The sequence below is a fragment of the Hyphomicrobium sp. genome (genome assembly GCF_020852195.1).
Lineage (GTDB): Bacteria > Pseudomonadota > Alphaproteobacteria > Rhizobiales > Hyphomicrobiaceae > Hyphomicrobium_C.
Genome location: NZ_JADZBI010000166.1, coordinates 1 through 42,442, shown reverse-complemented (window position 1 = coordinate 42,442; position 42,442 = coordinate 1). Strand labels below are relative to the sequence as shown.

At 67.0% G+C, this 42,442-nt stretch carries 38 protein-coding genes; 18 read left to right on the top strand and 20 right to left on the bottom strand.

The window, feature by feature from the left end; translation table 11 throughout:
- The 5 genes from IT540_RS14115 to IT540_RS14095 form a co-directional block, all read right to left on the bottom strand.
- Positions 1-1,817 (bottom strand): sodium-translocating pyrophosphatase (locus IT540_RS14115; protein WP_291179088.1); only part of this gene is annotated, 1,817 nt, incomplete at its 3' end.
- A gap of 228 nt (positions 1,818-2,045) precedes the next feature.
- A complete protein-coding gene (locus tag IT540_RS14110; RefSeq protein WP_291179085.1) occupies positions 2,046-2,384 on the bottom strand; it encodes a hypothetical protein in 339 nt (112 codons plus the stop codon).
- A gap of 285 nt (positions 2,385-2,669) precedes the next feature.
- Positions 2,670-3,017, bottom strand: a complete 348-nt coding sequence (locus tag IT540_RS14105; protein ID WP_291179083.1) for a RidA family protein — start codon at positions 3,015-3,017, stop codon at positions 2,670-2,672.
- Between the two features lie 135 nt (positions 3,018-3,152).
- A complete protein-coding gene (locus IT540_RS14100) occupies positions 3,153-3,719 on the bottom strand; it encodes a GDYXXLXY domain-containing protein (RefSeq protein ID WP_291179081.1) in 567 nt (188 codons plus the stop codon).
- Positions 3,720-3,746: 27 nt separating this feature from the next.
- Positions 3,747-4,838 (bottom strand): DUF2157 domain-containing protein, encoded by a 1,092-nt coding sequence (locus IT540_RS14095; protein WP_291179078.1) that lies wholly within the window; start codon positions 4,836-4,838, stop codon positions 3,747-3,749.
- A gap of 242 nt (positions 4,839-5,080) precedes the next feature.
- Here IT540_RS14095 and IT540_RS14090 point away from each other — a divergent pair, with 242 nt between their 5' ends.
- From IT540_RS14090 to IT540_RS14065, 6 genes are all read left to right on the top strand, one after another.
- On the top strand, positions 5,081-5,260 hold the full coding sequence (locus IT540_RS14090; protein WP_291179076.1) for a hypothetical protein: 180 nt from the start codon (positions 5,081-5,083) through the stop codon (positions 5,258-5,260).
- Positions 5,261-5,507: 247 nt separating this feature from the next.
- Positions 5,508-6,905, top strand: a complete 1,398-nt coding sequence (locus tag IT540_RS14085) for a cytochrome ubiquinol oxidase subunit I (RefSeq protein WP_291179074.1) — start codon at positions 5,508-5,510, stop codon at positions 6,903-6,905.
- Between the two features lie 3 nt (positions 6,906-6,908).
- Positions 6,909-7,922, top strand: a complete 1,014-nt coding sequence (gene cydB / locus IT540_RS14080) for a cytochrome d ubiquinol oxidase subunit II (protein ID WP_291179072.1) — start codon at positions 6,909-6,911, stop codon at positions 7,920-7,922.
- A 57-nt stretch (positions 7,923-7,979) separates the two neighbouring features.
- Positions 7,980-9,428 (top strand): methylenetetrahydrofolate--tRNA-(uracil(54)-C(5))-methyltransferase (FADH(2)-oxidizing) TrmFO, encoded by a 1,449-nt coding sequence (gene trmFO, locus IT540_RS14075; RefSeq protein WP_291179069.1) that lies wholly within the window; start codon positions 7,980-7,982, stop codon positions 9,426-9,428.
- A gap of 49 nt (positions 9,429-9,477) precedes the next feature.
- Positions 9,478-10,671, top strand: coding sequence for a GNAT family N-acetyltransferase (locus tag IT540_RS14070; protein ID WP_291179091.1), 1,194 nt, complete (start codon positions 9,478-9,480; stop codon positions 10,669-10,671).
- 247 nt (positions 10,672-10,918) lie between these two features.
- The gene (locus IT540_RS14065; RefSeq protein WP_291179067.1) at positions 10,919-11,341 is read left to right on the top strand and encodes an HIT family protein; all 423 of its coding nucleotides are present in this window, start codon (positions 10,919-10,921) and stop codon (positions 11,339-11,341) included.
- A 22-nt stretch (positions 11,342-11,363) separates the two neighbouring features.
- Here IT540_RS14065 and IT540_RS14060 read toward each other — a convergent pair whose 3' ends face one another.
- Entirely contained in the window at positions 11,364-11,879 is a 516-nt protein-coding gene (locus IT540_RS14060) for a hypothetical protein (RefSeq protein WP_291179066.1), read from the bottom strand.
- Positions 11,880-11,959: 80 nt separating this feature from the next.
- Entirely contained in the window at positions 11,960-12,976 is a 1,017-nt protein-coding gene (locus IT540_RS14055) for an alpha/beta hydrolase (protein WP_291179063.1), read from the bottom strand.
- A gap of 148 nt (positions 12,977-13,124) precedes the next feature.
- Here IT540_RS14055 and IT540_RS14050 point away from each other — a divergent pair, with 148 nt between their 5' ends.
- From IT540_RS14050 to IT540_RS14040, 3 genes are all read left to right on the top strand, one after another.
- Positions 13,125-13,481: a hypothetical protein gene (locus IT540_RS14050; protein ID WP_291179060.1), complete on the top strand. Its 357-nt coding sequence runs from the start codon at positions 13,125-13,127 to the stop codon at positions 13,479-13,481.
- Between the two features lie 121 nt (positions 13,482-13,602).
- Positions 13,603-14,292: a pyroglutamyl-peptidase I gene (locus tag IT540_RS14045; RefSeq protein ID WP_291179057.1), complete on the top strand. Its 690-nt coding sequence runs from the start codon at positions 13,603-13,605 to the stop codon at positions 14,290-14,292.
- Positions 14,293-14,328: 36 nt separating this feature from the next.
- The gene (locus IT540_RS14040) at positions 14,329-15,678 is read left to right on the top strand and encodes a TIGR03808 family TAT-translocated repetitive protein (RefSeq protein WP_291179054.1); all 1,350 of its coding nucleotides are present in this window, start codon (positions 14,329-14,331) and stop codon (positions 15,676-15,678) included.
- 225 nt (positions 15,679-15,903) lie between these two features.
- On the opposite strand, the gene IT540_RS14035 is transcribed toward IT540_RS14040, so the two are convergent.
- Entirely contained in the window at positions 15,904-16,572 is a 669-nt protein-coding gene (locus IT540_RS14035) for a hypothetical protein (RefSeq protein WP_291179051.1), read from the bottom strand.
- Between the two features lie 343 nt (positions 16,573-16,915).
- On the opposite strand from IT540_RS14035, the gene IT540_RS14030 reads away from it, so the two are divergent.
- The 4 genes from IT540_RS14030 to IT540_RS14015 all read left to right on the top strand — a co-directional run bounded on the left by IT540_RS14030 (position 16,916) and on the right by IT540_RS14015 (position 25,883).
- Positions 16,916-19,012 carry an AsmA family protein gene (locus tag IT540_RS14030; RefSeq protein WP_291179047.1) on the top strand — a complete coding sequence of 699 codons (2,097 nt, stop codon included), beginning with the start codon at positions 16,916-16,918 and terminating at the stop codon, positions 19,010-19,012.
- A gap of 112 nt (positions 19,013-19,124) precedes the next feature.
- Positions 19,125-20,690 carry a M23 family metallopeptidase gene (locus tag IT540_RS14025; RefSeq protein ID WP_291179045.1) on the top strand — a complete coding sequence of 522 codons (1,566 nt, stop codon included), beginning with the start codon at positions 19,125-19,127 and terminating at the stop codon, positions 20,688-20,690.
- A gap of 58 nt (positions 20,691-20,748) precedes the next feature.
- Entirely contained in the window at positions 20,749-24,849 is a 4,101-nt protein-coding gene (locus tag IT540_RS14020; RefSeq protein ID WP_291179042.1) for a M4 family metallopeptidase, read from the top strand.
- A 44-nt stretch (positions 24,850-24,893) separates the two neighbouring features.
- Positions 24,894-25,883, top strand: coding sequence for a hypothetical protein (locus IT540_RS14015; RefSeq protein WP_291179039.1), 990 nt, complete (start codon positions 24,894-24,896; stop codon positions 25,881-25,883).
- Positions 25,884-26,182: 299 nt separating this feature from the next.
- Here IT540_RS14015 and IT540_RS14010 read toward each other — a convergent pair whose 3' ends face one another.
- On the bottom strand, positions 26,183-26,833 hold the full coding sequence (locus tag IT540_RS14010; RefSeq protein WP_291179036.1) for a hydrolase: 651 nt from the start codon (positions 26,831-26,833) through the stop codon (positions 26,183-26,185).
- Positions 26,834-26,984: 151 nt separating this feature from the next.
- Between IT540_RS14010 and IT540_RS14005 the strand changes: the two genes are divergently transcribed.
- The gene (locus IT540_RS14005) at positions 26,985-27,866 is read left to right on the top strand and encodes a LysR family transcriptional regulator (RefSeq protein ID WP_291179034.1); all 882 of its coding nucleotides are present in this window, start codon (positions 26,985-26,987) and stop codon (positions 27,864-27,866) included.
- 220 nt (positions 27,867-28,086) lie between these two features.
- Here the strand turns inward: IT540_RS14005 and otnI are convergent, their stop codons facing one another.
- The 11 genes from otnI to IT540_RS13950 form a co-directional block, all read right to left on the bottom strand.
- Positions 28,087-28,863, bottom strand: a complete 777-nt coding sequence (otnI, locus tag IT540_RS14000; RefSeq protein ID WP_291179031.1) for a 2-oxo-tetronate isomerase — start codon at positions 28,861-28,863, stop codon at positions 28,087-28,089.
- 33 nt (positions 28,864-28,896) lie between these two features.
- Entirely contained in the window at positions 28,897-29,319 is a 423-nt protein-coding gene (gene arfB / locus IT540_RS13995) for an alternative ribosome rescue aminoacyl-tRNA hydrolase ArfB (protein ID WP_291179028.1), read from the bottom strand.
- 34 nt (positions 29,320-29,353) lie between these two features.
- Complete coding sequence (locus IT540_RS13990; RefSeq protein WP_291179025.1) at positions 29,354-29,689, bottom strand: hypothetical protein; 336 nt, start codon at positions 29,687-29,689, stop codon at positions 29,354-29,356.
- A gap of 67 nt (positions 29,690-29,756) precedes the next feature.
- Positions 29,757-30,644: a dTDP-4-dehydrorhamnose reductase gene (gene rfbD, locus IT540_RS13985; RefSeq protein ID WP_291179022.1), complete on the bottom strand. Its 888-nt coding sequence runs from the start codon at positions 30,642-30,644 to the stop codon at positions 29,757-29,759.
- A gap of 155 nt (positions 30,645-30,799) precedes the next feature.
- Positions 30,800-31,273, bottom strand: a complete 474-nt coding sequence (locus tag IT540_RS13980; RefSeq protein WP_291179018.1) for a hypothetical protein — start codon at positions 31,271-31,273, stop codon at positions 30,800-30,802.
- Positions 31,243-32,163 carry a class I SAM-dependent methyltransferase gene (locus tag IT540_RS13975; RefSeq protein WP_291179015.1) on the bottom strand — a complete coding sequence of 307 codons (921 nt, stop codon included), beginning with the start codon at positions 32,161-32,163 and terminating at the stop codon, positions 31,243-31,245. The genes IT540_RS13980 and IT540_RS13975 overlap by 31 nt, the downstream gene beginning before the upstream one ends.
- Positions 32,160-33,767, bottom strand: a complete 1,608-nt coding sequence (locus tag IT540_RS13970; protein ID WP_291179012.1) for an NAD(P)/FAD-dependent oxidoreductase — start codon at positions 33,765-33,767, stop codon at positions 32,160-32,162. Before IT540_RS13970 ends, IT540_RS13975 begins: the two co-directional genes overlap by 4 nt.
- Before the next feature lie 51 nt (positions 33,768-33,818).
- Positions 33,819-34,103 carry a hypothetical protein gene (locus IT540_RS13965; protein WP_291179009.1) on the bottom strand — a complete coding sequence of 95 codons (285 nt, stop codon included), beginning with the start codon at positions 34,101-34,103 and terminating at the stop codon, positions 33,819-33,821.
- 96 nt (positions 34,104-34,199) lie between these two features.
- On the bottom strand, positions 34,200-36,326 hold the full coding sequence (locus IT540_RS13960) for a glycosyltransferase (RefSeq protein ID WP_291179006.1): 2,127 nt from the start codon (positions 36,324-36,326) through the stop codon (positions 34,200-34,202).
- A gap of 1 nt (position 36,327) precedes the next feature.
- Positions 36,328-37,614: an HlyD family efflux transporter periplasmic adaptor subunit gene (locus tag IT540_RS13955; RefSeq protein WP_291179003.1), complete on the bottom strand. Its 1,287-nt coding sequence runs from the start codon at positions 37,612-37,614 to the stop codon at positions 36,328-36,330.
- Positions 37,615-37,734: 120 nt separating this feature from the next.
- Positions 37,735-38,631: a branched-chain amino acid aminotransferase gene (locus IT540_RS13950; protein WP_291179000.1), complete on the bottom strand. Its 897-nt coding sequence runs from the start codon at positions 38,629-38,631 to the stop codon at positions 37,735-37,737.
- A gap of 80 nt (positions 38,632-38,711) precedes the next feature.
- On the opposite strand from IT540_RS13950, the gene IT540_RS13945 reads away from it, so the two are divergent.
- The 4 genes from IT540_RS13945 to IT540_RS13930 all read left to right on the top strand — a co-directional run.
- On the top strand, positions 38,712-39,311 hold the full coding sequence (locus IT540_RS13945; RefSeq protein ID WP_291178997.1) for a MarR family transcriptional regulator: 600 nt from the start codon (positions 38,712-38,714) through the stop codon (positions 39,309-39,311).
- Positions 39,308-40,033: a response regulator transcription factor gene (locus IT540_RS13940; RefSeq protein ID WP_291178994.1), complete on the top strand. Its 726-nt coding sequence runs from the start codon at positions 39,308-39,310 to the stop codon at positions 40,031-40,033. The genes IT540_RS13945 and IT540_RS13940 overlap by 4 nt, the downstream gene beginning before the upstream one ends.
- Positions 40,034-40,037: 4 nt before the next feature.
- The gene (locus IT540_RS13935) at positions 40,038-41,477 is read left to right on the top strand and encodes an ATP-binding protein (protein ID WP_291178992.1); all 1,440 of its coding nucleotides are present in this window, start codon (positions 40,038-40,040) and stop codon (positions 41,475-41,477) included.
- 203 nt (positions 41,478-41,680) lie between these two features.
- On the top strand, positions 41,681-42,442 hold a 762-nt coding region (locus IT540_RS13930), incomplete at its 3' end, for a DUF4010 domain-containing protein (protein ID WP_291178990.1).

The window sequence follows — 42,442 nt, the reverse complement described above, 5'->3', positions numbered from 1 at the left end:
GGCGACAGAACCGGCAACAGCGACGGCAGCACCATCTCCTTGATCGCAGCGCGCGTCAGCATGTCGACCGCGCGGGCATAATCCGGGCGCTCGGTGCCCTTCATGATGCCCGGCTTCTCCTTGAACTGGCGGCGCACCTCCTCGACGATGGCGGAGCCGGCGCGGCCGACGGCCGTCATGGCGATGCCACCGAACAGATAGGGGATGAGGCCGCCGAGCAGGAGGCCGACCACGACATACGGATTGTCGAGGCCGAAGTTCGTCTCCACGCCCTTGAAGAACTGATACGAGGTCGAGCCTGCCTCGTTCGCCTTCTGGATGAAGTACTGAAGATCGTAGTTGTAAGCCGCAAACAGCACGAGCGCGCCGAGGCCCGCCGAGCCAATGGCATAGCCCTTGGTGACGGCCTTGGTGGTGTTGCCGACGGCGTCGAGCGCGTCCGTCGAGCGGCGCACCTCCTTCGGCAGGCCCGACATCTCGGCGATGCCGCCGGCGTTGTCGGTGACCGGGCCGAAGGCATCGAGCGCCACGACGACGCCCGCGAGGCCGAGCATGGTCGTGGTGGCGATGGCGGTGCCGAAGAGGCCGGCGAGGTTGTAGGTGATCAGGATGCCGGCGACGATGACGAGCGTCGGCAGCGCCGTCGCCTCGAGCGAGACCGCGAGGCCCTGGATCACGTTGGTTCCGTGGCCGGTGACGGAGGCCTGGCTGATCGAGCGCACGGGGCGGTAGCCGATACCCGTGTAGTACTCGGTGATCCAGACGATGAGGCCCGTCACCGCAAGGCCCACGAGGCCGCAGAAGAACAGGCTCGCGCCGGAGATCACGAGACCCGACGAGGTGGTGAAGACCGAGCCGAGGCCGCCGAGCACGACGTACGTCGCTGCCCACAGACCGGCCACGGAGAGCACGGCGGAGGCAATGAAGCCCTTGTAGAGCGCGCCCATGATCGAGTTGTTGGCGCCGAGCTTGACGAAGAACGTGCCGATGATCGAGGTCACGATGCAGGCCGCGCAGATGGCGAGCGGATAGACCATCAGCGACGCGAGGCTCGTCTGGTCGTGGAAGAAGATCGCCGCGAGCACCATGGTGGCGACGACGGTCACGGCGTAGGTCTCGAACAGGTCGGCCGCCATGCCGGCGCAATCGCCGACGTTGTCGCCGACGTTGTCGGCAATGGTGGCCGGGTTGCGCGGGTCGTCCTCCGGGATGCCGGCCTCGACCTTGCCGACGAGATCACCGCCGACGTCCGCACCCTTGGTGAAGATGCCACCGCCGAGACGGGCGAAGATCGAGATCAGCGAGGCGCCGAAGCCCAGCGCGACCAGCGCGTCGATCACGGTGCGGTCAGCGGTGGCGTAACCCAGGAGCTCGGTCAGAATGTAATAATAGATGGCAACGCCGAGGAGGGCGAGGCCAGCCACCAGCATTCCGGTGACCGCTCCCGCCTTGAAGGCGATGTCGAGGCCCTTGCCGAGCGACACGGTGGCGGCCTGCGCGGTGCGCACGTTGGCGCGCACGGAGACGTTCATGCCGATATAGCCGGCGAGGCCCGAGAGCACGGCGCCGATCAGGAAGCCGAAGGCAACTGCCGCTCCGAGCAGGATCCAGGCGAGCAGGAAGATGACGGCGCCGACGATGGCGATGGTCTGGTACTGGCGGTTGAGATAGGCCTGGGCGCCCTCGCGGATGGCACCAGCGATCTCCTGCATGCGCGCGTTGCCGGCGTCGGCCTTCATCACCGACTGAACCGTGAAAACGGCATAGAGGATCGAGAGCGCCCCGCAGGCGACGATCCCCCAAAGAATCTCTGTCATTGAAACTTTCCCCTATCTGGCCAGCTCGTTGGCTGCGACCTCGCACGGTTGTGCGCCGGCATCAACCGAAACTCGCAGTTCGCCCCCGTTCGAGACGCGCGCGGGACCATGCCAAAAGAGCGCATGCGTTGCAATACAGGCACAGGTGCAAAAAAGTAGGGGCCGCGGTTCCAGAACCGCGGCCTCCCAGCCCACATTTATTTCTTTATTTCAAAAGGATAGAATACCTTATTTACAGGGTCGGGCCTCGATCTGGCAGGAGACGCTGCCCGCCGATCCCGAGCACGAAATGCTCTTGCTGGCCGCGCGCGAGAATCGGGCCCAGTCGCTGCCGTACTCGAAATCCGTGAAGCTCGCCCACGAGCCGATGGCGTCCTTCTGCGCGGCAGCCTTCGTCGCTCCCGAGCCGTTGCCATAGTGATAGTGATCGGTGAAGCAGGTCTTGCCGCCTTCGCGGCGCAGGTCGTGCATGTAGGCGAAGCCCGTATCATCCGCCACTGCAGGAGCGGCAAGCGCGGCCATCAAGGCCGCCGCAGCCGACGTTTTCAGAATTCCGATTGCCGACATGGTCGCCTCTTTCGATTTCAACCGTGCGAGGCCGAGTGTGCCCGATTCACCCGGGAGGCTCGATAGGCGTCGCGAAGCCTGCCGGCGAATCGGGATTCGCCGAGGCAAACACGTCACAGGAAAGCCTAAGTGGAGCGGAGAAGTCGGAAAAATGCAGGGTGCAGCTTCGCTGTGTCCTTACGTGGCCACGGCTTCGTGGCTCCCATTCTTTTGCGGTTGCTTTCTGACTTGCGTCAGTTGCGCTTGGCAGTCCTTGCTCGCGCTCCTTCGCAATTTTTGTTTGCGCTACTTCGTAGCGACGACACTGATCTCCACCAGCATGCGCGGATCGACCAGCTTGGCCTCGACGCAGGCCCGCACCGGCGTGTCCTTGCCGCCGGTCCACGCCTTGTAGGCCTCGTTCATCTGCTCGCGATGGCGGATGTCGGCAAGCCAGATGGTGGCCTGCACCACGTTCGATTTCGACGTGCCGGCGAGCGCCAGAAGGCGGTCGATCTCGCCCAGCACCTCCTCGGTCTGGCCTTTGACGTCGCGCGTGAGATCGGATGGCACGATGCCGGCCGTGAAGACGAAGCCGTTTGCTTCGGCGGCCTTGGAATAGATCTCCGTCGTCTCGTAACGCGTGATGCTCATGGCGGGGTGGGCTCCGTTCAGATGAATTCTCGCCCGTCCGCTTAGCAAAGGACCGTGCGCCGCGCCAGCCGTGCGCTGCGCGTGGTCGGCTGCTGCCCCTTTCCCCGCAAGGACGGCGGAGGGAAAGAGGAAGAGCTAGAACCACGGCTCCTGGTGTACGCGCTGGCCGTCGACGATGAGCGCCTTGATGGCCACGTCGCCGTCCGAGCCGACCGCGAGCGCGGCCGAGATTTTTTTGTCCTGCACCTGCTTCTCGAGCTCGCGTCCCGTTCCCTCCGGCACGAAGTAGCTCTCGATGCCGTAGCGCACGGATGCCTTCGGCGCCTCGTTCTGGGCACGGTAGACGTAGTCGACGATGCCTTTGAGGACGACGTGCGACGGATCGGAGGGCTGCTGCCACGTGGATGACGTGCCGACCACCTCCCACTGCGTGGGCGCGGCCTCGCGCAGCGTGACGTAGATCCTGTCGCCCTGATTGATGTCCTCGGGCACCGTCACTTGCGCGCGGCCGAATGTATAGCCGAGGATGACGTAGTCGCCGCGGAAGAGGTCGCGCGGGTCGACCGGGATCACCTCGGCGACGATCTCGCGGCCGTCGCGCAGCAGCGCGACGCGGCCGTAGACCATGCTAGCGAGCGCGACCGTCTGCACGAGGGCGACGATGGCGACGGCGAGCCAGGACGCGGGCGACAGCTTGATCATGGCGCGGCTCCGGTCATCGATTGCGGGTCACGGCGTTGCGGGCTGAGGCTCGCCTCGCGCGTGGAGGCGGTAAGCGACGGCGGCGAGGCCCGACACGATCAGGCCTGCCACCAGGAAGAATAGAGAGGTGTTGAGCAGCGTGCCGATGGTCTTGCCGTAGATGGCCAGGATCTCCACCGAGAAGCCGACATAGCCGAGCCACAGCGCGCCGCGGTTGCCGGACCTCAGGCCCCAGAAAATCGCGGCGATCAGCAAGGCCAGCGCCAGCACGGCGAGGAGGATGAAGACATCGAGTGCGGGCTCCTCGAAGAACTGCAGGGCCCACAGCCCCGCGAGCGCGATGACGAGGCCGTAGTTCAAGGCGCCCGACCAGAGCGCGGGCCGGTCCGGCTGCAGGCGCTCGCCCGCGATCGCGGCCGCCATGACGGCAAGGCCCGCCGCGACCACGAGGCCATGGGCGTGACCGTCGTTCAGCCGGTAGCCGAGACTGATGACGAAGCCGGCGAGCGCGAGGCCGGAGAGGTGCAGGCCCGGCCGCCAGCGCTGCCAATAGTAGGCCGCGGAGATGAGCGCCCATGGGATGAGGAACGGCCAGAACACCTTTTCGAGCCGCAGCGCCTCGGAGACGCCCCAGTAGATGACCAGCACCATGGCAAAGGCGAGCGAAGGGTTCGAGCGCAGCATGACACCGGCAAGCAGCGCGCCGCCGGCCCACAGCAGCACGGCGTCGGCCGGATTGCCGTGCATGTGGTACATCTGCGAGATCAGCATGATCGAACCGCCGAAGATGCCGACGCCGAGCAGGATGGCGGCGTTGGCGAAGCCCGTCATGCCGCGGCGCGCGAGCAGGCCGGCCAGTCCATAGGAGCCCCACAGCGCGGCGAGCATCAGAGACAACCGCAGAATGCGAGGCATCGTCTGCCAGTTGGCGGCGACGAAGCTCATGACCGCAAAGCCGATCAGCACCGCGGAAAGAATGGCGAGCGCATTGGCGAGGCCCAGGGTGCGCACGCCCTTCTCGAGGTCCTGGCGGATGGCCGTTTCGCCCTCGGGCGTGACCCAGCCCGCCTCGCGCCAGCGCACGAGGTCCTGGTCGATGCGTTTGCGGTAGCTCCACATGTTATTTTTTGGGGGGTCCAAGTTTCTGTTTGCGATCTCCGGGTGGGTGCCCGGAGATCGCATCGCGAGACTTGTTTATGTCATGAGCATGACCGGATGCCGCGCCGACGCGTGAAAAGACGTTAACAGAGCATTCCGCGTTTTCGGCCAGGGTGCAGACGCAATATCCCGCCTCCGGAATCTGTTCCCAGAGCCAACCTCAAGATATCTCAGGCCATTCCCTCGGATACGCTTAGGGAGTGGTGGACGGCGTCTCGGTCGACGGTGCTTCCGGCGTCGGAGACGGAGCAGCAGACGGCTCGCTCGCAGGCGGCGGGGTCGGCGCGGGCGTGGTCTCCGCCGAGGGCGCCGGGCTCGGCGCTGCGGTCGGAGACGCAGCTTCGGGCGTCGTGGTCTCCGTGGACGGCGACAATGCCGTGTAAGCGATGACCGCCAGGGCGATGGCGGCCGCAATAGCAACTACGACTTTTGTATCCATGGGTTTTTCCTCCGTGCTCCTGAACAAACACGAGCCGGTGTCATACCACGCTTTGAACCCTCAAGCCAGAAAACGGGGCCGCGTTCCGCCCCTAGGGGCTCGACGCGCCGAGCGATGCGCGCCAGAATGCGGCGGTGATCGGCGTGTTTGCGTGCTGCGCTGCATCAACCTTCATAGCGAAACGGTGCTCCATGGATTTCGACGCGACATTCCTGGCGCGCATTCAGTTCGCCTTCACCGTCTCCTTCCACATCATCTTCCCGAGCTTCACGATCGGGCTCGCCGCCTTCATCGCCACGCTGCTCGTGCGCTGGCGTATGACCGGCCAGGAGCACCTGCACCGGCTGGCGCGCTTCTGGACGAAAATCTTCGCGGTCAGCTTCGCCATGGGCGTGGTGTCCGGCATCGTCCTCTCCTACGAGTTCGGCACCAACTGGAGCGGCTTCTCGCGCGTGGTCGGCAACGTGCTGGGCCCGCTGCTCGGCTACGAGGTGCTGACGGCGTTCTTCCTCGAGGCCTCCTTCCTCGGCATCATGCTGTTCGGCTGGAACCGCGTGCCGCCCGGCCTGCACGTCACGTCGGCGGTGCTGGTGGCGATCGGAACCTCGCTCTCCGCGTTCTGGATCCTGGCTGCCAATAGCTGGATGCACACGCCGGCCGGGCACGAGATCCGCGACGGCATCGCCTATCCCGTGAGCTGGCTCGAGATCATCTTCAACCCGAGCTTCCCCTACCGTTTCGCGCACATGTTCACGGCCGCCTTTCTCACCACCTCGCTTGTGGTGGCCGCCGTGGGGGCGCGTTACCTGCTCAAGGGCCGCTTCCTCGAGGAGGCGAAGACGATGCTGCGTATGGGCATCGGCATGGTGGCGCTGCTGGCGCCGCTGCAGCTCTTCATCGGCGACCAGCACGGTCTCAACACGCTCGAGCACCAGCCGGCCAAGGTGGCTGCGATGGAGGCCCACTGGGACGGCAGCAAGCCCGCCGACCTCGTGCTCTTCGCCTGGCCCTCGGAGACCGAGGAGCGGAACCTTTTTGAAATCTCCATTCCCAACATCGCGAGCCTGATCCTCACGCATCAGCTGGACGGCCGCATCCAGGGCCTCAAGGACTTCGCGCCCGAGGACCGGCCGCCGGTGAAGCCCGTATTCTTCGCCTTCCGCGTCATGGTGGGGCTCGGCCTCCTGATGATCGCGGCCGGGCTCGTGGGCGCGTTCCTGTGGTGGCGCGGCCGGCTGTTCGAGACGCGCTGGTTCCTCTATCCGTTGTCGCTCTCGTGGCCCGCCGGCTTCATCGCCATCCTGGCCGGATGGTGGGTGACGGAGACCGGGCGGCAGCCCTGGCTCGCGCACGGCATCCTGCGCACGGCGGACGCCGCCTCGCCGGTGTCTGCGGGTGCCGTGCTGACGACGCTGATCCTGTTCGTGATCGTCTACTCTGTCGTGTTCTCGATGGGCGTCTACTACATCAACCGCCTGATCGAGAAAGGGCCGATCGGCGCCGCGGTGAAGACATCCGAGGGCGTGCCGTCGCGGCCGCTGTCGGCTGCGGAGGAAGCGGCCCACGAAGCCATCGAAGGAACGAGGTGAGCGATGGAGGGCCTTGCCTACTGGTTGCCGCTGATCTGGGTCGTCGTGCTCGGCGTGGCGGTGGCGCTGTACGTCGTGCTCGACGGCTTTGACCTCGGCATCGGCATCCTGTTCCCGGCGAGCCCGGAGGAAGCGCACCGCGACCAGATGATGAACTCGGTGGCGCCGTTCTGGGACGGCAACGAGACGTGGCTCGTGCTCGGCGGCGGCGGGCTCCTGGTCGCTTTTCCGCTCGCCTATTCGATCATCATGCCGGCCGTGTATCTGCCGGTGCTGATCATGCTGCTCGCGCTCGTGTTCCGCGGCGTCGCCTTCGAGTTCCGCTGGGTGGCGAAGCCGCATCACCAGATGTGGGACCTCGCGTTCGCCGGCGGCTCGATCACCGCCGCGTTCACGCAGGGCATCATTCTCGGCCACCTCCTCGAAGGCATTACGGTCGGCGACAACGCGTTCGCGGGCGGCACGTTCGACTGGCTGTCGCCGTTCTCACTTTTGACCGGAATCGCCGTCGTGGCCGGCTATGCGCTCTTGGGCGCGACCTGGCTCGTGATGAAGACCGACGGCGCGGTGCAGGAGAAAGCACGCAGGCAGGCCAAGCTGCTGCTGCCCGTGGTGCTGGCGGCGCTCGCCATCGTCAGCCTGTGGACTCCGCTCGCCATCCCGCGCATCTTCGAGCGCTGGTTCACGATGCCGAACTTCCTGTTGCTGGCGCCGGTGCCGCTGCTCACGGCCTACGCCGCATGGCGCTGCTGGTCGGGCCTGCAGAAGGAGCATGAGACGGCGCCGTTCGTCGCCACCATTGCGCTCTTTCTGCTCGGCTTCCTCGGGCTTGCGGTCTCGAACCTGCCTTATATCGTGCCGCCCACGCTGGACGTCTGGCAGGCGGCAGCGCATCCGTCGTCGCAGCTCTTCATGCTGGTCGGCGTGCTCATCCTGCTGCCGATCATCCTCGCCTATACGGTGTTCGTTTACTACACGTTCCGCGGCAAGGTGCGGCATGGCGAGGGGTACCACTGACCGGTCCCGCTGTCGCAGGTTGACGAGCCCCGGCGCGAGCTGTGATAGGCTCGGCACATGACAACCTTCAGTCCCATTCACGTGATCGGTGGGGGCCTTGCCGGCTCCGAGGCCGCCTGGCAGATCGCCGAGGCCGGCGTGCCGGTCGTGCTGCACGAGATGCGCCCGATCCGCATGACCGACGCGCACAAGACCGACGGGCTCGCAGAGCTCGTGTGCTCGAACTCGTTCCGGTCCGACGAGTGGGAGACCAACGCCGTTGGCCTGCTCCACGCCGAGATGCGGCGCATGGGCTCGCTCATTCTCGCCGCGGGCGACCTGCACAAGTTGCCCGCCGGCGGCGCGCTCGCCGTCGACCGCGACGGCTTCTCCGCCGAGGTCACGGAGCGGCTTGCCGCGCATCCGCTGGTGACGATCGCGCGCGAAGAGGTGGCGGGACTGCCGCCCGCGGACTGGGACAGCGTCATCGTGGCGACGGGACCGCTGACGTCGCCGGCGCTCAGCGAGGCCGTGCGCGCGCTTACCGGCGAAGGCGAGCTCGCGTTCTTCGACGCCATCGCGCCGGTCATGCATCTCGACAGCATCGACCAGACGATCGTCTGGCGGCAATCGCGCTACGACAAGGCGGGACCCGGTGGCACCGGTGCCGACTACCTCAACTGCCCGATGTCGAAGGAGGAGTACGAGGCGTTCATCGATGCGCTGCTCGCGGGCGAGAAGACCTCGTTCAAGGAGTGGGAGGCGTCCACGCCTTACTTCGACGGCTGTCTGCCCGTGGAGGTGATGGCTGAGCGCGGGCGCGACACGCTGCGTTTCGGGCCTATGAAGCCGGTGGGGCTCACCGATCCGCGAACGGGGCGGCGGCCCTATGCCGTCGTGCAGCTTCGACAGGACAACGCGCACGGCACACTGTGGAACATGGTCGGCTTCCAGACCAAGCTCAAGCACGGCGAGCAGGCGCGCGTGTTCCGCATGATCCCGGGGCTCGCGGAAGCCGAGTTCGCGCGGCTCGGCGGGCTGCATCGCAACACGTTCCTCAACTCGCCGAAGCTGCTCGACGGAGCGCTACGCCTCAAGGCCGCGCCTTGGCTGCGCTTCGCCGGGCAGATCACCGGCGTCGAGGGCTATGTGGAGAGCGCAGCGATCGGGCTGCTGGCGGGGCGCTTCGCCGCGGCCGAGCGCAAGGGCGAATCCCTGCGGCCGCCGCCGCCGACCACTGCACTCGGCGCGCTCCTTTCCCATATTACCGGCGGGCACCTTCTGGATGCGGGCTCGGCCTCCTTCCAGCCCATGAACATCAACTACGGCCTCTTGCCGCCGCTCGAGACGGCGCCTGTCGCGGGCGCGGAAGGACGCAAGCTCAAGGGCAAGGAGCGCGGGACGGAAAAGAAACGTCTCATGTCGCGGCGTGCGCTCAGCGACCTCGACGCGTGGCTGGCGCAGGCTGCGCACGCCTCCCCCGTCATGGCCGGGCTTGACCCGGCCATCCGGGGGCAAACACGCTAACGTTCGAGCATTGGCTCCTGGATGGCTGCCTCAGGGGGCGGCCATGACGATGAAAGGGATGCACAAGGAGTTTGCGTTGGGCGATGCCGAGCAGATGATCGTGAAGGCCGTGCCGCGCATCGATGTCATCGACGCCGAGGCGTGGGATGCGTGTGCGAACCCCGATGCCGCGACCTACAATCCCTTTCTCGCGCACGCCTTCCTCGATGCGCTGGAAAAAGCCGGGACGGTCGGGCAGGGAACGGGATGGGTGCCGCACCACCTCGTGCTCGAGGGACCGGGCGGCACGGTCGCGGGCGTGATGCCGCTCTATGCCAAATCGCACAGCCAGGGCGAGTACGTGTTCGATCACGCTTGGGCCGAGGCGCTGCATCGGGTGGGCGGCCGCTACTATCCGAAGCTGCAGGGGGCGGTTCCGTTCACTCCCGTGCCGGGGCGGCGGTTCCTCGCGCGCCCCGGCCCGATGCAGGCCGAGACCGAGAAGCTGCTCGCGCACGCGGCGGTCGCGGTGGCGGATCGGATCGGCGCCTCGTCGGTGCATGTCACGTTCCTCACCGAAGGCGAATGGAGCCGGCTCGGCGGCGAGGGGTTCCTCAAGCGCACCGGCCAGCAATTCCACTGGTGCAACGCAGGCTACCGGTCGTTCGAAGATTTCCTCGGCACGCTCTCGTCGCGCAAGCGCAAGCAGATCCGCAAGGAGCGCGCGGAGGCGCAGGCGGCGGTCAAGATTTTCTCCGTCAGCGGGCCGGAGATCACGGAAGCGCACTGGGATGCGTTCTTCGCCTTCTACATGGATACGGGCTCGCGCAAGTGGGGGCGGCCGTATCTCAACCGGCGCTTCTTCTCGCTGCTCGGCGCGGCGATGGCGGACCGGTGCCTCCTCATCCTTGCGCGGCGCGCGGGAAAGCTCGTGGCGGGCGCCTTGAACCTCATCGGTGGCGATTGCCTCTATGGGCGCTACTGGGGCGCGAACGAGCACCATCCGTTCCTGCATTTCGAGCTCTGCTATTACCAAGCCATCGACTACGCGATCGCGCACGGGCTCGCGCGTGCGGAAGCCGGCGCGCAAGGCGAGCACAAGCTGGCGCGCGGATATCTGCCGGAGACGACCTATTCGCTGCACTGGCTTGCCGACCCGCGCCTCGAGGCAGCGGTGGCGCGCTATCTCGCGGAGGAGCGCGGCGAGGTGGCGGAGATCAACGCGCTTCTGCGCGAGCATGGGCCGTTCAAGAAGGACGGTTGATCCAGCCTTTTGTGTTGCGGCGTCGCGCAACGTCCGCCGTCGAGGCGTGGAGACTTGCGTGGGTGCCGGCCTACGCCGGCATGACGTCTCTTGTATGCTGGCCGAGTGCCCAATCTGGCCGTCATCCCGACGCAGGTCGGGATCTACGCCAGCTTCAGCGAACGCTACGGTCGGACGAGGGGCTTGCGCAGCCCAAACGACGGTGCTTAGAGAGCCAGCATTCGACCGCAGCCTGGGGGCACGCACGATGGCCTATGATGAGAGCAACGTCTTCGCCAAGATCCTGCGCGGGGAGATCCCGGCGCACAAGGTGCTCGAAGACGACGACGTGATCGTGTTCATGGACGTCATGCCTCAGGGGCCGGGGCATACGCTGGTCGTGCCCAAGGCCGCCTCGCGCAACCTGCTCGACGCCGACGGCGCCGTGCTCGCGAAGCTCCTGCCCGTCGTGCAGAAGGTGGCGCGCGCCGTGAAGGAGGCGTTCGCGGCCGACGGCGTCAGCATCTTCCAGTACAACGAGCCGGCCGGCGGGCAGAGCGTGTCCCACCTGCACATCCACGTGGTGCCGCGCTTCGAGGGCGTGGCGCTCAAGCCGCACTCCGGCAAGATGGAAGATCCCGCCGTTCTTGCCGCAAACGCGGAGAAAGTGCGCAAGGCGCTGGCCGCGTAAGGCTCCGCCGGCACAAGATGGGTTAGCGAACGGGGGAGAGCACGTCGCGCGGAGGGGCGGCCATGCGCTCGACGGGGATCGGACGGCGTCCGGCCGAGACCGAGTGCTTCACGGTCGTGCCGCCATAGCAGCCGGCGACGCAGGCGATGCCGGCCGAAGCGGACGCTGCGAACGTGCGATCTTCGCCTGAGGTCGGCACCATCATGCCTTCGCGGGACTCGGTCGCGACTACGTGCCGGCGCGCGAAGACCACGTGCGCGCCTCTCCGATCCGGGCAGCCGGCCTCGCAGACGACGATGTCCATTCCGGGATAGGAGGCCGCAAGGGGATGCGGCTTGGCAGCCGCGGCCTTCTCAGCATCGAGAATGCTTCTGGCGCGGCGCGTGTAGTAATCGTCGCGGGCGGGCGCCGCCGTGGGGCTCGTTTCGGCAGGAGATGCCGCTGCCAGCTCGGCGGCGACGGGGCCTTGCACAGAAAAGAGAATCGCCACCGTACTCACGCCAGCGAGCAGCGATCCTCGAACTCCGACGCCACGCATCCTGCTACGCTCCCACTTGGCGACTGCTCCGGGATCAGCAACAGTCGCAAAGCGGGGTTAAGGAATCCCTGTCGATGCGGTTACGGCCGGGCGACGGGATAGCGCCAGTAGGCGCCGCGGTCGGTGATGACCTCCTCGAGCGTCGGCGTGCGCAGACGCGGCGGGCGCACGCCGCTCGCGATCAAGGCCGCGATGTCCTGCAGCAGGGCGTTGTTCTCCGCGTAGCCCGAATGGTTGAGCCCCAGGCTGTCCATGCTCGAGGCCGAGACGTCGATGGTGTCGATGCCCGGCAGCACGAGAGGGCCGGTTGCCGGAACGTCGCCGGCACGCGGGATGCCGCCGTAGAAGTTCCGCGACACGGTGAGTGCGCGGTCGTTGCCGGCGGCGTAGAGCGTCACGCCGGAGGCCAGCCCCTGGATCTCGCGCGCGATGTTCTCGAAGTTGTCACGATCGACGTCGGGGGCGGCGAGGATGATCTGGCTGATCTGGACGCCATCGGGCTTGGCGCGGCGCAGGTCGCGCAATACCTGCAGCGTCGGCTGGTTGCCCATGCTGTGGGCGATGACGCTCACCGACTTGGCTCCGGTCTTGTTGATGACCAGCTCCATGAATTGCTTGAGGTAAGGCTCGGCCTGGCCGGAGCTTTCTCGGTCGTAGGTGTAGCTCGCGAGGCCGCCGCCCGACGGCCAGCTATAGGCGAAGGGCGCGCCGTCAAACTTCAGATCGTAGGCGATCTGCGCCGTGCGATAGACGGCGTAGTCGAAGCTCGTGTTGTAGCCGTGCACGAAGATGAAGGCGTGATCCTTGTAACGGGCCGAGGTCGCGAGGCGCTCACGCACGAGCGCCAGGAACTCTTCCTCCGAAAGGGCCTTGATCTCATCCATGGTGAAATGGCGGTTCGGGTCCTCGGCCTCCTCGTAGAGCGTGATGTTGAAGACGCGGATGGCCCAGGGCCGCTCGATGGAGGGCACCTTGTGGACCTTCGGAACGGTGACGAGCGCGCGCCCGAGCTCGAGACGGCGGCCGCGCTCGCTACCGTAGTCGACGCGTTTCTCGTTCTGCTTCTGCGCGCGGTCGGTGCCATAGAAGACCGGCACGACATCCCAATCGCCCTGGGTTGCTGCGGCAGGGGGCGGAGCCGAGCCCGCGGGTGGCGGTGCGCCGCTTCCAACCGGATCGGGCGGCGGCGCACCTCGTCCGGCAGCGTCGGGCAAGGAAGCGGCTGGAGGAGGTGGCGGCGCTGGCATGGGCTCAGGCGGCGGTGCAGCGGAGCGCGGGGCGCCGAAGCTCGGGCGTCTCGTCGTGTCGTCGCTCGGCGCTTCCGCAGCCGGAAGCTCATACTCGAACCTGTCGGAGTCCGGTGTCGCGCTTTCCGTCGCACCGCCCCCATTCGCGGATGGGGGCGCGCCGCCGGGCGCGGGAGCCCCCGGCTTCATATCCTCTATATCGGAAGGCGCCTCGGCAGTGGGCGGCGGGGCGCTGCTCTTCTTCTTCGGCGCCTCTCCACACGAAGCCAAAGCCACTGCCGAAAGACAGAGAGCCAGAACACCGAACCTGCGCAAAGCCGCCTCCCCCAATCCGCACGTTACGTGGCGCCATTGAAGGACCGCAATCGCATTCCCACCTGTCGCATGCGGCCACAAAAGCGCAGCAAAGCGTAATTCCGATCTCGCCACGGATCAACGAGATCGCGCAAGCTTCATTCTTTCAACCCGCTTTTCAAGTGGCTATCACCGAAGCGATGCGGCGGCATGACACCATACTTCTGACGGGCTTCGGGCCATTTCCTGGCGTTGTCGACAACGCCAGCCAGAGGTTCGTGCCCAAGCTCGCCCACCTTGCGGCGCGGCGCTTCAGCGCCCATCGCGTGGTGGCGCGCATCCTGCCGACGGAGTGGGAGCGGGCGCCCCAAAGGCTCGAGGATCTTTACGAGCGCGAGCGGCCGAAGCTCGTTCTGCAGTTCGGCGTTTCGCCCAATGCGGACTCCTACGTGATCGAGACCCTGGCCCGCAACGCGCGCCGGCCCGCCGAGGATGCGTCCGGCGCGCTGCCCCGCGACAGCGCCGTCCTGCGCGGCGGACCCGAGACGCTCGCCGCCCGCCTTCCGGCCGTGGACATCCAGAACCGGCTGCACGCGCTCTCCGTTCCGGCCGTTACGTCGGACAATGCCGGCAGCTACCTGTGCAACGCCATCCTCTACCGGTCGCTCATCTGCGCCGAGCAGATTTCCGAGCCCGAGGCGGTCGGCTTCTTCCATATCCCGCAGGTTATCCCGCCGGCCCTGCTCAAGGCGCATGTCGATCCGAACACGATGCGGTTCGACTGGGGCACGGCGCTGATCGGCGGGCTCGAGATCATCCGCACCTGCCTCGGCAGGCCGCCCCCTTCGCGCCGGCGCGTCAAGGACCGTTAACCCGGCGGCGGCATAGTGGCGGCCCGGAGCTACCCCATGCCACTCGATCGCCGCACGCTTCTGTCCGCCGGACTCGCCTCGACCGGCTTCGCCGCCGCAGCGGCTGCCGGCCCGCGCGCCGCGGAGAGCACGGCGGAGCCGGCGTCCCTCACCATCGCGCCCGGCGACGGAGCCGATCAGACGGCGGCGCTGCAGGCAGCGATCGATCATGCCGCCGAGCGCGGCGTTGCGCTGACGCTCGCGCCAGGCACGTTCCGCGTCGGACCGCTCAAACTAAGGGCAAACACGCACCTGGTCGGTGCCGGGCGCCAGACCGTGATCGAATTCGCGGGCGGCGCGACCTTCCTCACGGCCCATAAGGCGCCGGGCGTGCGGCTCGAGCGTCTCACGATCGACGGCAACGGGCTCGGCATGGATGCCCATCTCGCCACGGGGCTCATTACCCTCGAGGACTGCGACGGCCTCTCGCTCTCCGGTCTCGAGGTGCGGCGCGGTCTCATCAACGGCATCTCGCTTCTGCGGTCGTCCGGCAGCGTGACGGACTGTATGCTCAAGGAGATGTCGCAAGCGGGCCTCATGAGCCTCGACGCCGAGGGACTTATGATCGCGCACAACGCGGTTGCCGAGTGCGCCAACAACGGCATCCAGATCTGGCGCAGCACGCCGGGCGACGACGGCAGCGTGGTGACGGCCAACCGCATCGAGCGGATCGCGGCAAAGGGTGGCGGCAGCGGCCAGAACGGCAACGGTATCAATGTGTTCCGCGCGGGCGGCGTGCTCGTCTCCGGCAACCGCATCGCCGAATGCCTCTACTCCGCCATCCGCGCCAACAGTGCCGGCAACATCCAGATGATCGGCAACGCCTGCCGGACCGTCGGCGAGGTGGCGCTCTATGCCGAGTTCGCCTTCGAGGGGGCGCTGATCGCCGGCAACCTCGTCGACGGGGCGGCGAGCGGCATCGCGGTCACCAACTTCAACGAGGGCGGACGGCTCGCGGTGGTGCAGGGCAACCTCGTGCGCAACCTGTTCCGGCGCGAGGCCGAGCCTGTCGACACGCGCGGCGTAGGCATCAGCGTGGAGGCGGACGCGGCGGTCACCGGCAACGTCATCGAAGGCGCGCCGACGGCCGGCATCGTGGCCGGCTGGGGGGCCTACTTACGCGACGTGGCGATCACGGGCAACCTTATCCGCACGGCGGGTGTCGGCATCCTGGTCTCGGCCGATCCGGCGGCGGGAGCATGCCTCATCAGTCAGAACATGATCTCGGGTGCGCGTGACGGCGCCATCCGCGCCATGGACCATGGCATTCCGCAGGGACCGGACCTCGCGGCGGGCGGCGGGCAGACCGTCGGCCGCCTGTCTGTCAGCGGCAACTTCGCGGTGTGACACCGTCGAGTTCGAGACCGCTCGACCAGCGGCGGCCGAACCGTATCCAGCATACGTGTCTGGATCCCGGCCCCCCGGCCTTCGCCGGGGCAGGCTTTGCCGGGATGACGTTATAAAAGATCGAGCGGCTTTGCCGACATTTCCACCGTCACCCCGACGTAGGTCGGGGTCCAGACACGCATCAGAAAAGATGACGCGCCAAGCCGCTGAGGATGCGGCTGCCCCCTATGGCGCGGGCGGGGTGGCGCGGATCAGCTTCAAAAGATCGCTGTCCTTGGAGATCTGCGTCGTGTCGCGGCACTCGTCCTTGGCCTGCTCGGTGCACTCGACCGTCACCGTGTACGGTACGCCGTACTTGGTGATTGTGTACTCGGCCAGGTAGCCTTCCTCGCCGCCCTGGTCGCGGTCGTCGAACACGGACACGGTGGGTCCCGACTGGGGCGCCGCGCCGCGGGCCGTGTTCTCGTAGACTGGGAACTTGTCCGGCGCGAACGTGTGCTGGACGCGCAAATCGCCCGAAACCGAGACCGTCACGTCGCCATAGTTCTCGACGATCTGATACCAGACAGGATTTTCCTCATCCATTACGACATCGCGCTCCGTCGCGGGGCGCGGGCCCAGGCGGAACGTGTTCTCCACGACGCCCGGCGTTGCGTCGAAGGCCAGCACGGGAAGCTTGAGCTTGCTGAGCTTGTCGTCCGCCGTGGGACCGAGCGAGCGCGGCGTCGCGTTGGCGGCGACGAAGCTCTTGATCTCGGGGTCCGACCACTGGACCTCGATCAACTTGTCGGCGGCCTGGGCCAGCGTTGCGGCACAGGCAAACGCCGAGACCGCGACACCTGCCAATAGAGTGCGTATCGGAGCCGCTCGAACGGACAGGCCACTACGCGACATGGGACACATCCTTGTTTTCCAAGCCAACTTTCGCTTGCGCGGCTGCAGGACGGTGACCGAGACGCAGCCGACGCTGCGCCCCGACGATTGCGGCCGGACTCTACCCGCCGCTGCCGTTCACGATCAAGTCCAACTCGGCGCGAGAGAGCCGCTCGTGTGCCACGCACCTCCGCACAAGCACGTCGGCGGTGCCGTGCCGGTTGAATGGCCTCGCCGCAGATAGTATTCCGCTTGCACGGCTGCTCCCGTGGGGGGAGTGGCCACGATGCATCGGCGCAGCCGTCATAATAGCGGTCGGGTGCTCCGGTAGATTCGTGGTCAGACGTGTTGCGTGGAGACCCGCATGGCTACAGATCCGGGGGCGGCGGCCGAGGAGCCTCGCACGAAACGTAGCACGGTGTGGCGCATCGTCCGTCTGGTGCTGATCGGCGCGCTGGTGTCGGTAGCGCTTTTGATCGCGTTCCCGCCGCTCGGCCTCATCAAGGATCATCTTGCGAAAAGCATCGGCCAGTCGATCGGCCGCACGGTGACGATCGGCGCCATGCGCCTCACCTACTGGCCGCAGTTCGGTGTCGCATTCGACGAGGTGGCGGTCTCCAATCCCGAAGGGATGCCCGAGCGCGACGTGTTCCGCGCCGAGACCGTGCAATCCACCATGGAGTTCTTCCCGCTGCTCAAGGGACGAGTGCGCCTCAAGGACCTCGACCTGATCAAGCCCACGTTCGCGCTCGAGGAGGGCGCCGACGGCACGCGGAACTGGGTGTTCGACACCGAGGGCGCGGCCACGTCCGGCGCGGCGCCCGCGGCCTTCAGCCTGCCGCCGGTGTCGACGATCAAGGACGGCACGCTCACCTTCCAGAGCGCCGCGACCGGCGCCCAGCGCTCCGCAAGCGACATCAACGCGGTGCAGAACCTCGATCCGGCGTCGGGCGCGCTCGTCTCCAAGGGAAGCCTCGTCGCGGGCGGGGAGACGGTGACCTTCGACGCGGCGGTCGGAGACTTCAATGCGGTGGTCACCGGTGCCTCCACCACGCTCAAGGCCAGCATGGACGCGCGCCCGTTGCGGGCGTCCGTGGACGGCGACGCGCTGTTCGCGGCGGCGGCGGAGTTCAATGGCGCAGTGACGGCCTCCTCGCCGTCGCTGATCGCGCTCGCGCAATGGCTCGGCTCCGACATCACGGCGTCGGGCACGCCGCTCAGGGGCTCGCTCGAAGGCAAGATCAAAGGCACGACGCGCGACATCACGTTCTCGGAAACCGACGTGATGGTCGATACCACGAGCGCGCGCTTCGACGGGACGCTCGACCTCGGCGGCGTCAGGCCGAAGCTCGCCGGCAACGTGTCGAGCGAGCACATCGACCTCGGGCGGATGACGGGCGCGGCGCGCCAACCGCTCGCGCCCACAGCACAGGCCGACTTTGAGCCGCTGATCGCGCCGGGCTGGGAGCAGCTCCTCTCCGACCTCGATGCGCTCGAGAAGGGGCAGCAGGCGGCGCCCGAGCCCGCGCGTTCCGCGGCCGCCACCGCCGCGCCCGGCTGGAGCGAACAGCCGTTCAACCTCAAGGCGCTGCAGGCCTTCGACCTCGACGTGCTGATCGACGCGGCGGCCATCACCTACGGCGCGCTCGATCTCAAGCGCGGCCGCGTCAAGGCCGGCATCACCGAGGGTGTGCTCGATGCGAAGCTCGAGGAGCTGGCGGTCGGCGAGGGCAAGGCGATCGGCACGTTCAACATCGACAGCCGTGCCGCGCCGCCGCGCGCCGCCGCGCAACTGACGCTGACGGACGTCGCCGCGGAGCCGATTGTCACCGAGCTCACCGGCAAGCCGCTGCTCGCCGGCGCCTCGAACGTCGAGATCACGGCCAACGCCGCGGGCCAGAACCAGGCCCAGCTCACCTCCACCCTCGACGGCAAGGCTCATTTCCGCATGGGCAAGGGCGCGCTGCGCGGCTTCGACGTGCGGCGCATGATCTTCGAATGGTGGAAGAGCTGGAAGTTCGACCTCGCCATGCGAACGGCCTTCGAACGCCTCGAGGCGACGTACGACATCAAGAAGGGGATCATGCAGAGCCGGCCGGGCCTCGCCATGGGCGGCTCGGAAGTGGAGATCAACTCGGAGGGAACCGTCAACGTCCCCAAGAAGAGCCTCAATCAGGAGATCCGGGTCAAGGCGATCCCGCCGCCGACGGCGTTCCCGATCCCCGTGCGCATCTCCGGCGACTGGACCAAGCCGTCGATCGGCGTCGACTGGTGGGGCCTCTTCTCGGCGGGGCCTGGGCTCGGCGGACCACAGGCGCTTGCCGCTTCTCCCGAGCCGACGCCAGCCAACGTGCAGGCGGCAATCCGGCGCGTGCTGGCGGCGGATCTGCCCGCCGACCGCCTGACGCCCGAAGCGCGACGCATGCTCGAGCAACTGCTGCCGGCGGAGCAGGTGCCATGATTATGCTCGGAACCGATGTAGTGGGCTTCGTTGCCAGGGATGAGCGAGTTCGGCATTATCCCTGCGGGATCCAAAAGCACTCCGAAGCTGCAATGGATACGGGGGATGTGGCGTGAGGAAAGCTCTCCAACTTGTGCTGTGCGTCGCTCTCGCTGCCGGTGGCGTCCTCCTCGCACTTCCCTCCCGTCTTCCCGCGCAGGATCACACGCGCACGGCCGCGGCCTCGCATCTGTTCGGCCGCGATCTCGCGACCTACGCGCTCGTGCAGAGCATCGCGGGTCCGAGCGCGGGCATCGGCGCCGCGCGCCGCGGCGGGGCGTCGGACACCCCGTGTTTCAGCCACGACGCGAGCGGAAGTCTGGTCCAGCTCGCGCGCTGCAGCCTGCTTCCGCCTGAAGGCACGCCGACGCCTCCCACACCTGAGCAGCCGACGACCGGCGAAGGACCGGCGCCCGAGCCGACGCCGACGCCGACACCCACGCCGACCGGCGATCCCGCCTACACCGACCCGGCGAAGGCCGGCTTTGCCTATTACCCCCCGGGCAACCTCTTCGAGCGCGATCAGGGCCGCGGACGCGCGGACCGCTACGTGTACATGCCGAACATGATCTTCCCGCTGAAGCTCAGCGACGGCCTCTTTCCGCACATGAACTCGCAGATCTGGGGCTACGGCGGCGGCGGCTACGGCGGCAAGGGTGCGGCCGGCGGCAGCGAGAACGATCCGCGCAACTTCGATCCGATGAAGCAGCGCGACAACTATTGCGAGATCCGTAGCTGGGACATGCCGCTCTGCCCGGGCGGCGCTGGACATCAGGGCCAGGACATCCGGCCGCCGTCCTGGAAGGACAACTACTGGGAGGCAGTGGCCGCAGAGGACGGGCAGATCGTCAACGTCACGTCGAACACGACGGTGCAGCTCAAGTCCAACAACGGCACCGACTACTACTACCTCCACATGCACCCCAAATCGATCACCGTGAAGACGGGCGCCAAGGTCAAGCAAGGCCAGGTGCTCGGCAAGGTCTCGCGGTACATGGGTGGCAAGGTGGCAACGAGCCTGCACCTGCACCTGCAGGTGCGCCAGCGCATCCAGGTTGGCGGCAAGACGCTGCAGGTCTATGTGCCGACCTTCCCGTCGCTGATCGCCGCGTTGCGCCGCGCCAAGGGCCTCGACCCCGGCATCGGCCCCGACGGCAACCTGCTCGTCGATGCCGGACTCGAGATCGGTGCGCCGAAGCCGCCGCCGGCACCGGAGCCGACACCCACTCCAGCTCCGGAACCCACGCCAACACCGACTCCGACCCCGGCGCCCGAGCCGACTCCAGCGCCGCAACCCGAGCCTGCGCCTGCTCCCGAGCCTGCCCCCACGCCGACACCGGAGCCTACGCCTGCACCGGAGCCCACGCCGCAGCCCGAACCCGCGCCAACGCCGGCCCCCGCACCGGAGCCTGCTCCCGTGCCTGAGCCCGAACCCACACCGGCGCCCCAGCCGGAGCCGGCACCGGCCCCCGAGCCCGCTCCGGCGCCGCAACCCGAACCCGCGCCGCCACCGGAGCCTACACCCGCGCCTGCGCCAGAACCCACACCTGCACCGACGCCGGCACCCGAGCCCGCGCCGGCCGAGCAGCAGGGATGGTGGGACTGGATCAAGGGCAAATGGAACAATTGGTGGCAGTAGGCTGCGCGCTGCGCGGCCTTCGTGCCCTGTCATGTTGTATGAGTTAGGAGCAGCAACGATGCCGAGACATACGCCAGCCTATGCCGCGGCGGTGCTCGTGGCGCTTAGCGCGTCTTCCGTCTCCACCGCGTACGCCCAGTTGCCACCGTCGCAGTACGACCGGCTGCAACGCACGCTCGAGGACAAGTTCGCGCCCAAGAAGCAGGCACCCGCCCCTGCGCCTCCTCGGACGCGGAGCCTCGGCGAGAAGCAGGACGACTTCATCTATGTCGATCCGAACAAAAGCAAGGCGCCTCCAAGCCCGAACCAGAAGCGCTCCGATGCGTCGTGGGGCGAGTCCCTCTACGCGCTGATCACGTCGACGTTCGGCAGCAAGGAGACGCCGGAGCCCAAAGTCAAAGGCGCGTTCAGCGGCAACGTGGCCCAGGCCGATACGGCCTATTCCCGCTACAGGGAGCGGCGACGCCGTGCCCGCGCGAGCGGAGGGACCTCCGAACGGGCCGGGCGCCGCGTGCCCGTCGCCAAGCCGAACAGCTTTGTGATCCAGCTCAGTCCCGACGCGACCGACAAGGACATCGAGGCGCTGCTTAAGAAATACAACCTCACGATCACGAAGATGATCGCGCCCCTCGGCGTGATCACCGTGGAGGTCGCCGACGGACCGGCGACGCGCTCGCTGCAGCCGGCACCTGCCGCAGGCGCCGCCGCCCAGGACAGCAAGGAGCAGCTTCGCAACGCGCTCGAGCCGCCGCTGATCAAGGAGCTCCGCGCCGAAAAGGTTGTCGAAGGCGCGTTCGTCAACTCGACCATGGAGGCCAAGCAGCTTCGCAAGGGCACCGGCGCCAGCATCGCGGTGGGCGACGAGGTGTTCGCCTGGCGCTGGCACGCGGGAGACAGCCAGGACGGGAACTGGGGCCTCAAGGCGATCCGCATGCCGCCGGTGTGGTCCATCCTCGATCGGCACCGCAAGGCGAACCCCAGTGCGCAGCGGCCGAAGATCGCCGTCATCGACAGCGGATTCGGCACCGACCCCATGGTGCCGTTCGCCTCGATGCAGAACGTCACCCCTGCGATCTACCACACGCCCAGTTGCGGCACGCATCACGGCATGCACGTGGCCGGTATCATCGGCGCGCGGCCCGGCGACCAGCCCGGCATCGACGGCATCATCCCGGAGGCGCGGATGGACGCCATCGCCGTCGATGACGCGATCGTCGGCGACTCCGGGGTCGTGGGCGTCGACGAGGGCTGGCAGGTGCACGCGCTACTCTTCGACGACGTGCTCGCGAAGACGCTCGACTACGTCTATGCCAACCTGCTCACGCCCGACGGGCTGCGCGTGATCAACATCAGCCTCGGATACAATTTCGTGGCCTCGAACCTGCTCGGCGACGACGACCCGGAGGACGTGCCGGGGCTGGCGCTGCACGTCATGCATCAAGCGAACCTCATCCGGCTGATGGCGAGCCGTGTGCAGGATCACGTGCTGTTCGTGGTGGCGGCCGGCAACGATTCCGAGGATCGCGCAACGCCGATCGCGGCCAAGTGGGCCTCGCCGTTCGCCTGGGCCGGCACACAGACTTCGGCGGCCGGCGACAGCCCGCCCAACATCGTCGTCGTCGAGGCCATCGACCGCGACGGGCTCAGGGCCGAGTTCTCCAACACCGGCGGACACCTCGCGGCGCCGGGCGTCGACATCATGAGCACGCTCGCCGCCGACAAGCTGCCGATCGGCGTGTGCAGCGGTACCTCGCAGGCGGCGCCGCACGTGGCGGCGCTGGCCGGCATTCTGTTCGAGCTCGCGCCCGACAAGAAGCCCGCGGAGATCGCCGAGGTGCTGCGCAAGAGCGCGACGGCGGCGCCCGGGGGTGCGGCGCAAGCCCCGACCATCGACGCGCTCGAAGCGGTGGCGGCCGTGGCACCCGAGGTCATGCCGCTGCTCGGCGATCTCGACGGCGACGGCGTCGTCTCGGCGAGCGATCTCGCCATTTTCTCGCGCCAACTCGCGGCGCTCAAAAATGCGGCGACGGCCAACGCAGCGTTCACCGAGGATCTTAATGGCGACGGCGTGATCGACGACAACGAGTGCTTCTGGCCGCGCATCGATCTCAACGGCAGCGGGTTCGGAACGCTCTCGGCAAGCGACGCACGCAACCTCGCAGGCAACGCCAAGACGGACCTCGCCGCGATGGAGCACCTGTGGTCCGACACCGCGACGCCGTTCTCGATCGCGGCAGCCTACGGGGGCCTGACGACGCCGGCCGAGGTTCAACCTGCCTCGAGCACCCCTGCCGGACCAATCACGCAATGCCGCGGATTGGCCGCCCCCGCCATCACGGTGGCGACCGGCGATACCGCCGTGGCCCCGTCGGCTCAGACACGGTCCAGCTCGTCCCTCGTTACGGCTGCCCACGCGGGCGGCACGTCGTCGCCATCCAATGCCGAAGCGGCCGAGACGCGGGCCGAGGTCGAGCGCGCGGTCGAGGAGCTGCGCAAGACGCATCCGAACCTGCGCGTGACGATCAACCCGGCCACGGGCTTGCCGAGCACTGTGATGGGCCTCTCTCCGCAGGCGGGAGCTGGATCGCGCTCTCTCGGCGCGGGCGACGGCGACCGGGAGCAGACGGAAGAGGAGACGAAGCGCGCCGTCGAGAACTATTTCGGCACGGGTGGGCTCAGATCGCTCTATCCGGCGAAGAACAAGAGCGCGAAGCCCGAGTACGTGCGCCGGCGCAAGGATCCCGACCTGCCGAACCGCTACATCGCGGAGGTCGAGCAGCGCGTGGAGGGCGTGCCGGTGTTCGGCTCGACCGCCAAGCTCAGCGTGGACCGGTCGCTCGGCGTGACCAAGTTCAGCGGCACCATCTCCACCGTGGCGCTCGACGACACCAAGCCCAAGATCGCGGAGGGCGAGGCCGTCGCCGCCGCGCGCGCGAAGCTCGCCGACGTGCTGCGCAGTGCGCCGGATGCCTCGCGCGCGTTCCCGCTGGCGCCGAGCCCGGACAAGGCCGAGGTCGGCAAGCCCGATCTCGTCGTGTTCGACCCGGCGCTGGTCGGCAAGGCGAAGGCAGGCACAGGATCGACGACGCGCCTGGCATGGCTGGTGACGATCGACGCGTTCCGCATCTTCGTCGACGCGACCACGGGCGAAGCGTTCTACTACTATCGCGACCAGCCCTCGGGCGGCATGCTCAGGCGCATCTACGATCTGGCGCAAACGACGAGCTTTCCCGGCAGCGTCGGCATCGACGAGGAAAAGCGCGCGCGGGCGGAGACGCTGGCGCCCGAGGCGCTGATAGCCTTCCGCAACGCGGGCATTGTGCGCGATTACTTCTTCCTGACCTTCGGCCGCGACGGGTTCGACGACAACGAAGGCCAGGGCGGCTCGCCGATGGAAGCCTATGTGCGCCACGGGCGGACTCAGAACGCCTACTGGTGCACCACGAAGTCGTACGACTGCCCAAAGGGCAACGTGATGGTGTACGGGCCGGGCTATGCAGGCGCGCTCGACATCGTGGCGCACGAGATGACACACGGCATCATCGCGCATGAGAAGAACCTGCTCTATCTCAACGAGCCCGGCGCCGTGAACGAGTCGCTCTCAGACATCTTCGGGGCGCTGATCGAGCTCGACGCGCGCGGCGACGGCGGCAATTGGCTGATCGGGGAAGCCTCGCCGGGCTTCTCCATCACCGCGCCGCTTAGGAGCCTCGCGGACCCCAACCTTCGCGACGCGAACGGCAGGGCGATGTTCGACCGGAAGGCCAAGTTCTCGCTCTCGAACCGCGGGCAGCCGGACCATTACTCCGAGGTGCTGACGCCGGATGACCTGATATGCGGGTCGACCGCCTATAACGACAACGGCTGCGTGCACTTCAACAGCGGCATCCTAAACAAGTTCGCCTTTCTCATCTCCGAGGGCGGAACGCATCGCGGCGCCACGGTGACGGGCGTCGGCCGCTACAAGCTTGCGCGCATCACCTATCGGTCGATGACGGTCGGGCTCAACCAGAGCTCCACGCTCTCTCACGCCGCGAACGTGTTCGTCGAAAGCTGCTTCGAGCTGGCGAGCGCGGAGCTCGGCGGGATCACCCCGGTCGACTGCGAGCAGGTGATCGCCGCGCAGCGGGCGGTCGGGCTCGAGGTGCCTTCGAGCTGACAACAGTCGCGGAAACACGGTGCAACGATGACGAGGAAGCGAGCATGAAACGGGTCAAGCTGGACCGCCGCCAGGTCGGCGCAGGGTTTGCGGCCACGCTGGCGATGCCATTCGTCGTCCGGCTCGGCGCCGTCCCGGCAGTAGCGCAAGACGGAAGCGGCACGTGGCGTCAGCTCGGCACGCTCTCGGAGGAGGCGCAGCGGCTCGGACTCTCGGTGCCGCGCATGGGGCTTGCGCCGGCGTCGGCCACGGAGGACTTCACCGAGATCCAGCCCGCGATCGTGGACTTCATGGACGGGATCACGGCGTCGGCCCCCGACGCACCTGGTGCGACCTCATCCGATATCGACAGTCTGCTCGAGCGCGCCTCGGAGCTCCTGCGCACGGCGCGCAACGCCGAGCGCGTGCCGCGTGACATTCCGGAGGGGCCGCAGGCGGCCGCCGTCACGCCGCCCAAGTTCGAGGACGTGGCCGACGAGTACCGCCGGCTGTTCGAGACGTGCCAGATCCGGTCGGAGAACCGTTCCACGGTGCAGTGGTACGTATCGAAGATCACGGATTCCGCGCGGCGGAAGTCCTACGAGGACGCTTTCATCGAGACGTGCGTGCCGTGGTACGCGGTCGCCATCATCCACGGCATGGAGTGCAGCTTCGACTTCAACTCCCACCTCCACAACGGCGACTCGCTCAAGGCCAAGACCAAGCAGGTGCCGGCCGGACGACCGAACCCGTGGCTGCCGCCGTCGGACTGGGTGTCGAGCGCCGTCGACGCGCTGCGCTACGACAAGCTGCACGAGCAGGCCGACTGGAGCCTGCCGCGGATGCTCTACCGCTGGGAGGGCTACAACGGCTGGCGCAGCCGGCTGCTCTACAAGATCAACACGCCGTATCTCTGGAGCTTCTCGAACCACTACACCAAGGGCAAGTTCGTGGCAGACAACAAGTGGGACCCGAACGCCGTCTCCAAGCAGTGCGGCGCGGCCGTGATGCTCAAGGCGCTGGTCGAAGGCGGCTTCATTACGGCGCCGGCGTAGGCGCGGAGGTGGAGGAGACCATCGCCTGTAAGCGTTTGCTAAGGGCCAGGAAACACGTCTCTTGGAGCGATCTCAAAGCGTCGCGATTGGCTCGACCTCCGCTCGCGCAGCTTGGGGCCGAGTGTGCCAGCCCTCGGAAACTTATCTCGCCTCACCTGTCAGGCCACGGCAGTGATAGATAGCTCGCCTGCATCCAGCCAGGCATGGATGGCCTTCCTGTAGAGAGGGGATGACGAGACTTGTTAAGTGGTCGGCTTCTTCGCACCGCATCATTCGACCGTTTCGTCATCCCCTTAAGATCATGCGTTTCTGGGAACCGGTGTGTTGAGCAACTGCTGCTCCCACAGGTACGCAATGCCGCTGCCGCCGAAGTGCTGGATGAGAATCTCGGTCAGCTCTTCGACATGCTCGGTGCGCGCCCAGTCGCGCTGCCATTCGCCAGCGAGCGCCATCACGGTCATCATGTTTGCGCCAGCCGCGATCATCCGCTGGATGGCGATCTGGTGGGACTCGGTCGAAACTCCGCCCGACGCATCGGTGATCACGGACACGTCCCAGCCTTCGCCGAGGGCTTGGATGACAGGCATCGCGACGCAGACTTCGGTCCAAAGGCCTGCGATAATCAGTTGTTTGCGGCCGGTCGCCTTGACCACGTCCACCACCTTCTCGTCCTGCCAGGTGTTCACCCAAGTCCGGTCGATCACTTCCTGCTCCGGGAAGACGTCAGTGATCTGCTTGAAGAGAAGTCCACCGCGCGCCGCGATCACGCTGGTGAGAATGGTCGGAACATTGAAGGCTTTTGCTAGCTTCGCCAGCGCGGTCGTGTTGTTGACCACAGCTTGCGGATCGTGGCTGTTCAGGTTCGCGAGCTGATAGGGCTGGTGGTCGATCAGAACGAGGACCGAGTCTTCGGGGCGAAGAAGCGATGCAAGGCCGTTACGAAACGTCATTGGTTCATCCTCTGCTTTCGTTGTGGGGAAGGCTCTCTTGCCGGCGACATGCGCCAACTGCGCGTTGCCTGGAGGGCCATTTGCCATTGCGATTTGTGATACGGTAGTGCGTCTTTGTGCTACGCCGTGTCCCGAAATGGGGAACGCCGAGTTGGACATCGAAGACCTGATGACATTCGTCGAGGTTGCTGATGCCGGGGGAGTTTCGGCCGCTGCGCGCCGGCTCGGTGTCTCCAAGTCAATCGTCAGCCGGCGGCTATTCCGGCTTGAAGCGGAACTCGGTGTCCAGCTGCTCGCACGCACCACCCGTGGCGCCGCTCTTACGGAAGCCGGGGTCACGTTCCGAGACCATGCAGCCAGAGTCAGCGCCGAGATCGACGTGGCCAGGGAAACAATCCTGCCCGCCGGTGACCTTCGCGGCCGCTTGCGAGTTGCTGTGCCACTGACTTTCGGTCCGACCCACTTCGCTCACGTGCTCGCGGACATGGCGCGGCGCCACCCGAAGCTACACATCCATACCTCCTACAGTGATCGCTTCGTCGATCTCATCGCAGAGGGTTTCGATTGTGCGATCCGGGTTGGCTATCTTCCGGACTCCAACCTGATCGCAAGCCGCATCGGGCCGATCTATGGGAAGCTTGTCGCGAGCCCGGACTATATCAAAGCGCACGGTTCACCGGAGACGCCGGACGAGCTCGTTGCCCATCAGGCTCTCATGCAGGGCACCGAAACCTGGCAGTTTATGGATGGCGACAAGATCCTCACGGTTCGTCCCCAGGGGCGCTTCAAGGCCGACAACGGCACAGCGCTCGTTGCCGCCGCGGCAGCAGGCCTCGGCATCGCTTGGGTCCCCGATGGCATTACCCGTGAATATCTGGCCTCCGGCGCGCTTGTTCCGGTCATGCCGCGGTATCCACCGCCTCCGGCGGGTGTGTACGTCATCCGCCCGCCAGGTCAGCACCCTTCACGGAAGGTGCGGATCCTCACCGAGCTTCTGCTCGAGTGTTTTGAAGAGGATCCGCGCCGTGCGTGAGCTGTCCTATCCGCGTGCTCCGTCGACTATGATGGTTGGATCGTGGAAGGGACGACGCATGCCGAGCAGCGAGTTCGCGCGTTGAGATGAACGAATCACGGCTCTCGGGAGAGTTCTTCGGTCGGCAGAACGACGACAACTGCGTGCTGAGCTGCCGCTCACCTCGCGCACCGCGAGGTCCGCTTAGAGTCAGAAGCAGTCGTCGAGCCTCCCGTCGAAGTCAGCCCAGCGTGACGTCGCAAGCCGAGGGCCACGAGAGGCCGGCGAGCGTCGCGCCGCGCGGCTTGTACTCGCAGCCGATCCAGCCCGCGTAGCCCGAAGCGTCGATGATCCGGAAAATGCGGGCGTAGTCCAGGACCGCGGTGCCGGGCTCGCCACGGTCGGGCGGATCGGCGCACTGGTAGTGGCGCGCGAGGGGGCCGAACTCAGCGATCGCGCCCTCCACGTCACCCTCCATGACATGACGGTGATAGAGGTCGAACTGCAGGCCAAGATTGGGAGCGCCGACATCCATGATCACATCGCGCGCGTCGGCCGTGCGGGAAAGGAAATAGTCCGGCATGTCGCGCGTGTTGATGGGCTCGATCAGGATGTCGATGCCGAGGGGGGCTGCCCAGTCGGCCGCGAGGCGGAGATTTGCGACGTACGTCTCGCGCGTCGCGCCGTGGCCGGCGAGCCCGGCCATGACGTGCAGGCGCGGACAGCCGAGCGCCTCGGCGTAATTGAGCGCCAAGTCGACGGCGGAGGCGAACTCGTCCTCGCGGCCGGGCAGCGCCGCGAAACCGCGCTCGCCCTTGTCCCAGTGGCCGGGCGGCAGATTGAAGAGCGCAAGCGCGAGGCCGGTCGCGTCGAGGCGCGTGCGTATCTCGTCGGCGGGCACGGCGTAGGGAAACATGAACTCGACGCCCTTGAAGCCCGCGCGCGCCGCCGCCTCGAAGCGGTCGAGAAAAGGCAGCTCGGTGAAGAGAAAACTCAGGTTCGCGGCGAAGCGCGGCATGGCGGCACTCGATCCAAGAACGGTTGAACGGGATTAATCGAACGACGGACGGGACTGGCGCAGCTTCTTCACGCTGCCGCGCTTGACCTTGCTGTCGACGCGGCGGGCCTTGGCGGCGCGGCTCGGCTTGGTGGCGACGCGTTTTTTCGGAACATAGAGCGCCTCGCGCACGAGATCGGCCAGACGGGCGCGGGCATCTTCCCGGTTGCGCTCCTGCGTGCGATGGCGCTCGGCACGGATGACGAGCACGCCGTCGTCGGTCATACGGCGGCCGGCGAGGCGCGCGAGTCGGTCGCGGACGGCCGCGGGCAGGCTCGGCGAGTGGCGCACGTCGAAACGCAGCTCGACCGCGGTCGAGACCTTGTTGACATTCTGCCCGCCGGGGCCTGAGGCGCGGATGAAGCGCTCCTCGAGCTCGCGCTCGTCGATCGAGAGGGTGTCCGTGATCTCCAGCATGGCGGGGGTGTAGCAGAGATTTCGCCGCCGCGCGTCAAAGAAGCGAGACGAAAGCCAGCGCGACGGCGAGCACGATGGCGGCATCGAGCCAGCCCTCGCCGCCCATGACCAGCGCCGCGAGCCCGGCGAGCAGGACCAGGACGGGCAGCACGAGGTCGGCGACGACAAACGCCGTGACCTTTACCGACAGCGGCTCTCCCAGCGCACGCCGGCGCTCGGGCCAGGCATCCGCGAGGACCACGACGGCCAGCACGGCCCCGATCAGGACCATCCACCACCATGCTGGAGACGAGCTCTCGCCATAGGCGAAGATGCAGAGCGCCAGCACCGCGAAGGCCAATATCATCTGGACGGTCAGGGTCTGCGGCACTCGGATTCCTTTCTCAGGCGCACAAGCACCCGGAGTTATAGGGCGAGATGATCCGGGAGGCGACCAGTCAGGCCGACACGAGCCGCTCGACGCAGGCTGCCACGCCTTGCTGCCAGGGCGGCAGGCTAAACCCGAAAGTGCGCGCGAAGAGCGTGCAATCGAGCTCGGAGTTGATTGGCCGTGACGCCCTTGCCGGATAGTCGGCGGATGCGATGGGCTCGAGCGGTGCTCCGGCCGTGCCGTGGCCGGCGGCGCAGGCAAGGATCTCGCTCGCCAGGTCAAGCCATGACGCGGCGCCCGTGCCTGCGGCGTGGTAAGTGCCCCACACGGGCGTGTCGCGCGTGTCGGCGGTGAGCTTGCCGGCGAGGTCCAGGATCGCGGCTGCCAGATGGGGTGCATAGGTGGGGTTGCCCCGCTGGTCGGACACCACGCGCAAGGGCGCGCCGCCGACGGCCGCTCCCATGATCCGGGTGGCGAAGTTCTGCCCCGCGGGGCCGAAGACCCAGCCGGTGCGGATGATGACGTGATGTGGGTTCGCAGCCCGCACGGCCGCCTCTCCCGCGAGCTTCGAGCGCCCATAGACGGTTGCAGGGCAGGGCTCGTCGCTCTCGTCGTAGGGCGCCTGTTTCGTGCCGTCGAAGACGTAGTGCGTCGAGAGGTGGATAAGCGGGACGTTGCGGCGCGCGGCGGCCTGGGCGAGCAACCTCGCGCCGTCCCTATTGAGCGCGAAGGCGGCGTCCGGGTCCGTCTCGGCCTGGTCGACAGCCGTGTAGGCGGCGGTGTTGATGACGACGGTCGGCGACAAGTCGCCAAAGGCGCGCTCGATGGAGCGCGGGTCGCGCACGTCGAGAGCCGGGCGTCCGGCAGCGAGCGCCTTGATCTCAGATCGGGACGGCGCCAGCTCGATCAGAGCGCGCGCCACCTGTCCGTGCCAGCCGGCGATCAGCAATCGCATGGACTCTCCCGGGGTTGCGGGTCAGCCTCTCCGCATCATAGCAGCCTTCGCGCCGCCGATGCGCGCGGCAGGCAGGCGCGCCAAGAACGCAACCGGGGCGCCGCCCCAGCCGGGCAACGCCCCGATTTGATCATTGGCGCAAAAAAAGGCGCCGCTCAGGCGCACGCGGCCAGACGCACCGGGCCGGCACCTTCGGGGGCAGGCCCTTGCTGCTGTTGCTGCATCGGCTGGTGTTGATACGCTGTCTGGTGCGACATTGGCATCGGCATCGGTTGCGGCGGCATCGACTGGAAGTGCTCACGCAGCGAGCGCATGGGATGCAGGCTCGGGTGGCCACCGAGCGCACCGCTCACGACCTCCTGATCCATGCCGTGCTCCAGGCACTCGTGCGCCAGGTCGTGCGCGTACTTGACCAGAGCCTCGTGCGTCGCGGCGTGGAATGCCTCGATGAAAGCGGCGCGCGCACGGCTGCCGGCCACGAAGCCCTCATTGCCGAGCAGCTCGATCGTATACTCGGAGCCCGAGAGGCGCGTGACGCCGAGGATCAGATTGCGCACCGCTCGCAGCTCGCGCTCAAACTCGAAGGCCAGATCCCTCTTCATGGCCATGTAGACAGAAAGCTTGCCCATCTCGCAGCGTCCCTTTGAATCGCGCCGATTCGCTTGAGTTCGAGGCTCCGCCCATTCGCTTTACAAATGGTTAAGGCGCGTGTCGATTTGAGACCTTTTTTCATAGCGATATCATATATTTGTATTGTATGCGGCGGTTGTGCGCGCCCGACCAGCAACGCGAGAGACCAAGTGAAACGCCGCGGCCGACGCGGGTCGCTCCACGGCGCGGCCAGCAAGGCCTCCAGCCGGGCAACGGGATCGGTCCCGTTCGCTGCGACGTAGCGGCCGGTCGCGGACCAACTGCGCAGATATCCCGCCAGCTCGGCCAGAGACCAATCGGCGCTCAAGCTGAACGACGGCGCCGCGATGCGCGCGAACGGAAACGCAAGGTCGCGATAGCCGGCCTCGACGTGGCGCCGCTCCGGCGGCCAGTAGGGGCCGACCGTCTCGGCGTAGAACTCCTGCAACGCATGATCGATTGTAGGATCATCCATGCGAAAGGTGCCGTAGCACCAAGCCGCGACGAGGCCGCCAGGCTTCAAGACGCGCCGTGCCTCGGCATAGAAGCGGTCGAGGTCGAACCAGTGCAGAGCCTGCGCGACGGTGACGATATCCGCCACGGCATCGTCCAGTCCGCTCCGCTCGGCCGGAGCGACGCGATATTCAATGCGTGGGTGCGGCTCGGCTTCGGAAATCTGCGCCGCGCTGGCATCCGTCGCGATGACGCGCGCGAACTTGTCGACGAGGTGGTGTGCGGCCTGCCCGTTTCCCGTGCCGCAGTCCCAAGCCAACTCATGCTCCGCGCACTGGGCTGCCAGCCAAGCGAACAAGTCCTTCTGGTAGCTTGGCCGGCTTTGCGCGTAGGTGGCCGCCAAGGCGCTGAAATGATCCTTGAAGTCGCTGCTCACCGCGCGCCTCCCCACCAGCCCCTGAAATCGCGGATGATCTCGCGGGCGGCATTGTGGCCCGGAACACCGGTGACGCCGCCGCCGGGATGGGCGCCGGACGCGCACAAGTAGAGGCCGGGCAGCGGCATGCGATAGTCGGCGTGGCCGAGCACAGGGCGGAGCGCGAATAGCTGATCCAGCGACAGCGCCCCGTGGAAGATGTCGCCGTCGACCATGCCGAATCGCTGTTCGAGATCCAGGGGCGACAGGAGCTGGCGGGCGAGGACGCTCGCCTTGAAGTTCGGCGCATGCCGCGTGACGGTCTCGATGACGAGGTCGGCAAAAGCTTCCTTCTCGGCCGGGTCGGCCCAGGAGCGCGGCGACGGCAGGTGGGGTGCTACGTGTTGTACGAACAGGCTCGCCACGTGGCGGCCAGGCGGCGCCAGCGTGTCGTCGAGCGTCGATGGGATCAGCATCTCGACGACGGGCTCCTTCGACCAACCGCCGGACCTGGCGTCGAGCCAGGCGCGCTCCAGGTAGTCGAGCGTCGGGCCGATGACGATGCCGGAGGCGAGATGATCGGTGCCGTCGCGGTTCGGGCGGCAGGTGAAGTCCGGCAGCTCGGACAGCGCGACGTTCATGCGGAAGGTGCCGGAGCCGGACTTGAGCGTCGCCAAGCGCGTGTGCAGCGCGGGATCGACGGCGCCTTGCGGGACGAAGCGCGAGAACAGCAGCTTCGGAGGGATGGCGGCGGCGACGGCACGGGCGCGCACGGTCTCGCCGGACGCGAGCACGACGCCGGTCGCGCGGCCTTTTTCAATTGCAACCTCGCGCACTGCGACATCCGTGCGAATCTCGGCGCCACGCTCGCGCGCGGCGGAAGCAATGGCGGCGCTGATAGCGCCCATGCCGCCCACGGCGTGGCCCCAGACGCCGGCCTTGCCGTTCACCTCGCCGAAGCAGTGATGCAGCAGCACGTAGGCGGTACCGGGCGTCGAAGGCGCGGCGTAGGTGCCGACGATGCCGTCGAAGGCGAACGCCGCCTTGACGGTCTCGTTCTCGAACCAGCGGGCGAGGAAGTCGGCCGCGCTCTCGGTGAAGAGGCCGGCGAGGTCGCGTTGTGCGTCGATGGGCTGCTTCAGGATGGAGCGCGAGAGGCGTGCGGCGTTCCACAACGCCGGCAGGCCGCCACCCGCATTCGGCGGCGTTTCGAGAACAAGACCTCTCAGGACGGAGGCGGCGCGTTCGAGGGCCGCATCGTACTCGGGAAGGCGCGCGGCGTCGCGTTCCGAGAACGCGGCGAAGGCCTGCTGGCGGGCGGCAAGGCCGTAGGGCATGAGCAGCGCGCGATGCGCATCGACGGGCCAGAAGTTGGCAACCGGGCGCTCGACGATGCGCAGCCCATGACGCGGGAGATCGAGGTCGCGGATGACCTTCGGGTTGAGCAGGCTCACCGTGTAGGCGGCGACGGAGTTTCTGAAGCCGGGCGCGAACTCCTCGGTGAAGGCGGCGCCGCCCACGTGCGCGTTCTTCTCGAGAACAACCACCTTGAGGCCGGCAGCAGCCAGGTAGGCGGCGGCGGTGAGGCCGTTGTGGCCGCCGCCGATGATCGCAACGTCGTGCACGTCCGGCTGTCCTCTCCTGGCGCCCTGCTTGGGAGGAGGACTACCCCGAGCCTAGCCCCAGGTGCAAACGGACTTGTGGCAGCGCCTGCGCGTGCCGCCGATCACGCAGCTCGATGCCTCGAAGCGGCAGACGCGGCAGCTATAGGACGAAAGGCAGCCGCGGTAGCTGCCGCCTTTGGTGAAGCGGCAGGTGACGATGGTCTGGCAGTCCCGGCCGGGATTGATCGATCCGCCGGGGCCTTCCTGGGCGAAGCCGGTGGCGGACGTCATTACGGCCGCGCTCAGAACCAGCGCCAGACCGGCGGCACTGATGGTGGCTTTGCGCAGAGGTGTCATGGCTCGGACCTCGTGGCTGCATCCACATCGTCGATTTTCTGCCACCTTTCGGCCCGGTGCAACGAGAGATCGGAGTAAACAAGAGCATGGCGGCGGTTAACCAATGGCTCGGCGTTCCGTAACGAGTTGGTCCCAGCCATGCCGTTCGCTGCGCGGCGGCACGACAAGGCTCCGGGCCGGCAGCTTCTCCTCGGGTGTCGCTCGAAGCGAATCCGGTGCGCGGTCCGCTCCACGGCGCGTGGCGGCCGAGGGCGTCGCCCAGATGCTCCTTACCATCTCGCCTGTGACAGACCACGCCGATACGTCCGCCGTCATCTCCGGTCTCTTGGACGTGAAGAGCTTACGGATGAGAAGGTCGCGCTCGATCCCCGTGACGGGATCGAAGGCGACACCGATCCGCCCCGGCATGCGTCGCACGATGCGGCCCGGCAGCGCGCCCACCTCCGGAACGAAGAGCCTGATCGGCTCGTCGGGAGCTTCAGCCGAGGTGATGTCCGTTGCCACGCTGGCGCCCGTCAGCGAGATGTCCGTCAGTCGGCCGAGGCCACCCTCGTGGCCGGACGCCATGATCCAGACCGGGTCGGTGACCTCGAACCGCTCCTCGCCGCGCCAGACTGCGCCCTGCAGCGAGAGCATGCAGGCGAGAAAGAGGAGCAGGATGTTGTAGGCGCCCCATGTCGCCACGACGGATAGCAGCGCGTCCTGCTGGACTATGCGCCATTCGGGCACGAGGTTCACGAGGATGCCGGCCATGGTCGCCACCATGAGCCCGGCGGCAATCCAGAAGACCGTCGAGTCGTACCCGGCCGATCCTGCGGCGCCGCCTTTCGGCGTGACCTTGAAGGTATGCCCGAAGGGTTTGGCCAGTGTCACGAGCAGCGTGGGCAACAGCCTGAAGCTCTGGAAAACTCCGAGCACCTGCGAGGCGAGCGGGAAATACTGCTGCGGCGCGTAAAGGCATATGCCGCCGACGACCGCGAGGATCATCGGAAGCAGATGGACCAGCACGGATTCGATCGTCACGTTGACCATGGGGAGTACGCCGGTCCACATGAAGACGATGGGCACCATGAGGCCAAAGACCATGCTGAGGCTTTGCGACAGCCAATGCGTCGGCAGGAACAGCAGACGCTGCATCAGCGAGAGCCCCGGGCCGAGCGGGCCGGCGCGCAGGAACAGGATCTGCATGGCGCCGCGCGCCCAGCGGCTGCGCTGGATGAAGAACGCCCGCAGCCCTTCGGGGGCGAGGCCGAACGCAAGGCGCTCGTTCAAGTAACGCGTCAGATAGCCCGCGCGGAGGAGCTTGAGGCTGAGCAGCATGTCCTCGGTCAGGGACTCGGTGGGCAGCTTGTCGCCGATGGCGCGCAGCGCCTCGCGGCGCGTGACGGAGTTCGATCCGCAGCAGAAGGCGGCGTCCCAGCCGTCCCGGCTCGGCATGATAGCCTCGAAGAAGAAGCGCTGGTCGTCAGGGATGGTCTTGCGAACGGCAAGGTTCGTCTGCAGCGGATCGGCATTGTAGAACGTGTGCGGGACCTGGACGATGCCGATGCCCGGATCGGCGAAGAAGCCCATCGTGCGCATGAGAAAATCGCGCTGGACGACGAAATCCGCATCGAAGAGGGCCACGTATTGGCCGTCCGTCTTGGTCAGCGCGTGGTTGATGTTGCCGGCCTTGGCGTGCGCATTGTCGGGCCGCGTGATGTAGCCCACGCCCTTCTCCTCGCAGTAGGCCTTGAGCCACGGGCGCTTGCCGTCGTCGAGCACCCAGACCGCGAAGTCCGGATAGTCGAGGCAAAGAGCGCCCGTGATGGTCTTCTCAAGGACCTCGAGCGGCTCCGAGTAGGTCGGGATGTAGACGTCGACGGAGGGAAGCTGCTCCGGGGCCTCGCCGCGCAACCGCGCCTCATGCGCATCGGCCTCGTCGCGCCGATCGCTCGTGCGCAGGAAGCAGAGGTAGAGGATCAACGCATCGAAGAGCGCGAACATCTCGATGGCGAAGCACAGCCATATCCACGCCACCTCGTACCAGGTGCCGGATGCCGGAAGAACCGTGACCGTTACGCGCCAGATGAGATAGCGCGCCACGATGAGCCACACGAAGCCGAAGATCAGGAGCCTCGCCGAGCTCCGCCTGATGTCGAGGAGAGGCCCCAGCACATAGACCGCGCCCACGACCATGAGCAGCGGCGCCAGGACTTCCAGAACCGGCGCGTCGAACTGCACCTCAGTTCTCCGCGACGTTCACGACAGGCGTGAAGACCGCAAGGATCGGCTGGAACAGTTTGCCCAGGTTCTCCACGAAGGCCGGCGCCTTGCGCGGGAAGCGCACCTCGGCGAGGCGGCCGATGTCGCAATAGTTCTTGTCATCGGGTGCCTTGTCGGGAGGCAGGCTGACCTCGACGGTCACGTTGCCGCTGGTGGCCACGGGAACCTGCGCGGCAAAGAGGCGGTCGTCGCCCCGCGCGGCCGAGCCCATGACCCGGCGCACGAGGCCTTCGCGGCGCTCGCCGCTGCCGATCAGACGCACGGAGGCGGGATCTCCGGGCTTGATGCTTTCGAACTCGCGCTCCGGAAGCTGCACGGCGACGAAGCGGTTCTTGCAATCGGTCAGGTCGAGCACGGCCTGTCCCTGCACGACGACCGACCCCGGGCTCGCGGACACGGACCACACCACGGTGTCCGCCGGCAACGTCACGTCGTATTTTCCAAGGTGCTCGACGCGGCTCCTTTCCTCGCCGATGTCGGCGGCAAGCTGGGTGGCGCGTGTGCCGTTCTCGTTCACCTCCCGCTCGAGATCCTGGCGACGGAGGAACAGCCGCTCGCGCTGCTGCTGCGTGTAGGGCACGTCGTTGGCGGAATCGCGCAAGAAGACGCCGTTCTTCATGGCGCCGAGCTCGGCCTTCAGCCTTTCAAGCCGCGCCGAGGCCATCTTGCAGCGCGTCATGGTCTCCTCCTGGCGGGCCAGAGCCTCGGCGGATTTGATCTGCGAGGTGGCCCCCGTGTCGGCGAGGCCCTGCAGCTTCGATCCGATGTCCCGGCGATGGCTCATCTCGGCAAAGCAGCCGGTCTTCTCCGCATCGGCCTCGGCGATCTCCTGGCTGATGCGGGCGAGCATGCCGTCGCGGTAGGCCTGCATGCGCTGCTCCAGCTCCGCGTCGAGGGCGGCGATCTCGGCGAGCTGCTTCCTGGCGAACTCGGCGCGATCCTTCGCGGCCGCCTGCTGGCCTTCCATCTCGAGCAGCCGCTGACGGTCGGCGGCATACGACTTGATCAGCGTCAGCTGCTCGGGCTCGGCGATGTACTGGCCCTTGTGGGGCAGCTCGGCGGACAGATAGCCCGGAATGGGCGCCGTGATACGCATGACCTCCGAGTTGATGAAGGCCGAAGAGGAGACGCGATAGGCGGCGAACGGCGCGAAAGCCCAAAGCCCCAAGGCAATGAGAAGGACGGCCAGTGCGATGCGGCTCGCACGGGCGCTGACTACGGAGCGGATGAACGATTGTGTCGGCATGGCGGCACCAGTCGCTGATTTCGAGAAGAAAATAACTCCTCGGGATCAGCAATCTTTGATGCTTCGAATGCCGTTCTGAGTTGTTGGCTAAAAAGCTGTTAAACGCCCCGCTGCGCTTGCCTACTCGGCGGCAAGCTTCTTGTCGGGTTGTACAAGCGCCATGTAGTCGTTGAGCAATGTCTCGGAGATCTGGCCCGGCTTGTACCTGAAATCGCCGATCTCCGAGACCGGCGTCACCTCGGCCGCGGTGCCGGTGATGAAGCATTCCGAGAACGAGCCCAGCTCGTCCGGCACGATGGCGCGCTCGCGAACCTCCAGCCCGCGCTTCTTCGCGAGCGCGATAACCGTGCGGCGCGTGATACCGTCGAGGAAGCAGTCCGGCTCCGGCGTATGCAGCACACCGTCCTTGACCAGGAAGATGTTGGCACCCGTGCACTCGGCGACGCGCCCGCGCCAGTCCAGCATCAACGCGTCGGCGTAGCCCGCGCGCTCGGCGCGGTGCTTCTCGACGGTGCAGATCATGTAGAGGCCGGCGGCCTTGGCCTTGGTCGGCGCCGTGGCAGGGTCCGGACGACGGTACTTCGCAAAGCCGATACGAATGCCCTTGAGCCGCTGCTCCATGGGGAAATAGGAGCCCCAGTCCCAGGCGGCGATGGCCAGGTGAATCTTGGTGAGCTGGGCGGAGACGCCCATCTGCTCGCTGCCACGCCAGGCGATCGGGCGGACGTAGCAATCGGTGAGCTTATTGGCCGCAACCACGTCGCGGCATGCCTGATCGATCTCGGCCACGCTCTGCGTGATCTCAAACTCCAGAATGCGCGCGCTCTCGACGAGGCGCTCGGAGTGCTCAGTCAGCTTGAAGATCTCGCCGCCGTAGGCCCGCTCGCCCTCGAACACGGCGCTGCCGTAGTGCAGCGCATGTGTCAGGATATGGATATCCGCCTCGCGCCAGGGGACGAGTTTGCCATCCATCCAGATGAAACCGTCGCGATCGTGATAAGGAACGATCTCAGCCATGGTGAGGTCCTATTCGGCTCCGTATCCCGGGCGCGGCAACGGGTCCATCCGTCGATGAAAATAACTTGCCAGGAGTATCAATGGCCTTCAAATATGTCAACATGGCTGACATAACTCGAGACCCCACTGCGGTCCGCCGCAACGGCTCCCGGCGCGACGGCAGCGAGGACGAAGCGGAGCAGGGCGCGGAGCGCGCCGATCTCATCACGCATGTCGAGCTTCTGTTCTTCGCCTACCGCGATTTCACCGGCGATCCAGATGCCGTGCTCGCCCAATACGGGTTCGGCCGCGCGCACCATCGGGTGCTGCATTTCGTGCACCGCAACCCCGGCCTCAGAGTTGCCAACCTTCTCGAGATCCTGAAGATCACCAAGCAGTCCCTGGCGCGCGTGCTGAAGCAGCTCATCGGCGAGGGCTTCATCGCGCAGCGGGCGGGGGCGGAAGATCGCCGCGAGCGGCTGCTGTACGCGACGCTCAAGGGAGCGCGGCTTGCCGAGCGGCTGACGGCGCTGCAGGTGAAGCGCCTGGAGGCGGCGCTGGCAGCCGCGGGACCGGAGGCGGAGGCGGCGACAAAGCGGTTCCTGCTTGCCATGATCTCGGAGGAGGATCGCGCGCAAGTGGAAAGCTTGGTCCGCGTGCTGCAACCCAGGGATAAGATCAGCGAGGAGGACCGCTCATGACCTCTTTAGCCGGCCAACGGGCAGAGCCGCTGCCCGACGATGCGCCCCACGTGCTGATCGTGGACGACGACCAGAAGATCCGCGACCTGCTCGCACGCTATCTCTATTCGCAGGGCTTCCGCGTGACGACGGCGGGGGACGCCGAGATGGCGCAGGCCTCGCTCAGGGGGCTCGACTTCGACATCGTGTTGCTCGACGTGATGATGCCGGGGATCAGCGGGCTCGAGCTCGCACGCGAGATCAAGCGCCATCGCGACATCCCGATCTGCATGCTGACGGCGCGCGCCGAGCCCGAGCAGCGCATCGAGGGCCTCGAGGCGGGCGTCGACGACTATGTGCCGAAGCCGTTCGAGCCGCGCGAGCTCCTGCTGCGGCTGCGCAACATCCTGCGGCGCGGGCAGACGGGCCAGCCCGGCGCGGTGGCGCAGTCCGACGAGATCCGCATGGGAACGCTCGTGTTCCACATCGCGCGCGGAGAGCTGCGCCGCAACAACGAGACCATCAAGCTCACCGAGCGCGAGCGCGATCTCCTGCGCCAGTTCGCGCAGAAGCCGGGGGTGCCGATCCAGAGGTACGAGCTTTCCACCGACGAGACGCCCGGAAACGACCGTGCCATCGACGTGCAGATCAACCGGCTGCGCCGCAAAATCGAAACCGATCCCTCCAACCCGGTCTACCTGCAGACCGTGCGCGGCAAGGGTTACATCCTTTACACAGACTGAGCCCGTGGATCTCCTCGGCCCATTCACGAATGCCTCGGGCCGCGCCGGACGGGCGTTCCGGTCGTTCGTGGAGGTGTCGGCGCCGGTCGTCGAGCGGATCAAGGCGCTGCACAAGAGCTTCCTCGGCCTGCTCGCCGAGTCGATGCCCAAGGGCCTCTATGCCCGCGCGCTCATCATCATCATCGCGCCGATCGTCGTGCTCGAAGGCGTGATCGCCTTCGTGTTCATGGAGCGCCACTGGCAGAACGTGACGCGGCGCCTCTCGGAGACGACGGCGCGCGACATCGCCGCACTGATCGACTTCTACGACAAGGCGGAGGCCTCCGAGTATGACGAGATCATCCGCATCGCGCGCGAACGGCTCAACCTCTCGATGCAGATCCTGCCGCCCGGCGACCTGCCCCAGGCACGGCAGAAGCCGTTCTTCGACCTTCTCGACCGAGCGCTCTCGAAGGAGATCTCGCGGCAGGTCAAGCGGCCGTTCTGGATCGACACCGTCGGACAGTCGCGGCACGTCGAGATCCGCGTGCAGCATACGGAATCCATCCTGCGCTTCCTCGCCGTGCGCACGCAGACCTATGCCTCCAACTCGCACATCTTCCTGCTCTGGATGGTGGGATCAAGCGTGATCCTGCTCACCGTCGCCATCCTCTTCCTCAGGAACCAGATCCGGCCGATCCTGCGGCTCGCCGATGCCGCGGACGCCTTCGGCAAGGGCCGGCCGGTGCCGGACGACTTCCAGGTGCGCGGCGCGCGCGAGGTGCGGCAGGCGGCGGCGGCGTTCATCGAGATGCGCAACCGCATCCGCCAGCACGTCGAGCAGCGCACGACGATGCTGGCCGGCGTCAGCCACGATCTCAGGACGGTGCTCACGCGCTTCAAGCTCGAGCTGGCGTTCATGGGCGAAGGGCCGGAGGTGGCTTCCCTCAAGGCCGACGTCGACGAGATGCAGCATATGCTCGAAGACTACCTCGCGTTCGCGCGCGGCGACGGCGGCGAGGAAGCGACCATGACCAACCTCACCGAGCTCCTGCAGGATGTGCACGAGGAGGCGCAGGTGTACGGCACGGCCATCGAGCTCAAGCTCAGGCGGCGGCGCGGCGACATCATCCTTCCGCTGAAGCGCCAGGCGTTCAAGCGGGCAATCACCAACCTGGTCTCGAACGCGGTGCGCTACGGCGATCAGATCGTGATCCGTGCGGCGACGGAAGGCTCGTGGCTGCGTGTGGAGGTGGACGACAACGGGCCAGGCATCCCGCCCTCCGAGCGCGCCAACGTGTTCAAGCCGTTCTACCGCATCGACCGATCGCGTAACCAGGACGACGGCAACAGCGGCCTCGGCCTCGCCATCGCGCGCGATATCGTCAAGAGCCACGGCGGCGACATCACGCTCGGCGAAAGCTCCATGGGCGGCCTACGCGCCATCATCTCCGTGCCGCTGTAGCGCGGAATCCGCCTGGCTGCGTTGCGTCCGTGGTGCCCCCTCACCCCCATCGGGGAGAGGTAAAGGAGGCGCGACCCCCTTCACCGTTGGGGAGAGGTCGGCGGCGAACGGAGTGAGCCGACAGGTGAGGGGGCGCCGCATTTCAATTAACGAAGAAAAGAGGCTAAGGAATCCATCTGAACCCCGCCGATGGATCTTGGCGCATGGATCAGCAAGAACTCTTTCTCCGCCTCGCCGTCGCACTCGCTATCGGGTTGCTGGTCGGCCTCGAGCGCGGATGGCAGACGCGCGAGGATACCGATCGCCAGCGGGCGGCCGGACTGCGCACGTTCGCGCTCACGGGACTGCTCGGCGGCATCTGCGGGCTGATATCCGCAGTCAGCTCGCCGGTCGTGCTCGCCGCCGGGCTCGTCGCCTACACCGGCGCGCTGCTCGCCTTCAGTTTCCTTGAAGCCACCGCCGAGAAGAACTTCAGCGCGACGAGCGTGGTCGCCGGCATCCTCACCTTCGTGCTCGGCGCCTATGCCACGCTCGGCAACAAGACGGTGGCGGTGGCTGCCGCCGTCGCCATGGCCATCCTGCTCGCGCTGCGCGACCCCCTGCATAGCTGGGTGCGCAATCTGACTTGGGTCGAGATGCGCAGCGCGCTGATGCTGCTCGCCATGACGTTCCTGCTGCTGCCGATCCTGCCCAACCGGACGGTCGATCCCTGGAACGTCCTCAACCCGGCGGAGATCTGGCTGCTCGCGATCCTGATCGCGACCATCTCCTTCACGGGCTACATCGCCGTGCGCGTGCTCGGCGACCGCAAGGGCATCGCCGTTGCCGCGATCGCCGGCGGGCTCGCCTCCTCGACCGCCACCACGCTCTCCTTCTCCCGCCTGGCGCGCGATCATCCGGAAAGCGCACGCCTTCTCGCAGGCGGCATCCTGCTGGCGGGCGCGACCATGCTCGCGCGGCTCGTC

Bases quoted from the DNA above. Each gene is read 5' to 3' on its own strand.
- IT540_RS13955 (WP_291179003.1), bottom strand. From the start codon at position 37,614: ATGCCGACACAATCGTTCATCCGCTCCGTAGTCAGCGCCCGTGCGAGC.
- trmFO (WP_291179069.1), top strand. From the start codon at position 7,980: ATGACAACCTTCAGTCCCATTCACGTGATCGGTGGGGGCCTTGCCGGC.
- cydB (WP_291179072.1), top strand. From the start codon at position 6,909: ATGGAGGGCCTTGCCTACTGGTTGCCGCTGATCTGGGTCGTCGTGCTC.
- IT540_RS13980 (WP_291179018.1), bottom strand. From the start codon at position 31,273: ATGGGCAAGCTTTCTGTCTACATGGCCATGAAGAGGGATCTGGCCTTC.
- IT540_RS14030 (WP_291179047.1), top strand. From the start codon at position 16,916: ATGGCTACAGATCCGGGGGCGGCGGCCGAGGAGCCTCGCACGAAACGT.
- IT540_RS14050 (WP_291179060.1), top strand. From the start codon at position 13,125: ATGGGCTCAGGCGGCGGTGCAGCGGAGCGCGGGGCGCCGAAGCTCGGG.
- IT540_RS13940 (WP_291178994.1), top strand. From the start codon at position 39,308: ATGACCTCTTTAGCCGGCCAACGGGCAGAGCCGCTGCCCGACGATGCG.
- IT540_RS14105 (WP_291179083.1), bottom strand. From the start codon at position 3,017: ATGAGCATCACGCGTTACGAGACGACGGAGATCTATTCCAAGGCCGCC.
- otnI (WP_291179031.1), bottom strand. From the start codon at position 28,863: ATGCCGCGCTTCGCCGCGAACCTGAGTTTTCTCTTCACCGAGCTGCCT.
- IT540_RS14020 (WP_291179042.1), top strand. From the start codon at position 20,749: ATGCCGAGACATACGCCAGCCTATGCCGCGGCGGTGCTCGTGGCGCTT.
- arfB (WP_291179028.1), bottom strand. From the start codon at position 29,319: ATGCTGGAGATCACGGACACCCTCTCGATCGACGAGCGCGAGCTCGAG.
- IT540_RS14035 (WP_291179051.1), bottom strand. From the start codon at position 16,572: ATGTCGCGTAGTGGCCTGTCCGTTCGAGCGGCTCCGATACGCACTCTA.
- IT540_RS14015 (WP_291179039.1), top strand. From the start codon at position 24,894: ATGAAACGGGTCAAGCTGGACCGCCGCCAGGTCGGCGCAGGGTTTGCG.
- IT540_RS14010 (WP_291179036.1), bottom strand. From the start codon at position 26,833: ATGACGTTTCGTAACGGCCTTGCATCGCTTCTTCGCCCCGAAGACTCG.
- IT540_RS14070 (WP_291179091.1), top strand. From the start codon at position 9,478: ATGAAAGGGATGCACAAGGAGTTTGCGTTGGGCGATGCCGAGCAGATG.
- IT540_RS14040 (WP_291179054.1), top strand. From the start codon at position 14,329: ATGCCACTCGATCGCCGCACGCTTCTGTCCGCCGGACTCGCCTCGACC.
- IT540_RS14095 (WP_291179078.1), bottom strand. From the start codon at position 4,838: ATGTGGAGCTACCGCAAACGCATCGACCAGGACCTCGTGCGCTGGCGC.
- IT540_RS14085 (WP_291179074.1), top strand. From the start codon at position 5,508: ATGGATTTCGACGCGACATTCCTGGCGCGCATTCAGTTCGCCTTCACC.
- IT540_RS13945 (WP_291178997.1), top strand. From the start codon at position 38,712: ATGGCCTTCAAATATGTCAACATGGCTGACATAACTCGAGACCCCACT.
- IT540_RS14065 (WP_291179067.1), top strand. From the start codon at position 10,919: ATGGCCTATGATGAGAGCAACGTCTTCGCCAAGATCCTGCGCGGGGAG.
- IT540_RS14060 (WP_291179066.1), bottom strand. From the start codon at position 11,879: ATGCGTGGCGTCGGAGTTCGAGGATCGCTGCTCGCTGGCGTGAGTACG.
- IT540_RS13965 (WP_291179009.1), bottom strand. From the start codon at position 34,103: ATGACACCTCTGCGCAAAGCCACCATCAGTGCCGCCGGTCTGGCGCTG.
- rfbD (WP_291179022.1), bottom strand. From the start codon at position 30,644: ATGCGATTGCTGATCGCCGGCTGGCACGGACAGGTGGCGCGCGCTCTG.
- IT540_RS14100 (WP_291179081.1), bottom strand. From the start codon at position 3,719: ATGATCAAGCTGTCGCCCGCGTCCTGGCTCGCCGTCGCCATCGTCGCC.
- IT540_RS13950 (WP_291179000.1), bottom strand. From the start codon at position 38,631: ATGGCTGAGATCGTTCCTTATCACGATCGCGACGGTTTCATCTGGATG.
- IT540_RS14110 (WP_291179085.1), bottom strand. From the start codon at position 2,384: ATGTCGGCAATCGGAATTCTGAAAACGTCGGCTGCGGCGGCCTTGATG.